Annotated in this window: 51 protein-coding genes, 2 tRNA genes and 1 pseudogene (1 of these 54 running past the window's edge); 34 read left to right on the forward strand and 20 right to left on the reverse strand. The window is 64.5% G+C overall.

What is annotated here, in order from left to right; translation table 11 throughout:
- The 6 genes from ACW9UR_RS19365 to ACW9UR_RS19390 all read left to right on the forward strand — a co-directional run.
- Nucleotides 1–353, forward strand: partial view of an ABC transporter ATP-binding protein gene (locus ACW9UR_RS19365; protein ID WP_458918709.1) — the end only. The gene continues 757 nt to the left of window position 1, outside the view; 353 of the gene's 1,110 nt are visible here — the last part of the coding sequence; the start codon falls outside the window, past its left edge; it ends in the stop codon at nt 351–353.
- On the forward strand, nt 350–1,342 hold the full coding sequence (locus tag ACW9UR_RS19370) for an ABC transporter permease (protein ID WP_458918710.1): 993 nt from the start codon (nt 350–352) through the stop codon (nt 1,340–1,342). Before ACW9UR_RS19365 ends, ACW9UR_RS19370 begins: the two co-directional genes overlap by 4 nt.
- A 16-nt stretch (nt 1,343–1,358) precedes the next feature.
- Complete coding sequence (locus ACW9UR_RS19375) at nt 1,359–2,240, forward strand: carbohydrate ABC transporter permease (RefSeq protein WP_458918711.1); 882 nt, start codon at nt 1,359–1,361, stop codon at nt 2,238–2,240.
- 29 nt (nt 2,241–2,269) lie between these two features.
- Nucleotides 2,270–3,820, forward strand: coding sequence for an extracellular solute-binding protein (locus ACW9UR_RS19380; RefSeq protein WP_458918712.1), 1,551 nt, complete (start codon nt 2,270–2,272; stop codon nt 3,818–3,820).
- An 83-nt stretch (nt 3,821–3,903) separates the two neighbouring features.
- The gene (locus tag ACW9UR_RS19385; protein WP_458918713.1) at nt 3,904–6,228 is read left to right on the forward strand and encodes a DUF4962 domain-containing protein; all 2,325 of its coding nucleotides are present in this window, start codon (nt 3,904–3,906) and stop codon (nt 6,226–6,228) included.
- A gap of 36 nt (nt 6,229–6,264) precedes the next feature.
- Nucleotides 6,265–7,011, forward strand: coding sequence for an SDR family NAD(P)-dependent oxidoreductase (locus tag ACW9UR_RS19390; RefSeq protein WP_458918714.1), 747 nt, complete (start codon nt 6,265–6,267; stop codon nt 7,009–7,011).
- 51 nt (nt 7,012–7,062) lie between these two features.
- On the opposite strand, the gene ACW9UR_RS19395 is transcribed toward ACW9UR_RS19390, so the two are convergent.
- Complete coding sequence (locus ACW9UR_RS19395) at nt 7,063–8,094, reverse strand: hydroxyacid dehydrogenase (protein ID WP_458918715.1); 1,032 nt, start codon at nt 8,092–8,094, stop codon at nt 7,063–7,065.
- Between the two features lie 106 nt (nt 8,095–8,200).
- On the opposite strand from ACW9UR_RS19395, the gene ACW9UR_RS19400 reads away from it, so the two are divergent.
- Entirely contained in the window at nt 8,201–9,010 is an 810-nt protein-coding gene (locus ACW9UR_RS19400) for a sugar phosphate isomerase/epimerase family protein (RefSeq protein ID WP_458918716.1), read from the forward strand.
- Here the strand turns inward: ACW9UR_RS19400 and ACW9UR_RS19405 are convergent.
- The 5 genes from ACW9UR_RS19405 to ACW9UR_RS19425 are packed head-to-tail and all read right to left on the reverse strand — an operon-like array spanning nt 9,007 to nt 13,301.
- Nucleotides 9,007–9,732, reverse strand: coding sequence for a FadR/GntR family transcriptional regulator (locus ACW9UR_RS19405; protein WP_458918717.1), 726 nt, complete (start codon nt 9,730–9,732; stop codon nt 9,007–9,009). The genes ACW9UR_RS19400 and ACW9UR_RS19405 overlap by 4 nt on opposite strands.
- Nucleotides 9,729–10,439 (reverse strand): ribonuclease activity regulator RraA, encoded by a 711-nt coding sequence (locus tag ACW9UR_RS19410; RefSeq protein ID WP_458918718.1) that lies wholly within the window; start codon nt 10,437–10,439, stop codon nt 9,729–9,731. Before ACW9UR_RS19410 ends, ACW9UR_RS19405 begins: the two co-directional genes overlap by 4 nt.
- A gap of 20 nt (nt 10,440–10,459) precedes the next feature.
- Nucleotides 10,460–11,743 carry a TRAP transporter large permease gene (locus tag ACW9UR_RS19415; protein WP_458918719.1) on the reverse strand — a complete coding sequence of 428 codons (1,284 nt, stop codon included), beginning with the start codon at nt 11,741–11,743 and terminating at the stop codon, nt 10,460–10,462.
- 2 nt (nt 11,744–11,745) lie between these two features.
- A complete protein-coding gene (locus tag ACW9UR_RS19420) occupies nt 11,746–12,258 on the reverse strand; it encodes a TRAP transporter small permease (RefSeq protein WP_458918720.1) in 513 nt (170 codons plus the stop codon).
- A gap of 53 nt (nt 12,259–12,311) precedes the next feature.
- Nucleotides 12,312–13,301 (reverse strand): TRAP transporter substrate-binding protein, encoded by a 990-nt coding sequence (locus ACW9UR_RS19425; RefSeq protein WP_458918721.1) that lies wholly within the window; start codon nt 13,299–13,301, stop codon nt 12,312–12,314.
- A gap of 90 nt (nt 13,302–13,391) precedes the next feature.
- Here ACW9UR_RS19425 and ACW9UR_RS19430 point away from each other — a divergent pair, with 90 nt between their 5' ends.
- Nucleotides 13,392–14,837, forward strand: a complete 1,446-nt coding sequence (locus ACW9UR_RS19430; RefSeq protein ID WP_458918722.1) for a polysaccharide lyase family 7 protein — start codon at nt 13,392–13,394, stop codon at nt 14,835–14,837.
- 90 nt (nt 14,838–14,927) lie between these two features.
- Here ACW9UR_RS19430 and rpsD read toward each other — a convergent pair whose 3' ends face one another.
- A complete protein-coding gene (gene rpsD / locus ACW9UR_RS19435; protein WP_458918723.1) occupies nt 14,928–15,548 on the reverse strand; it encodes a 30S ribosomal protein S4 in 621 nt (206 codons plus the stop codon).
- A 307-nt stretch (nt 15,549–15,855) separates the two neighbouring features.
- Between rpsD and ACW9UR_RS19440 the strand changes: the two genes are divergently transcribed.
- On the forward strand, nt 15,856–16,692 hold the full coding sequence (locus tag ACW9UR_RS19440; RefSeq protein WP_458918724.1) for a bestrophin-like domain: 837 nt from the start codon (nt 15,856–15,858) through the stop codon (nt 16,690–16,692).
- A 76-nt stretch (nt 16,693–16,768) separates the two neighbouring features.
- Nucleotides 16,769–17,779, forward strand: coding sequence for an LLM class flavin-dependent oxidoreductase (locus ACW9UR_RS19445; RefSeq protein ID WP_458918725.1), 1,011 nt, complete (start codon nt 16,769–16,771; stop codon nt 17,777–17,779).
- Nucleotides 17,780–18,008: 229 nt separating this feature from the next.
- Here the strand turns inward: ACW9UR_RS19445 and ACW9UR_RS19450 are convergent, their stop codons facing one another.
- Both ACW9UR_RS19450 and ACW9UR_RS19455 read right to left on the reverse strand, forming a co-directional pair.
- Nucleotides 18,009–21,158: an efflux RND transporter permease subunit gene (locus tag ACW9UR_RS19450; RefSeq protein WP_458918726.1), complete on the reverse strand. Its 3,150-nt coding sequence runs from the start codon at nt 21,156–21,158 to the stop codon at nt 18,009–18,011.
- Between the two features lie 4 nt (nt 21,159–21,162).
- A complete protein-coding gene (locus ACW9UR_RS19455) occupies nt 21,163–22,266 on the reverse strand; it encodes an efflux RND transporter periplasmic adaptor subunit (RefSeq protein ID WP_458918727.1) in 1,104 nt (367 codons plus the stop codon).
- Between the two features lie 304 nt (nt 22,267–22,570).
- Here ACW9UR_RS19455 and ACW9UR_RS19460 point away from each other — a divergent pair.
- Nucleotides 22,571–23,267 (forward strand): annotated as a pseudogene (locus tag ACW9UR_RS19460) (IS3 family transposase); the annotation flags it as partial.
- A gap of 140 nt (nt 23,268–23,407) precedes the next feature.
- On the opposite strand, the gene ACW9UR_RS19465 reads toward ACW9UR_RS19460, so the two are convergent.
- A tRNA-Ser gene (locus tag ACW9UR_RS19465) sits at nt 23,408–23,499 on the reverse strand.
- A gap of 534 nt (nt 23,500–24,033) precedes the next feature.
- Between ACW9UR_RS19465 and ACW9UR_RS19470 the strand changes: the two genes are divergently transcribed.
- Nucleotides 24,034–25,080, forward strand: a complete 1,047-nt coding sequence (locus ACW9UR_RS19470; RefSeq protein ID WP_458918728.1) for a Gfo/Idh/MocA family protein — start codon at nt 24,034–24,036, stop codon at nt 25,078–25,080.
- 178 nt (nt 25,081–25,258) lie between these two features.
- A complete protein-coding gene (locus ACW9UR_RS19475; RefSeq protein WP_458918729.1) occupies nt 25,259–26,275 on the forward strand; it encodes a TRAP transporter substrate-binding protein in 1,017 nt (338 codons plus the stop codon).
- 77 nt (nt 26,276–26,352) lie between these two features.
- Here the strand turns inward: ACW9UR_RS19475 and ACW9UR_RS19480 are convergent, their stop codons facing one another.
- The 4 genes from ACW9UR_RS19480 to ectA are packed head-to-tail and all read right to left on the reverse strand — an operon-like array spanning nt 26,353 to nt 30,101.
- The gene (locus ACW9UR_RS19480; RefSeq protein WP_458918730.1) at nt 26,353–27,789 is read right to left on the reverse strand and encodes an aspartate kinase; all 1,437 of its coding nucleotides are present in this window, start codon (nt 27,787–27,789) and stop codon (nt 26,353–26,355) included.
- A gap of 39 nt (nt 27,790–27,828) precedes the next feature.
- Complete coding sequence (locus ACW9UR_RS19485) at nt 27,829–28,221, reverse strand: ectoine synthase (RefSeq protein WP_458918731.1); 393 nt, start codon at nt 28,219–28,221, stop codon at nt 27,829–27,831.
- A gap of 4 nt (nt 28,222–28,225) precedes the next feature.
- Nucleotides 28,226–29,515: a diaminobutyrate--2-oxoglutarate transaminase gene (gene ectB / locus ACW9UR_RS19490; RefSeq protein ID WP_458918732.1), complete on the reverse strand. Its 1,290-nt coding sequence runs from the start codon at nt 29,513–29,515 to the stop codon at nt 28,226–28,228.
- Nucleotides 29,516–29,561: 46 nt separating this feature from the next.
- Nucleotides 29,562–30,101: a diaminobutyrate acetyltransferase gene (ectA, locus tag ACW9UR_RS19495; protein ID WP_458918733.1), complete on the reverse strand. Its 540-nt coding sequence runs from the start codon at nt 30,099–30,101 to the stop codon at nt 29,562–29,564.
- A gap of 241 nt (nt 30,102–30,342) precedes the next feature.
- Between ectA and ACW9UR_RS19500 the strand changes: the two genes are divergently transcribed.
- The 8 genes from ACW9UR_RS19500 (at nt 30,343) to ACW9UR_RS19535 (ending at nt 38,994) form a co-directional block, all read left to right on the forward strand.
- Nucleotides 30,343–30,846, forward strand: coding sequence for a MarR family winged helix-turn-helix transcriptional regulator (locus ACW9UR_RS19500; protein ID WP_458918734.1), 504 nt, complete (start codon nt 30,343–30,345; stop codon nt 30,844–30,846).
- 151 nt (nt 30,847–30,997) lie between these two features.
- Nucleotides 30,998–32,350, forward strand: a complete 1,353-nt coding sequence (locus ACW9UR_RS19505; RefSeq protein ID WP_458918735.1) for an ABC transporter substrate-binding protein — start codon at nt 30,998–31,000, stop codon at nt 32,348–32,350.
- An 83-nt stretch (nt 32,351–32,433) separates the two neighbouring features.
- Nucleotides 32,434–33,666: a carbohydrate ABC transporter permease gene (locus ACW9UR_RS19510; protein WP_458918736.1), complete on the forward strand. Its 1,233-nt coding sequence runs from the start codon at nt 32,434–32,436 to the stop codon at nt 33,664–33,666.
- A 12-nt stretch (nt 33,667–33,678) separates the two neighbouring features.
- Nucleotides 33,679–34,818 carry a carbohydrate ABC transporter permease gene (locus ACW9UR_RS19515; RefSeq protein ID WP_458918737.1) on the forward strand — a complete coding sequence of 380 codons (1,140 nt, stop codon included), beginning with the start codon at nt 33,679–33,681 and terminating at the stop codon, nt 34,816–34,818.
- A 19-nt stretch (nt 34,819–34,837) separates the two neighbouring features.
- A complete protein-coding gene (locus tag ACW9UR_RS19520; RefSeq protein WP_458918738.1) occupies nt 34,838–35,959 on the forward strand; it encodes an ABC transporter ATP-binding protein in 1,122 nt (373 codons plus the stop codon).
- An 81-nt stretch (nt 35,960–36,040) separates the two neighbouring features.
- Nucleotides 36,041–36,877, forward strand: coding sequence for a sulfite exporter TauE/SafE family protein (locus ACW9UR_RS19525; protein WP_458918739.1), 837 nt, complete (start codon nt 36,041–36,043; stop codon nt 36,875–36,877).
- Between the two features lie 159 nt (nt 36,878–37,036).
- Nucleotides 37,037–37,603, forward strand: a complete 567-nt coding sequence (locus tag ACW9UR_RS19530) for a TRAP transporter small permease subunit (RefSeq protein WP_458918740.1) — start codon at nt 37,037–37,039, stop codon at nt 37,601–37,603.
- Nucleotides 37,603–38,994, forward strand: a complete 1,392-nt coding sequence (locus tag ACW9UR_RS19535; RefSeq protein WP_458918741.1) for a TRAP transporter large permease — start codon at nt 37,603–37,605, stop codon at nt 38,992–38,994. Before ACW9UR_RS19530 ends, ACW9UR_RS19535 begins: the two co-directional genes overlap by 1 nt.
- 16 nt (nt 38,995–39,010) lie before the next feature.
- Here the strand turns inward: ACW9UR_RS19535 and ACW9UR_RS19540 are convergent, their stop codons facing one another.
- Together ACW9UR_RS19540 and ACW9UR_RS19545 are read right to left on the reverse strand one after the other, a co-directional pair.
- Nucleotides 39,011–39,517 (reverse strand): GNAT family N-acetyltransferase, encoded by a 507-nt coding sequence (locus tag ACW9UR_RS19540; RefSeq protein WP_458918742.1) that lies wholly within the window; start codon nt 39,515–39,517, stop codon nt 39,011–39,013.
- A gap of 73 nt (nt 39,518–39,590) precedes the next feature.
- Nucleotides 39,591–40,676: a TRAP transporter substrate-binding protein gene (locus ACW9UR_RS19545; protein WP_458918743.1), complete on the reverse strand. Its 1,086-nt coding sequence runs from the start codon at nt 40,674–40,676 to the stop codon at nt 39,591–39,593.
- Nucleotides 40,677–40,901: 225 nt separating this feature from the next.
- Here ACW9UR_RS19545 and ACW9UR_RS19550 point away from each other — a divergent pair, with 225 nt between their 5' ends.
- The 12 genes from ACW9UR_RS19550 to ACW9UR_RS19605 all read left to right on the forward strand — a co-directional run bounded on the left by ACW9UR_RS19550 (nt 40,902) and on the right by ACW9UR_RS19605 (nt 50,849).
- Complete coding sequence (locus tag ACW9UR_RS19550) at nt 40,902–41,642, forward strand: FadR/GntR family transcriptional regulator (RefSeq protein WP_458918744.1); 741 nt, start codon at nt 40,902–40,904, stop codon at nt 41,640–41,642.
- A 22-nt stretch (nt 41,643–41,664) separates the two neighbouring features.
- Nucleotides 41,665–42,624, forward strand: a complete 960-nt coding sequence (locus ACW9UR_RS19555; protein ID WP_458918745.1) for a Bug family tripartite tricarboxylate transporter substrate binding protein — start codon at nt 41,665–41,667, stop codon at nt 42,622–42,624.
- A 21-nt stretch (nt 42,625–42,645) separates the two neighbouring features.
- Nucleotides 42,646–43,113 (forward strand): tripartite tricarboxylate transporter TctB family protein, encoded by a 468-nt coding sequence (locus ACW9UR_RS19560; protein WP_458918746.1) that lies wholly within the window; start codon nt 42,646–42,648, stop codon nt 43,111–43,113.
- Complete coding sequence (locus ACW9UR_RS19565; RefSeq protein WP_458918747.1) at nt 43,113–44,618, forward strand: tripartite tricarboxylate transporter permease; 1,506 nt, start codon at nt 43,113–43,115, stop codon at nt 44,616–44,618. The genes ACW9UR_RS19560 and ACW9UR_RS19565 overlap by 1 nt, the downstream gene beginning before the upstream one ends.
- The gene (locus tag ACW9UR_RS19570) at nt 44,615–45,310 is read left to right on the forward strand and encodes an SDR family NAD(P)-dependent oxidoreductase (RefSeq protein WP_458918748.1); all 696 of its coding nucleotides are present in this window, start codon (nt 44,615–44,617) and stop codon (nt 45,308–45,310) included. The genes ACW9UR_RS19565 and ACW9UR_RS19570 overlap by 4 nt, the downstream gene beginning before the upstream one ends.
- A gap of 25 nt (nt 45,311–45,335) precedes the next feature.
- Nucleotides 45,336–46,016, forward strand: coding sequence for an RraA family protein (locus ACW9UR_RS19575; RefSeq protein WP_458918749.1), 681 nt, complete (start codon nt 45,336–45,338; stop codon nt 46,014–46,016).
- Between the two features lie 11 nt (nt 46,017–46,027).
- Nucleotides 46,028–46,549: a 2,4'-dihydroxyacetophenone dioxygenase family protein gene (locus ACW9UR_RS19580; protein ID WP_458918750.1), complete on the forward strand. Its 522-nt coding sequence runs from the start codon at nt 46,028–46,030 to the stop codon at nt 46,547–46,549.
- Nucleotides 46,550–46,558: 9 nt separating this feature from the next.
- The gene (locus ACW9UR_RS19585) at nt 46,559–47,398 is read left to right on the forward strand and encodes a hypothetical protein (RefSeq protein WP_458918751.1); all 840 of its coding nucleotides are present in this window, start codon (nt 46,559–46,561) and stop codon (nt 47,396–47,398) included.
- 181 nt (nt 47,399–47,579) lie between these two features.
- Entirely contained in the window at nt 47,580–48,353 is a 774-nt protein-coding gene (locus ACW9UR_RS19590) for an ABC transporter ATP-binding protein (protein WP_458918752.1), read from the forward strand.
- A gap of 31 nt (nt 48,354–48,384) precedes the next feature.
- The gene (locus ACW9UR_RS19595) at nt 48,385–49,116 is read left to right on the forward strand and encodes a transporter substrate-binding domain-containing protein (protein WP_458918753.1); all 732 of its coding nucleotides are present in this window, start codon (nt 48,385–48,387) and stop codon (nt 49,114–49,116) included.
- Between the two features lie 39 nt (nt 49,117–49,155).
- Nucleotides 49,156–50,013, forward strand: a complete 858-nt coding sequence (locus ACW9UR_RS19600; protein WP_458918754.1) for an ABC transporter permease — start codon at nt 49,156–49,158, stop codon at nt 50,011–50,013.
- Nucleotides 50,010–50,849, forward strand: coding sequence for an ABC transporter permease (locus tag ACW9UR_RS19605; RefSeq protein ID WP_458918755.1), 840 nt, complete (start codon nt 50,010–50,012; stop codon nt 50,847–50,849). Before ACW9UR_RS19600 ends, ACW9UR_RS19605 begins: the two co-directional genes overlap by 4 nt.
- 34 nt (nt 50,850–50,883) lie before the next feature.
- Here ACW9UR_RS19605 and ACW9UR_RS19610 read toward each other — a convergent pair.
- The 4 genes from ACW9UR_RS19610 to ACW9UR_RS19625 form a co-directional block, all read right to left on the reverse strand.
- A tRNA-Thr gene (locus ACW9UR_RS19610) sits at nt 50,884–50,959 on the reverse strand.
- A 118-nt stretch (nt 50,960–51,077) separates the two neighbouring features.
- The gene (locus ACW9UR_RS19615; RefSeq protein ID WP_458918756.1) at nt 51,078–52,802 is read right to left on the reverse strand and encodes a heme biosynthesis HemY N-terminal domain-containing protein; all 1,725 of its coding nucleotides are present in this window, start codon (nt 52,800–52,802) and stop codon (nt 51,078–51,080) included.
- A 20-nt stretch (nt 52,803–52,822) separates the two neighbouring features.
- Nucleotides 52,823–54,349: a COG4223 family protein gene (locus ACW9UR_RS19620; RefSeq protein WP_458918757.1), complete on the reverse strand. Its 1,527-nt coding sequence runs from the start codon at nt 54,347–54,349 to the stop codon at nt 52,823–52,825.
- A 116-nt stretch (nt 54,350–54,465) separates the two neighbouring features.
- Complete coding sequence (locus ACW9UR_RS19625) at nt 54,466–55,206, reverse strand: uroporphyrinogen-III synthase (protein ID WP_458918758.1); 741 nt, start codon at nt 55,204–55,206, stop codon at nt 54,466–54,468.
- A 71-nt stretch (nt 55,207–55,277) separates the two neighbouring features.
- On the opposite strand from ACW9UR_RS19625, the gene tsaD reads away from it, so the two are divergent.
- Nucleotides 55,278–56,348, forward strand: coding sequence for a tRNA (adenosine(37)-N6)-threonylcarbamoyltransferase complex transferase subunit TsaD (gene tsaD / locus ACW9UR_RS19630; protein WP_458918975.1), 1,071 nt, complete (start codon nt 55,278–55,280; stop codon nt 56,346–56,348).
- Nucleotides 56,349–56,391 lie beyond the last annotated feature (43 nt).

Below are 56,391 nucleotides of genomic sequence, written 5' to 3' on the forward strand. Positions count from 1 at the left end.
CGGTTGCGGTCGTAGGCGATGCGAAGCTTGCCCTTCCTGCACTCGACGCGCTTCGCGATGCGCAGGGCCGCACAGTCATCGTCGGCATTCGTCCCGAGCACGCCTCCATCCAGCCGGTCGAGCGCGGCAGCACCCTGCCGGTGGAACTTGACCTGGTCGAGACATTGGGCTCCGAGGCGTTGCTTCACAGCAGCATCGGCGACAAGCCGTTCGTCATCAAGACCGAGACCGGAGGCCGCACCGATCACCTGAGCGGTGTCAGGGAAATTCACGTCACGCCGGACCTGGTAAAGGTCTTCGACAAGGAGACCGGTCGGGTCCTCAGCGATGTTCCGGTCGGGGTGGCGGCATGAGCCAGCAGGAAAGCATAGGTCCCTCGACCGAGACGCTGGTCGTCGAAGCGCGCGAGGCGCTACGCGACCGGGCCAAGCGCCGCGCCGTCTGGCTGGGGGATCACTTCCGCAGGGAGTGGCAGATCTACGTGCTGCTCGCGCCGACGATCATCTGGTTCCTGTTGTTCCTCTACAAGCCAATGTACGGGCTGCAGATCGCCTTCAAGGACTACAGCATCTTCCGTGGTATCGAAGGCAGCCCTTGGGTCGGCTTCGAGCATTTCGAGACGCTGTTCGGCAACGACCAGTTCCTGCGGGCGATCAAGAACACCATCATGATCAGCGGCTTCAGCCTGCTGTTCGGCTTCCCGGCGCCGATCCTTCTGGCGCTGATGTTCAACGAGATCTTGAACGCGACCTACAAGCGGACAGCGCAGACGATCGTCTACCTGCCGCACTTCATCTCGACGGTGATCATCGCGGGTATCGTCATCACGGCCTTCTCGCCTTCGGCAGGGATCGTGAACACGTTCCTGGAATGGTTAGGCTTCGAGCCGGTCTACTTCCTGACCAAGCCCGAATGGTTCCGCCCGATCTTCATCGGCACCGGCATCTGGCAGGAGGCGGGCTTCCAGTCGATCGTCTACCTCGCGGCCATCGCAGGCGTGAACCCCTCGCTTTACGAAAGCGCGGTAGTGGACGGGGCAAGCCGCTGGCAGATGATGTGGAAGATCACCCTGCCGTCGATCCTGCCGACGATCATCATCATGCTGATCATCCGCATCGGCAATCTGATGGAGGTGGGCTTCGAGCTGATCATCCTGCTCTACCAGCCCGCGACTTATCAGACCGCCGACGTGATCAACACGTTCATCTACCGCCAGGGCCTTCAGAACGGCCAGTACGACCTGGCTGCCGCAGCGGGCCTGTTCAACGCCGTGGTCGCCTTCGTCCTGGTGATGACTGCCAACAGCCTGTCGCGCCGCTACTCGCGCACGTCGCTGTGGTGAGGGGAGGAGAGAGACAATGACAAATATGAACCTCTACTCTCGCGGCGATAAGCTGTTCGTCATCACGAACATGATCCTCATCGGCATGTTCACGATCGCGACCCTCTATCCGTTCATCTACATCGCCGCCGTGTCCTTCAGTTCGGGCTTCGCGGCGACGGCGGGGAAGGTGGTACTGACGCCCATCGAATTTACCCTGGGCGCCTATGAGCGGGTGCTGAGCGAGCCGGAGTTCTGGACCTCGTATCGCAACACGTTCATCTACACCTTCGGCGGCACGGCTATGAGCCTGCTAATCATCATCCCCGGCGCTTATGCGCTGTCGCGCCCGCAGCTGATTGGGCGGCGGTTCTGGAACCTCTTCATCGCCTTCACGATGTGGTTCAACGCCGGGCTGATCCCGTTCTGGCTGAACATGCGCGACCTCGGTCTGCTGGACAGCTATTTCGGGATCATCATCGGCTTCGCGGTCAACGCCTTCAACATCATCCTGCTGCGCAACTTCTTCGAGGGCATTCCGCGCTCGTTCGAGGAGGCGGCGCGGATGGACGGCGCCAACGAGTTCCAGGTGCTGTGGAAGGTCTATATCCCGCTGTCGAAACCGGCGATTGCCACGATCACGTTGTTCTGCATCGTGTCGCGCTGGAACGGCTTCTTCTGGGCGATGGTCCTACTGCAGGACACCGACAAGATCCCGCTACAGGTGTACCTGCGCCAGCTGATCCAGAAGCTGTCCGACGATGAAGAGTTTTCAAGCACGCTGATCGACGCTGCCTATTCGGTCGAAACCGTTACCGCCGCGATCATCGTCTGTTCTGTCATTCCTGTCCTGCTGATTTACCCCTGGGTCCAGAAATACTTCAACAAGGGCATCATGTTGGGTGGGGTCAAGGAATGATTGCCAAGTCGCATAAAGGGAGGAAAACCATGCGAAGACTGTCAATAGCCGCCGCATTGTCGACGACGACCATGCTTGCCGCACCGGCACTGGCGCAGGAAGCCGATCACAAGATCGTCGACGAGCCGCTGGAGCTGACGATCCACATGCACTGGCCGCGCTCGCAGGGCTACAACAACGACTACCCGGTCGAGAAGGTCGCCAGCGAATGGACCGGCATCAGCCTGGTCGACAAGACGGCCGGTCGGAACACGACCGACAACAACGAGGCGTTCAACCTGCTGCTCGCACAGGGCGACATGCCCGACATCGTCGGCGGCAACCGGATCAAGGACTCGGTCAACCAGTACGGCCCCGAGGGCGCGTTCGTGCCGCTGAACGACCTGATCGAAGAGCATGCGCCGAACATCAAGGCGTTCTTCGACGAGCGCCCCGAGCTGATGCAGGCGATCTCGTCTTGGGACGGCAACATCTACTACATCCCCTACCTGCCGGACGGAAAGTACGGCCGTGCGTGGTTCATCCGTCAGGACTGGCTCGACGCGCTGGGGCTGGAGCAGCCGGACAATGTGGACGAGCTGTACGAAGTCCTGACCGCGTTCCGGAACCAGGACCCGAACGGCAATGGCGAGAAGGACGAGATTCCCTATTTCGCGCGTGACTGGGAAGAGGTGGTGCGCCTCGTGACCCTGTGGGACGGCCGTTCGTCCGGCTCGGACACCTATCACGACTTCATGGTCGTCGACGGTGAAGTGCAGCACCCCTACGCCACCGAAGGCTATCGTGACGGTATCGCGAATATCGCGAAGTGGTATGCCGAGGGCCTGATCGACCCCGAGATCTTCACTCGTGGTTCGGCCTCGCGCGACTACCTGCTGTCGGAGAACCTGGGCGGCTCGACCCACGATTGGTTCGCCTCGACGTCGGGCTACAACGCCGCACTCGCCGACAAGATCGAGGGCTTCGAGTTCGTGCCCTTCCTGCCGCCCGCGTCCGCCGGTGGCAAACGGATCGAAGAGCATCGCCGCATCCCGATCAAGCCGGACGGCTGGGCGATCAGCTACTCGAACGAGAACCCGGTCGAGACCATCAAGTACTTCGACTTCTGGTTCACCGAGGAAGGCAAGCGCCTTGCCAACTTCGGCGTCGAGGGCGAGCAGTACGACATGGTCGACGGCAAGCCGATCTTCAAGGATCACATCCTGAACGGCGACCGACCGGTGAACTCGCAGCTCTACGAGGTGGGTGCGCAGATCTACCGTGGTTATCCGCAGGACTACTTCTACGAGATCCAGTGGACCTCGGAAGCGGCGCAGGCCGGGATCGACCTCTATGACCAGCACGATCTGCTTCTCGACCAGTTCCTCGGCGTTGCGTTCACCGAGGACGAGCAGGCGGTCTACGACAAGTACTGGCCCTCGATCATGACCTACATGCTCGAGCGCCAGCAGGCCTGGATCCTCGGCACCGGTGATGTCGTGGCCGACTGGGACGAGTACATGGCCCAGCTTGACAGCCGCGGTCTGAACGATGTGCTCGAGGTGATGAACTCGGCCTATAAGCGCCAGTACGACGGCTGATCCCATCCAGCCAGCCGCCCGGCGCATAGCGTGCCGGGCGGCCTCTCATTCCATCCGAAATACTTGCCAGGAGCCCGCGCCACATGCCGACGCGACAGGAATACTCTGCCTATCTGGACCAGCCCCGGGCGGGACGGCTGAACATCCAGTACGCCCCGGCGGAGGGTTCGGCCCCGATCGAAAACCCGCCCCGTTTCAGCTGGCTTCCCGTGGTCGAGGACGAGGCCCGTTATGTCCTCAAGCTCGAGCCGCAGGACGAGACCGACGCCGAGCCGGTGCTGCTTACCGACATTCCCCTGAACTTCGCCACGCCAGATGTGCCGCTGAAACCCGGCAAATGGCGTTGGTCCTACGCCGTCTGGGACGGAAAGAAAGAAACGCCCGCCACCGAGTGGAGCGTGGCCCGCGGTTTCACGGTCAGCGAGGACGCGGTTGAAGTCCCGTTGCCAGACCGCAAGGCGCGCTATGCCAACGCCAACCTGCGCCACCCGCGCCTGTGGCTCGGGCCAAGCGAGCTGAAGGCCTTCAAGGCCGCCGTCGCCGAGAGCCCGGATCATTGCACCTGGGCGACTTTCTACGAGAAATCCGTGAAGCCCTGGATCGACCGCCCCGTGATGGATGAACCGGCGCGCTATCCGAACGATCAGCGCACGCCGCCGATCTGGCGGCAGACCTATATCGACTGCCAGGAACTGATCTACGCGATCCGGCACCAGGCCATCGCAGGGCATGTGACCGATGACCCCGCCATGCTGGAGCGGGCCAAGGCCTGGCTGCTGTCTGCCTCGGAATGGGATCCGGAGGGCTCGACTTCTCGCGCCTACACCGACGAATGGGCCTTCCGCGTCGCCGTCGCGCTGGCCTGGGGCTATGACTGGCTCCATGCCGAGCTGACCGAGGACGAGCGCACCGTTGTCCGCAAGGCCCTTTTGGCCCGCACGCGCCAAGTGGCCGATCACGTCATCAAGCACGCGAACATCCACCTGTTTCCCTATGACAGCCACGCGGTACGTTCGGTCTCAGCGGTGTTGGTCCCGTGCTGTATCGCCATGCTGGGCGAGGAGCCGGAGGCACGGGAATGGCTGGACTACTCGATCGAGTTCCTGTTCACCGTCTACTCGCCCTGGGGCGATGCTGATGGTGGCTGGGCCGAGGGGCCGCACTACTGGATGACCGGCATGGCCTATCTGGTCGAGGCCGCGAACCTGCTGAAAAGTTTCACCGGCCTGAACCTCTATGACCGGCCATTCTTCCAGAAGACCGGGGATTTCCCGCTTTACACCAAGGCGCCGGACACGCGCCGGGCAACCTTTGGCGACGACAGCACGATGGGCGATCTGCCCTGCCTGAAGGTCGGCTACAACCTGCGCCAGTTCGCGGGGGTTACCGGCAACACGGCGTACCAGTGGTACTACGAAGAGGTTAAGCGCAACGATCCCGGCACCGAGATGGCCTTCTATAATTACGGCTGGTGGGATCTGAACTTCGACGAGATGACCTATCGCCACGACTGGCCGTCGATCGACGAGGTGCCGCCCGCCGAGATCGACAAGCTGCGTTGGTTCCGGGGCATCGGCTGGGCCGCGATCCAGCATCGGATGGACGATCCCGACCAACACATCCAGTTCGTGATGAAGGCCTCGCCCTATGGCTCGATCAGCCACAGCCACGGCGATCAGAACGCCTTCTGTCTGGCCGGTTTCGGCGAGGATCTGGCGATCCAGTCGGGGCACTACGTCGCCTTCAACAGCTCGATGCACCAGACGTGGCGGCGGCAGACGCGGTCCAAGAACGCGATCTTGATCGACGGCAAGGGCCAGTATGCCGACAAGGACAAGGCCCGCGCCATGCAGGCGACTGGCGAGATACTGATCGCTGACGAGCGCGACGACCACATCTACATCAAGGGCGATGCGACCGCCGCCTACCGTTCGTTGACCCCCGAGGTTACGCGGGCCGAGCGCGAGGTCTATTTCGTCCATGACCAGTATTTCGTGATCGTCGACAGCGTGGATGCCGATACACCGGTGACCATCGACTGGCTGCTGCACGCCAACGACCGGTTCACGCTGGGCGAGAACTCGTTCCGCTACACCGGGCAGAAGGCGGGTTTCTACGGCCAGGTGCTGTGGTCCGAGGCGGGCGCGGCGAAGCTGAGCCAGGAAACCGGCTTTCCCGGCGTCGATCCCTCGGAATACGAAGGGCTGCCGGTCAGCACCTGCCTGACGGCGCACTACCCGGCGGCCACGCGGCACCGGATCGCGACGCTGCTGGTACCGTATTCTCTGGCCGAGCCGCGCCGCGTTTTCCACTTCCTCGACGACCAGGGCTACGACTGCGACCTCTACTTCACCGACGCCGAGGAGCGCAGCTTCAAGATCGTGGTTCAGAAGCTGGCCAAGGCCTGAGCCCCAACACACAACCTTTCACTACAGGAGTATCCCATGGACCTTTCAGGCAAGACGGCCATCGTCACTGGCGCCGGGCGCGACATCGGCGCTGCTTGCGCGCTGCGGCTGGCCAAGGCCGGCGCGAATGTCGTGCTGAACTACTACAAGTCTGGCGCTGGCGCCGAGAAGGCGGTGCAGCTGATCAAGGACGCGGGCGGCAAGGCCTTTGCCAAGGCCGGCGACATGACCAATCCGGAAGAGGTAAAGGCGCTGGTCGATGCCGCCGTGGCCGAGTTCGGCGCGGTCGACATCGTCATCAACAACACCGGCGGTATCCTTGCGCGCAAGACCATCCCGGAAATGACGCTGGAGCATTGGAACGCCGTCATGGCGGTGAACGTGACTTCGGCGCTGCTGCTGGTACAGGCAGCGCTGCCGCACATGGGCGAGGGCGGGGCGATCGTGAACCTTGCCTCGCAGGCAGGTCGCGACGGCGCAGGTCCGGGCGCCATCGCCTATGGCGCCTCGAAAGGCGCGGTCATGACGATGACTCGCGGTATGGCGAAGGAGCTGGGGCCGAAGATTCGCGTCAACGCGCTGTGCCCGGGCATGATCGACACCGACTTCCACAACATCTTCACCAAGCCCGAGGTTCGCAAGGCCGTCGCCGGTAACACGCCGCTGAAGCGCGAGGGGACCTCGATGGATGTGGCGAACCTGGCTGCCTACCTGGCTTCGGACGAGGCCGCCTTCATCACCGGTGCCTGTGTCGACATCAACGGTGGCACCGTCTTCTCATAAGGACTCTCCCCAGAGCACCTGGCCGGCCCCTCGGGGCCGGCTTTTTTTGTTTCAGGCCATGGTCTTCAGCATCGGGGGCGTCACCTGGTGGCGTAGGGGCTGGCCGTTGAGAAACCGCTCGGTTTCGTCCACTACCATGCGCCCCTGATCGAGATAGGTTTCCCACGTGTGGCCCGCTGTGTGCGGGGACAGCACGGCATTCGGCAGGCTGCGAAACGGGCTGTCGAGGGGCAGCGGCTCGTCGGCGAAGACGTCGATGGCGGCGGTGATCGGGCGGGTGCGCAGGGCCTCGATCAGCGCGGCCTCGTCGATGATCGCGGCTCGCGCTGTGTTGACCAGCAGCGCGCCGTCCTGCAGCAGCGCCAGACGGTCGGCGTCGATCATGTGCCACGTCTCGGGCAGGACCGGCGCGTGCAGCGAGACGACGCTGCTGTCTGCCATCACCTGGTCCAGGGTGCCCAGCCTGACGCCGAGTTCACGGGCACGCTCTTCGGGCATGTAGGGGTCGTAGACCAGCACATCGCTGCCGAAGGCGCGAAGCAGCCGGATCACCAGTTGCCCAACGAAACCTGCACCGACGATGCCGACTGTCTGCGCGCCGAGCTGGTGGCCGATCCACTTCTCGCGCTGAGCCCACCATTCGCCCGTTCCGCGCAGGTCCTGATCCTGCGCGCGGGTGCGCTTCAGATGCTCGAGGATCTGCGCGATGGTGAACTCGGCGACAGCCTCGGCGATCGGGATGGCGGCATGGCTGACGGTCAGGCGACCGGTCTCGATCGCCGCGACGGGCATCATGTGACGGATACTAGCGCCGACATAGGCGATGAAACGAAGCCGGTCCTCGCGGGCCAGAAGGTCGGGTGTCAGTGTGGGCGAGTGCCAGCCCAGCAGCAGCGCATCGCAGCCGCCCAGCGCATCGCGGGCGGCATCGTGGCCGAGTCGGTCGACGTTCACCTCGCGCAGCTCCGCAAAACCCGCGACACGCTCCAGTAGTTCGGGCGGGAACATCTTCCGCCGGACTACATCGGTCACGAACAAGGCAACCGTGGGCCGGTCGCCCGCGGGGATCGCAGGGCTGCTCATCTTTTTCCTTTCGCTAGCAATTCCGGGACCGAAGAGGCTCCGGGCTGGTTGTGAAATTTGTTATAATTGGTAAATGTTGCGGGTGTCAAAACGCCTCGGAGCTTTCATGTCCAAAGTCATCGTCTTCACCAAGCCCTGGCCGGATACGTCGCTGGAAGCGCTCGCCGATACGGTCGCCTCGCTGGGCCTCGACGGGGTCGAGTTGACCGTGCGCGACGGCTATCAGGTCGCACCGGGCGAGGGGGTCGAGATGGCCCTGACCGAGGCCGCCCGGATCTTTGCCGAGCGGGGGCTGTCGATCCCAAGCATCGCGGCGGACCCCGATCCGCGCACCGTCGCGGCCTGCGGGACAGCCGGTGTCGGCGTGCTGCGGTTCTGCGCGAGGATCGACATGGGGCTTGGCTATCATGCCTCGGTCGCCCGACATCAAAGGCAGATGGAGGAACTGGTGCCCCTGCTTGAGGACGCGGGCACGGCGCTGGGGATTCAGAACCATGCCAACGACTTCGTGGGCAGCGCTATCGGCCTGCACCAGATGCTCCAACCCTTCGAGCCGCGCCATGCCTTCGCGGTGCTCGACTTCGCCCATTGCGCGATGGACGGAGAGCCGGTGGAGATGGCGGTGGACATCGTCCGGCCCTATCTGACGCGGCTGGTGAACTTCAAAAGCGCGATCCGGATGCGGACCAATGGCCCCGAGGATATCGCCCGCTATCGCATTCACTGGAGCACGCACCAGCATTCGACCTACGACTGGGGCGAGGCGGTCAGCGCGTTGCAGCAGATCGGTTACGCGGGGGACTACTGTCTGCCGGCGGAATACACGCATCCCTCGGGGCAGGGGCATCGCATGGGTGACGAAGTGCTGGCTTGCCTGCGAGACGATCTGACCCGGATCCGCGCGCTGCTGGGCTAGGCGGTTCCGTCGAACATCCGGCGACGCGCATTCTCGATGTGCGCGCGCATGGCCTGCCGCGCGGCGTCACCGTCCTTGCGCTCGATGGCATCCATGATCGCATAGTGCTCGGCCTGTACCAGTTCCAGACGCTCGACGGTCTTGGTCAGCGACAGATTGCGGGTCAGGTTGATGCCGGTCAGGATATTGGCCTTCATCGAGTTGCGTGCCGAAGCGAGGTAAGGGTTGTCGCTGGCGGCGCAGACGAGCCGGTGGAACTCGTCGTCCTCGGCGACGCCCAGAGCCTCGGTCTCGATGCACTTGTCCAGCGCGGCAAGCGCCTTGCGCATGTCCTTCAACTCGACCTCGGTGCGGCGCTGGGCGGCCAGGTAGGCGGCCTCGCTTTCGATGGCGGCGCGGAACTCGAAGACGCGTTGGATATCGGCGATTGAACCTGCGGGGGCGAACTTCAGCGCGGCTTCGTCCGGACGGCGGTTCACGAAGGACCCGGAGCCCTGGCGCGAGACGATGACGCCATCCTCGCGCAATTGGTCGAGCGCGCGGCGCAGCACCGGTCGCGAGACCTCGAGCGTGCCGCACAGCTCTTTCTCGGTCGGAAGCTTGTCGCCGATCGCCATCTTGCCGTCGACGATCATCGCCAAGACCCGCTCGTATGCCTGGTCGGCAAGCGTGCGCCCACGCCTGCGACCCTGACCCAGCTGATCCGTCCCCAACGCTGTCATCGCCCGGCCTTTGCTCTCCACTCCTGATAGCGCACCTTTGTATCCGGATCGGTGGGCGGATAAAGGCCAAATGTCGACGCACCGTCCTGCACGCATTCCAGAACGAAATCCTCGAACGCGGTCATTTCGACCGCTTCGGCGGTGACATCCTCGACCACGTGGGCGGGAATGCAGACCACGCCTTCACCGTCGCCGACCATGATGTCGCCCGGGAAGACCGAGACACCGCCGCAGGCAATGGCCTCGTTGATGCCGACCGCATGGTGCCGCGTCAGGTTGGTCGGCGGACTGGGCCGCACGTGGTAGGAGGGCATGTCGAGCGCGGCGATCTCGGGCGCGTCGCGGAAGCCGCCGTCAGTGACGATCCCGGCGCAGCCCAGTTTCTGCAGGCGGGTCGCCAGGATGCACCCGGCCGAGGCGGCCAGCGCGTCACCACGGGAATCCACGACGAAGACCGCGCCTTCGGGGCATTCCTCGACGCCCTTGCGCTGCGGGTTCTCGCGGTCGGCGAAGCTTTCCAGTCCGTCGAGGTCCTCGCGCGCGGGGATGTAGCGCAGCGTGTAGGCATAGCCGACCATGTTCGGTCCGGGGCGCAGACGCTGCGGCCCCTGCAGGTAGCAGTTCTTGAAGCCACGCTTGAAAAGCGCCGTTGTCAGCGTCGCGGTGCTGACGGTCATCAGCGCGTCGCGGGTTTCCGGTTTCAGCATCGGTTTGTCCTTTCGGGAGATCAGGGAGACAGAAGGTTCGGCAGGCCCATCGAGACCCAGGGCACGTAGGTGACCAGCATCAGCGCAGCGAAGATCGCGAGGTAGAATGGCCAGATGCTGCGAACAGCCTGCTCGATGGTGATCTTGCCGACGACGCAGCCGACGAACAGGCAGGTGCCGACCGGCGGCGTGCAAAGACCGAGGCCGAGGTTCACCAGCAGCATGATGCCGAACTGCTCGGGCTCCATTCCGAGGCTTTTCGCGATGGGCAGGAAAATCGGCGTGCAGATCAGGATCAGCGCCGCCATGTCCATGATCATGCCCAGCACCAGCAGCATCAGATTGATCATCAGCAGGATCATCACCGGGTTCTCGCTGAGGCTGAGCAGCGCGTCGCTCAGCAACGCCGGAACCTGGTAAAGTGCCAGCAGGTAGGCGAAGGCGCTGGCGAAGCCGATCAGGATCATCACCATCGCGGTGGTACGCACCGCGTTGACGACGGCCAGCTTGAACTCTTCCCAGCCGAGCGTGCGATAGACCAGCGTGGTCAGCGCGAAGGCGTAGATCGCGCCGAAAGCGCCGGATTCGGTGACGGTGAAGACGCCCGAGAGCACACCGCCGACGATGATGACCGCGGTGATCAGGCCGGGGACCGCGTCTGCCGCTGCCAGAAACACCGCTTTCCAGCCGGGGAAGGCCTCGGCAGGGTAGTTGTGTCGGATCGCCAGGATATAGGCGGCGACCGCGATGCAGAGGCACATCAGGATGCCGGGCAGCACACCGGCGAGGAACAGGCGCGAGATCGAGATGCCGCCGCCCGCCGCCACGGCATATATGATCATGTTGTGGCTGGGCGGGATCACGATGCCCGCGATCGACGAGGTGACGGTGACGTTCACCGCGTAGTCCGCCCGGTAGCCACGCTCCTTCATCACCGGCACCAACAGCGAGCCAAGTGCCGAGATATCCGCGACCGCCGAGCCGGAGATCCCGCCAAACAGCATGCTCGACAGGATGTTAACTGAGCCAAGACCTCCGCGCACGTGCCCGACCAGTGTCGAGGCGAAGTGGACCAGCCGCCGCGCGATGCCGCCGTGCAGCATCAGCTCTCCGGCGAAGACGAAGAAGGGGATGGCGAGAAGCGAAAAGACCGATACGCCCGAAATGGTGCGTTGGAAGGTGATGAGCAGCGGGAAGCCTTCGTAGAAGAAGGCAGCCAGCGCGGCGATGCCCATGGCGAAAGCGACTGGCACGCCGATCAGGACGCTGAAGCCGAAGAGGCTCAGCAAGATGGTCAGGCCCATGTTCAGGTCTCCTGCGGGATGAAGGTGCACAGGATCCGGCGCAGGACGCGGGTTCCGGCAAAGAGGCAGACCAGTCCGCCGCAGATCATCGGGGCGGCGGCGCGGAAACTTTCGGGGATGTCCAGCATCGGCAGCGGCGTCTGCCAGCCGAAGCGCACAAGTTCGAGGCTGGCGAGGAACATGAAGCCGCCGAACACGGTCAGCATGGCATCGCCCAGCAGGCGCAACAGGCCCTCGACGCGGGGGCCGAAGCCGTCGCGGACGAAGGTCACGCCCAGATGGCTGTCGTCGCGCACGCCGGCGGCAGCGCCGAGGAAGGTGATGTAGCCGACCAGCAGCAGACCGAGCTGCTCGACCCAGGTGGGGGTTGCGTTCAGCACGTAGCGGCCGAAGACCAGCCAGCCGAAGGTCACGATCAGCGCGACCATGCCGAAAGATGCGATCAGCATGCAGATGTTGCGCAAGCCCGTCAGCACCCAGTCGAGACCGGCGTCGAGGCGTCCGAGTGTGGTCATGGGAAAAGTTCCTGCGAGTGCCGGGGCAGGGCGCACCCGCCCCGGCAATGGTGTCAGTCGGCGTTGCGGATGGCGTCGACCAGCGGAACGAGGTCCGGGTTGGCCTCGAGGAACTGGTCGTAGACCGGGGCCATCGCTGCCTGGAAGGCCGACTTGTCGGCGATCTCGTTCACCTCGACGCCCGCCGCTTTCACCTTCTCCAGGCTCGCGGCTTCACGCTCGGCCCAAAGCTGGCGCTGCATCTCGGCGCTTTCGCGGCCCGCCTTGTATACGGCGTCCTGCTGCTCGGGGGTCAGCTTGTCCCAGGACTGTTTGCTGATACACAGGCACTCAGGAATGATCAGGTGCTCGGACATCGAGTAGTATTTCGCCACCTCGAAGTGGTTGGTCGACTCGTAGGACGGCGGGTTGTTCTCAGCGCCGTCGACCACGCCGGTTTTCAGCGACTGGTAGACCTCGGCAAAGGCCATTGGCGTGGCGTTGCCGCCCATCGCGTCGATCATGCCGACGAACAGGTCGTTGTTCATCACGCGGACCTTCATGCCGGCCACGTCATCGGGCGAGGCAATCGGCTTTTCGTTATTGTAGAACGAGCGCGCGCCCGCGTCGTACCAGGCCAGGGCGACGATGCCCTTCTTTTCCATACCTTCGCCGATCAGATCGCCGACTTCGCCATCCATCAGCGTGTGCATCTGGTCGATGCTCTTGAAGATGAACGGCAGCAGGACGACGTTCGCTTCGGGCACGGCCTGGCCCATTGGGCCGAGGTTGAAGACACCGAAGTCGATAGCGCCGAGGCGCAGCTGCTCGATCGCGTCGGGCTGCGAGCCCAGGACCCCCGAATGATAGACCTTGCCGGTCACTTCGCCGCCGGTTGCTTCCTCGACGTCGGCGACGAATTTCTCCATCCCGTGCGACACCGGGTAGTCCTCGACGTGGATGTTCCAGCCGCGCCAGTTTTCCGCACCGAGCGCCGGGGCGGCAGTGCTCATGGCGACAATGGCTAGCGCCGAGGCGAAAGTTGCAAGACGATTGTGGATCATGTGTCCCTCCCTTTTGGTGGACTTGATTTGTTACTGCATGAAAATTACAAATCAAGACAAATTTGGAATCGGACATTGAGGGAGGAAAGAATGTCGATCCATCACCGGACCACCGCGCTCGGGTTGGGCTGCCTTGCGGCCCTTGGCTTATTGGCTTCGGCAGCCGCGGCGCAGGACTGCAGCGGGATCTCTCAACTGGCGATCGCGGCCGCGCAGGATGACGGAGGTTTTGATGACGTCTACGGCCCCGAGCGCGCCATCGACGGAGATTTCGACCCCGAATCGCGCTGGTCGTCCGAGGGTGCGGGAAAGATGCTGCTATTGGACTTGGGAGCAGCGCAGTCCATCCGCGAAGTCGGCCTGTCCTGGTACAAGGGCAATGAACGTAGCACCCGGTTCAGCATCGAAACGTCACTTGATGGCCAGAGCTTTCAGTCGGTGCTTGGCGAGACACAGAGCGAGGCGCTGACCACTGCGATCGAGCGTTTCCCTGTGGAGGAAACCGAGGCGCGTTACCTTCGGGTGACGGGCTATGGCAACGAGAAGAGCGACTGGAACAGCTTGCTCGAGGTGCAGGCCTTCGGCTGCGGCTCGGGCGCGATCGCCACGACCGGCGACGGGTCGGACGTAGCCGTTGTCGACGGAGTCAGCGCCTACGGGTTACGCACTGACGTTCCGCCCAGCGAGAATTTCGACCTGAAGCGTTGGAAGATTACCCTGCCTGTGGACCGGGACGGAAACGGTAAGGTCGATGAAATCGAAGAGAACGAGCTTCAGGGTTGGTCCGACCCCGAGTATTTCTATACCGACCCGGTCACCGGCGGCATGGTGTTTCGCGCGGTGCCCGGTGGGACCACGACGCAGAATTCCTCCTACGTGCGGACCGAGTTGCGCGAAATGCTACGCGGCGGCGACGAGAGCATCAGCACGCGGATCGACGACGGCACGCCCAACAGGAACAACTGGGTGTTCTCGAGTGCCCCGGAGGACGTGCATGAGCTTGCGGGCGGTGTGGACGGCACGCTCAGCGCGACGCTGGCCGTGAACCGTGTCACCCGGATGGGCGAGGCCGGCAAGGTCGGGCGCGTCATCATCGGTCAGATCCACGCCAAGGACGACGAGCCGATCCGGCTGTATTACCGCAAGCTGCCGACGAACAAGTTCGGGTCGATCTACTACGCGCACGAACCGGTCGGCGCAGATGACATCTACATCGATGTGATCGGGGACCGGGGGGACTTCGCCGAGAACCCGGCGGACGGGATCGCGCTGGACGAGGTGTTCTCCTACGAGATCCGCGTGACCTCGGAAGAACGGGATGGCGCGCTACGGCCTATGCTGCACGTGAAGATCATCCGCGACGATGGCACGGTGATCGAGGCCGAGCCGTTCGACATGGGCGACAGCGGCTATTCTACGGCAAACGATTTCATGTATTTCAAGGCAGGGGCCTATTCGCAGAACAACACCACCACCTGGCCAGAGCGGGATTACGATCAGGTGACGCTCTTCAAGCTTGAGGCCACGCACGAGTGAGCGGTTCGCGCCCGGTCGCATACCCGAAAACAAAAAAGGCGCCGGCAGATGCCGGCGCCTTGAATTCCTGTCCGATCAGGCCGAGGCCGATCAGTTCTTGGCGTAGAATTCCACGACCAGGTTCGGTTCCATCATCACCGGGTAGGGCACGTCCGACAGGGTCGGGGTGCGGGTGAATTCGGCGGTCATCTTGTTGTGGTCGGCAGAGATGTAGTCCGGAACGTCACGTTCGCCCAAGCTGGTGGCTTCCAGCACGATGGCCAGTTGCTTCGAGCGGTCGCGGACCTCGATCACGTCGCCTTCCTTGACGCGGTACGACGGGATGTTCACGCGCTGGCCGTTCACCTTGACGTGGCCGTGGTTCACGAACTGGCGGGCAGCGAACACGGTCGGCACGAACTTGGCGCGGTAGACGACGGCATCCAGGCGGCGCTCCAGCAGGCCGATCAGGTTCTCACCGGTGTCGCCCTTCAGACGCTCGGCTTCGGCATAGATGCGGCGGAACTGCTTCTCGGTGATGTCACCGTAGTAGCCTTTCAGCTTCTGCTTGGCGCGGAGCTGGAGGCCGAAGTCCGACATCTTGCCCTTGCGGCGCTGGCCGTGCTGGCCCGGGCCGTACTCGCGGCGGTTGACCGGCGACTTGGGGCGGCCCCAGATGTTCTCGCCCATGCGGCGGTCGATCTTGTACTTGGCAGACGTGCGTTTGGTCACGGCTGGATCCTTTCATCATGTATGAAAGGTGCTTTCCTTTGCCTCCCCCCCTTAGCGGGTTCGGCCGACAGGCATCCCCTTGCGGGGGCCACAAACACCAAATATCCCGATGACCCTGTCGGGCCCCGGAAACCCGGGCCTTATACAGGCCGCCGCAGCGGAGTCAACGCTCCATCCGGTGGGAGAGGTGCTCGGCCCGCCGCGACGATCACACTCCGCGTTCGGACGCTCCTTGCCACTTGCGCGCCAATGGATCCGATGTGCAATGCTTTCCTCTGCAACTACTCCTTCACTGCGGAGCATCTCCTTGGAAACCTCGCCGTCCAGACTTCTCTATGCGCACATCAGCGAGCAGTTGCTTCCGCTCTGGGCAATCATCTTGATCATACTCATCACCTTGCCCCTGATGGCCCTTCTCGGCTTTCGGGCCGGCCGGTCCGAATACATCAGGCGGGGCTATGCCACGAAGCCTCCGTCGTCTCTGCCAGGCGATACGTCGCTTGGCGCGATGCTCGCGCTTCTCGGGCTCCTACTGGCATTCACCTACGGGTCGGCGATGAGCTGGATGAACGACCGTCAGACCGCGCTGGTGAACGAGGTGTCGATGATTGGCACCGCTTTCCTGCATGCGGATCTTCTTGCAGACCCGGGAAGGACCGATCTCAAGACGGCGCTGCTTGACTACGGGAGGACGCGCCTGCCGGCCGATCATGCGCTTCGCACCAGGGAACAGTTGGACGCCTATCTAACGCGGACGCTCGCGGTTCAGGCGAAGTTGTGGCCGTTGGTGCTAAAGGCGACCGGTGGCGACACGCCCGCGCCGATCCGCAGCCTGATCGCGACCGATATCACCAGCGTCCTAGACGCTCATACGGACCGTGTCGCCGCGTCTTCGAAGAGTATCGCCGATATCGTAAAACTGATGATCCTGCTCACCGCATCGGTGTCGATCTTCCTGGTCGGAAACCGCTCCGCATTGCATGGGCGCAAGCTGACCTGGCGGACGTTCTCCTTCGCGGGAACGCTCTGCCTGGTGATGATCGTCGTGACCGATCTGGACCGGCCGGTGGAGGGGCTGTTGCAGGTCCGCCACGGCACCATGCTCGCGGTGGTCGCCGACATGGAACAGGCGATGGCGCGCTAGGGTCAGGTTGATCCGGCGCAAGCCTTGGCGCGGCGGTACGGCATACCTAGGTCTGGGGTCCACGGAAGGATCGGACATGCAGCATTTCTCGCTTCTCGACCTCGCGCCCGTACCCGAAGGCGGCACCGTCGCAGACGCGCTCTCCAACACGATCGACCTTGCGAAACAGGCTGAGGCGCTGGGCTACCACCGCTTCTGGCTGGCCGAGCATCACAACATGCCCGGGATCGCCAGCGCGGCGACCGCGGTGGTCATGGCCCGGGTCGCGGCCGAAACCTCGCGCATCCGGGTCGGCGCCGGCGGGGTGATGCTGCCCAACCATGCGCCGCTGGTGATCGCCGAGCAGTTCGGCACGCTGGCGACGCTCCATCCCGGCCGGATCGACCTGGGGCTCGGTCGAGCGCCGGGGACGGACCAGCCGACAATGCGGGCGTTGCGACGGTCGATGGATCGTTCGGACGATTTCCCCGGCGATGTAATGGAGCTGCTGGGCTATCTGCATGGCGCAGACCCTGACGCCCGTGTCAGGGCGATCCCGGGCGAGGGCACGGGCGTCCCGGTCTGGATCCTCGGCTCGAGCCTTTATGGCGCGCAACTCGCGGCGCAGCTGGGCCTGCCCTACGCATTCGCCTCGCATTTCGCGCCGCAGATGCTGGACCAGGCGCTGAAGATCTATCGCGCACACTTCCGCCCCTCCGAGTGGCTGGAACGGCCCTACGCGATGATGGCCGCAGGCGTCTGCGCCGCCGATACCGACGAGGAGGCGCGCTACCTGCAATCCTCTCAGATCCTCGCCTTCGCGCGCTTGCGTTCAGGGCGTCCCGGCAAACTGCCGCGGCCGGTCGAGGATGTCGGTGCCGAGGTGCCGCCCGTTGTGCGTGCGCAGGTCGATGCGGCGCTGTCCTGCGCGGCGGTCGGCAGCCCGGCGATGGTACGGGCTCGCTTGACGGAACTCGTGGAGCAGTACCAGCCGGACGAGCTGATGGTGACCGGCATGATCCACGACCACGCAGCCCGCCGCCGGTCTTTCGAGATCGCCGCCGAAGCACTTGTCGAAATCGCGGCCGATCCCAAGGCGACAGAGTAAGCCTCTCTTAGGGCGGTTGGTCGCCTGCGATGGGGCCGGTGCCCCCTGTTGAGAGGTTTCTGAGCAATTGTCGTCCCTCGCTGCGCCGCGTCTTTCCGGACTGACTGGAAGGGCGAGCTGCGAATAGACCGTGCGCCAGGCACTTTGCGCTGCTTAGCGCGACGTTGCCTCTGAAGGGAAAGAGGCCGCCGCACAAGCGAGAGTGCTAGGCCAGAGTTCGAACCGTCATTCAGCCTGTCGCAGAACGGTCGTCATTCCCTTTCCCCGCACCGCCCAGCCGAGCTTTCACCCATTCGCGCATGGACTGCAGCGCCGCGTAGAGGATCGGGACCAATATGACGCCGAGCACGGTTGCGGCGAGCATGCCGCCGAAGACCGCGACACCGATGGCGCGTTGGCTCGCGGCCCCTGCACCGCTGGCTGCGACCAGGGGGATCACGCCGAGCAGGAAGGAAAGCGCCGTCATCATCACCGCCCGGAAGCGCTGGGTCGCGGCGTCGGCCGCCGCCTCGCGGATCGACAGGCCGTCGTCGCGCCGGGTCATGGCGAACTCAACGATCAGGATCGCGTTCTTAGAGGCCAGTCCGATCAGCATGATCATCCCGATCTGCGTGTAGAGGTTGATGTCCGACCCGGTGAGAGCGACTGCTGCGACCGCGCCGAACAGCGCGACGGTCACCGACAACAGGATCGCCAGCGGCATAGTCCAACTTTCGTACTGCGCCACGAGGAACAGATACCCGAAGAGCAGCGCCAGCAGCAGGATCACCTGGACCAACCCGGCCGAGGCCAACTGCTGCTGTGCCGTCCCGGTCCATTCGAAGGCGTAGCCAGGCGGCAGCGCGGTCCGCGCCTCTTCCTGCAAGACGCGGATCGCGTCGCCGGACGAGAGGCCCGGGGCCGGGATCGCCGTTACCGTTCCGGAGCGGAACAGGTTGTGACGGCGGAGTTGTACGGGGCCAAGCACATCCTCGACCTCGACCAGCGTCGACATCGGCACCATCTCGCCCTGTTGCGAGCGGACGAAGAGCCCGCCGATGTCCGAGACCTCGGCCCGCTGGTCGCCCTCGGCCTGGATCATCACCCGGTAAACCCGTCCGAACCGATTGAAGTCATTGATGTAGAACGAGCCGAGATAGGCCTGCATCGTCTGGAACACCTCGGAGACCGGCACCCCGAGTGTCTTCGCCTTCTCTCGGTCGAGATCGACGAAGACCTGCGGCACGTTCGAGCGGAAGGTGGTGTAGGCCTGCCCGATCTCGGGCCGCTGGTTCGCCGCGTAGACCAGCGAGCCCAACGCCGCGGACAGGTCCTGCGGACTGCCGCCGCCGGTCTGCTGCACTTCCATCTCGACGCCTGCGCTCAGGCCGAGGCCCGAGATCGGCGGCGGATTGAACGCGACGATGGAGGCGCCGATCTCCTGCGAGGCTATGCCGAGGATCTGGTTGAGCACACCGTTGGCGCTGAGCTCCGGCGTGTCGCGCTCATCCCAGGGATCGAGATTGACGATGATCATCGCGCCGTTCGACCCACTGCCGTTCAGCATGCTGAAGCCGTTGACGAGCACCGTGTTCGACACGCCGGGTATCTCGGCGAGCTGCGCATTGACCCGGCGCGTCACGGTCTCGGTCCGATTGAGCGCGGCCGCGTCGGGAAGCTGGATGTCGACGAAAAGGTTGCCGTTGTCCTCGAGCGGGATGAACCCTGCCGAGGTGCGCGACATGATCCCTCCGGTCCCGAGCATCAGCGCGAGGATGATCACGAGCCCCAGCACCGGCGCGCGCAGAAGTCGGCGCACCCCGAACATGTAGCCCGCGCGCATCCCCGAGATGCCGCGCTCGAACACGGCTTGCAGCCCTCTCGCCTCGCCGGTTCGAGGCTTCAGGATCAGCGCGCAGAGTGCCGGCGACAAGGTGAGTGCGTTGATCGACGAGATCACCACAGCGGTCGATATCGTGACCGCAAACTGTGAATAGAGCCGCCCGGTGATGCCAGGCATGAAGGTGACGGGTACGAAGACCGCCAGCAGCACAAGCGTCGTCGCGATGATCGGCCCGGTGATCTGCCCCATGGCGCGGCGCGTGGCTTCGGCCGGGGAGAGCCCCTCTTCGAGGATGATCCGCTCGACGTTTTCGACCACGACGATAGCGTCGTCGACAACGATGCCGATGGCCAGCACCAGGGCGAACAGCGAGATCGTGTTGAGGGACATGCCGAACACTAGCAGGAAAGCGAAGGTGCCGATCAGCGAGACCGGGATCGCCACGGCCGGAATCACCGTCGCGCGCAAGTTGCCGAGGAAAAGGAAGACGACGGTGATCACCAGGATGAAGGTCAGCACCAGCGTCGATTGAACGTCGGCCAGAGACTGTTCGACGAAGAGCGTGCTGTCGTAGGGAACTTCGTAGGTCACGTCGTCCGGGAATACAGCCGACAGGCGGTCGAGTTCAGCCCGGACCCGCTCGGCCACCGCAAGCGCGTTCGCCCCAGGCGCCTGGTAGACCGCCAGAACCGTCGCGGGCACACCGTCGTACCGCCCCGAGGCGTTGTAATAGCTGGCCCCCAGTTCGACCCGGGCGATGTCGCGGACGCGTACGATGCTCGACGCATCGCCGGTGCGCACGACGATGTTGCCGAACTCTTCGGGCGACGACAGCCTGCCTTGCGTCTTGATCGTATACTGGAAGGTCTGCCCTTCGGGCGCGGGCGGGGTGCCCAGCTGACCCGCGGACACCTCGACGTTCTGCTCCCGCACAGCCGAGATCAGATCCCCCGGCGTGATGCCCAGCGAGGCCATCCGGTCGGCGTCCATCCACAGCCGCATGGCGTACTGGAAATCGGTCAGAACCTCGGCATTGCCGACGCCCTGAACCCGCGCCAGCGCATCCTTCAGGTTGATCGAGGCGTAGTTGGAAAGGAACACCTCGTCATAACTGCCGTTCGGCGACACGAGGGTCACTACCAGCAGCATGTTGGTCGAGGATTTCTTGGTCACCACGCCCGAGTTGGTGACCTCGGACGGCAGCGCCGAGGTTGCCTGCGCGACGCGGTTCTGCACGTTGACCGAGGCGATGTCGGGATCGGTGCCCACCTCGAAGGTCACGTTCAGTGAATAGCCGCCCGAATCCGACGAGGTCGACGTCATGTAGAGCATATCGTCGACGCCGTTCACCTGCGCCTCGATCGGGGCGGCGACGGTGTTCTCGACCGTCTCGGCGTTGGCGCCGGTATAGTTCGCGCTGACGCTGACGACCGGCGGAGTGATCTCGGGGAACTGGGCGACCGGCAGCGCGGCATAGCCCAGAACGCCCATGACTGTGAGGACGATCGAGATGACCAGCGCCATCTTCGGGCGGGTGATGAAGATCGACGAGAACACCAGCTCAGTTCCCGCCAGTGCCGGCGATCACCGCGTCGACGGTGACCCCGGGACGGACACGTTGCAGGCCCTCTACGATCACGGACTCGCCGGGCTGCAACCCCTCCGAGACGACGACCGCCGTGCCATAGGTCCGGCCGGTGGTAACGTAGCGCTGCTCGACGGTCTGCTGGGTGCCGACCACCAGCACGAACTCCCCGCGCTGGTCCCGCTGCACCGCAGCCAGCGGAATCATGGTGCGCTCCACCGGGTTGATCGCCTGGATCCGTACGTTCACGAAGGCCCCGTCGAGGATCAGCCGTCGTGCGTTCTCGAATTCCGCGCGCACCGCAATCGCGCCGGTCAGAGGATTGATGCGGTTCTCGACGAAAACCAGCCTGCCGGCCTCTTCCAGGTCGACGCCGTTGGGTAGACCGACGAAGACATCCGGCCCGTGATCCGGCAATTCCGCCGCGCTCGGCTCGCCATAGGCCAGCCGGACATCCAGCAACTCCTTCTCGCTGAGCGAGAACGACACGAAAATCGGTGCCTCGCGCACCAGGGTTGCCAGCGGCGCATTGCCCGGCCCCACCACGTCGCCGACACTTACCCCGATCCGGCCCAGCCTGCCATCGAATGGCGCACGCACCTCGGTGTAGCTCAGCTCCAGTTCGGCCTGCCGGACCGCTGCCTGCGCTGCCCGGACATCCGCCTCCGCCGCCAGCTTGTTTGCCTGCGCCACGTCCTGCTCGGACTGCGGTATGGCTTCGCGGGCGACCAGCTCCGATTTGCGCTCCAACTCGATCGTGGCGAGATCCAGGTTTGCCTCGGCCCGGGCCAGGTCCGCGCGCCGGCTTTCCAGTGTCGCTTCGTAAGACTCTGGTTCGATTACGAACAGCAACTCGCCGGCGGACACCGCGGCGCCATCGGTGATCAGGGCTTCGTCGAGGTAGCCATTGACCCGCGCCACCAGTTCGATCCGGTCTTTCGCTTCGCCCCGACCGACGAATGTCGCCTCCTCGGTGATCTCCTCCGTATACGCGGCAGCCACAACGACCTTCGGAGGCGGCGTGTCCTGAGCACCGGCTGTTGCTGCGGCAAAGACCATCCCCAAGACAAGCATTCTCATCAGTGGCACCATGATTCTATTTGGTTGCCTGAACGCTAACAGCAGCGGATGGATTTCCAAAACTCGGAGAACGGCGTGGGTTCGGTGCGATCTACCCCGATGGAGTGGACCGGTTTCAGAAGTTTTCTGAGATAACCGGGTGAAGGCCTTTTGGCGGGCTGAATGGAATGCCCCTCTGAAGGGGGCCACCAACAGGTTATATCTACCCCTCTATTTGGAGGACCAGAAGATGGCAGGGAAGCGAGTGAAGCCCGAGACCATTGTCACGAAGCTTCGGCAGATTGAGGTGCTGCAAGGGTAAGGAATGAATGTCGCGGACGCGGTGCGCCAGATCAGCGACACACAGCAGACATTCTAACAGTAGACATACTAACGGTGACGTAGCCAGTACGGCGGCATGAGTCGGGATCGACTGAAGCGCCTGAAGGAGTTGTAGAAGGAGAACCAGCGGCTGCGGCGTGCTGTTTCCGATCTGGCGCTCGAGAGGCTGATCCTGACGGAGGCGGCAAAGGTAAACCCCTGCGCCCTTCACGCCGTCGCAGATGCATAGACCGCGTGTGACAGACCCTTGGCATGTCCGAACGCCGGGCCTGCCGCACGCTCGGCCAGCACCGCTCGACCCAGCGCAAGGCTCCCGTGGGGGCGGACGAAAAGCAGCTCACCGCGGACATCACCAGGTTGGCACGACAGTACGGCCGCTATGGCTATCGTCCAGTTACGGCGCTGCTGAACCAGGCTGGCTGGCATGTGAATCACCAGCGGGTCGAGCGGCGAACCATCAGTCCGAGGACGATGGCAAGCGGAGGCGTGAAGGGCGGAAGGCTCCATCAAAGCAGAGAAAGCGCTGCCGGCTTTGGCTCAACGAGGGATCGTGCATACGGCTGCGGCCGGAACGGCCGAACCACGTCTGGTCCTTCTACTTCGTCCGGGACCGGACCCATGACGGTCGTCGGCGATGCTGTTACCCAATCACTTCAAGCTCTTCGATCTGTCTGGGTTTGGCGCATTGGGGAAACCAATTGTGATCGAGGCTGAACGAGGTAGCGCATGTTGTCTTACTCGGCCTATCTGTGGACCACGTTGGACGACAAGCTGCCAGGCCCGCTAGAAAATCCTTGGAATAAAAGTGTTTTATGTATGGTGGCGGAGACGAAGGGATTCGAACCCTCGAGACGGTTTAAGCCGTCTACTCCCTTAGCAGGGGAGCGCCTTCGACCACTCGGCCACGTCTCCGAGGACGCGTATAGCCAAGCAAACATGGAGACTACAAGGCGAAACTGGCCCCTTCCCGAAAAAAATCCAGAACCCCAAAGCCGGCTAAGATGGCACCGAAAGGCACTGGGTTCGGGCATGATCCGGTCAATTTTCCCTAACACAGAAGCGCGCTGAATACGTGGGGGCAATCCAGCCGGGCGCGCCGCGCTTGCGTTCGCAAATAACGCAATGGCCCAGATCGCGCGCCTTCCTCTTGGGCTGCGTCGAGACGGAGTCTTGCTGGTGGCCAAAGCCTGGTGATCTCGAGTTTCTCGGTTGCCGCATACCCCGTTCGCAGTCGTCCCCATCGCGCAAGCCTTCGAGCACGATGCGGATCTTCTTCACCGGGGAATGCTGTTTGCGGGTACGACGGTAGAAGTCCCGTCGAGGCGCTTCGAGACCGGACAAAGTGCGTTGACCCACTACCTACCGGTAGGTAATATTCACGGGCTCTGTACCCTATCAGGTCTGCGGCGGCCTTCCCTTGACCGAGCCAATCAACCGGAGAAAACGATGAAGACCATCGCGATGATCGGCCTCGGGATGGTCTCGGGTACGCATGCTGCGGCGATTGCCGACATCGGTGATCGTGTCGTGCTTGGAGGGGTGATGTCCACTTCTCCAGACAAGGCGCGCGCCTTTGCCGCGGACTTTGCTGCGAAGCATGGTCTACCTGAGCCCAAGGTCTACGAAAGCGTCGAACAAATCGCGTCAAACCCTGAGATCGATTTTGCGCTGGTCTGCACGCCGCCGAATGCGCGGCAGGAGATTGTCGATGCGCTGGTTGCCGCCCGAAAGCCGATCCTGCTTGAGAAGCCGATCGAGCGCACGCTGGAGGCCGCCGAGAAGATCGTCGCCACGTGCGAGAGCGCCGGCGTGCCGCTGGGGATCATGTTCCAGCACCGGGTCCGCGAGGCCTCGGTAAAGTTGGCCGGGATGCTGAAGGCACAGGCTTTCGGAGAAATCGCGCTGGTCGAGATCGTCGTTCCGTGGTGGCGGGAACAGGCCTACTATGACGAGCCGGGCCGGGGCAGCTATGCCCGGGACGGTGGCGGGGTGCTGATCAGTCAGGCGATCCATACGATGGATCTTGCGCTGTCGCTGGTCGGGCCGGTCTCGGCGGTGCAGGCGATGGCGCGGACGAGTGCGCTGCACAGGATGGAGTCCGAGGATGTCGTGACCGCGGGGCTGGAGTTCGCCAGCGGGGCGATCGGGACGCTCTATGCATCGACCGCCAGCTTTCCCGGGCGGCCCGAGAGCATTACCGTCCACGGAACAGAAGGGTCGGCGCTGCTGGCGCGCGGCGAGTTGCAGGTCGACTTGCGCGATGGGAGCACCGAGACCTTCGGCGCCGCCGGCGGCACCGGAGGCGGTGCCGACCCAATGGCCTTTACCCACGCCTGGCACCAGGGTGTGATCGAGGACTTTGCCGAAGCGCTGGATGCAGGGCGCCCTCCGCTTGCCACCGGGCGGGAGGCGCTGGAGGTTCATCGCCTTATCGCCGCGCTCGAGACCTCGTCGTGGGAGGGGCGCCTGATCCGCCTTGCGGATCTGGTCTGACGGTCAAGAAGGGCCGCAGTTCCGCCTAGCGGCGGTTTTTTCTGCCAGACTGGACAGAGTGCTGGACACCAAAAACATCGCATGTTTCCCTGCGGGCGCGGGATACGCCTCCCGCATCCGCCTGCCACGACGCGGGCCAACGTTTGTCCGATCTACCGGACACTGAAGGAGGAAAAGCATGCGTTTCACCACATCGACCGCGCTTGCCGGGGCGCTTGCCCTTGGCCTGGCCGCCACGGCAGGGGCTCAGACCACCACCCTGCGGATCCAGAACCACCAAGCGCCCGATTCGACCTCGGGCCGGCTGATCGGCGAGTTCGTGGAGAACGTTCACGCCATGTCGGGCGGCGATATCGCCATCGAGATGTTCTATTCCTCCGCCGTCGTCGCCTCGGCCGAGACTTTCGATGCTGCCGCGGACGGGATTCTCGACTGCGACATGACGAACGGTTCGTACCAGACCGGCAAGAATCCCGCCTTCCAGTTCGTCGCCGACACGATGGGCGGCTATGACACGCCCATGCAATACCAGGCATGGGTGAATTTCGGCGGCGGGCGCGAGCTGATCAACGATCTCTACAACGAATTCGGCATGACCTTCGTGGGCGCGCATGTCGGCGGTCAGGAGTCGCTGAACTCGACCAAGCCGCTGAACGGCCCCGACGATCTGAAGGACTGGAAATTCCGCTCGCCTCCGGGGATGGAGTCGGAGATCTTCGCGAACCTCGGCGCCTCGCCGATCGTGATGGATTTCACCGAGATCTTCACCGCGCTCGAGACCGGGATCATCGACGGTGCCGACGCCTCGACGCTGGCGGTTAACGTGGGTCTCGGGATCTACGACGTCGCCAAGCACACGACCTTCCCGGGGTTCCATTCGATGTCATCCGATCACCTGGCGTGCCGGACCGAGGTTTGGGAAGCCATGCCGGAAGCGCACCAGGCAATTATCCGCACCGCCGAGAAGGCGCTGGCAATGGATCTGATCATGCTCACCCTGGTCGAGAACGGCGAGGCGCTGGCCGACCTGCCCGGGAAGGGCGTAACGATCTACGACTGGTCGGCCGAGGATCGCGCGACCTTCCGTGATGCGGCGCAGACTGCCTGGGACGACTGGGCGACCCGTTCGCCCGAGACGCAGGAGTTCGTGGACAGCCACAAGACCTTCATCAAACGGATCGGTTTGAGCGAGTAAGGCGTTAAGCATACTTCATCATGAAAAAGGCCCGGGCGCGGAAGCGCCCGGGCCTTGGCTTTTTGGGCTGATCCCCCTCAGGCCGCTTTCTTCACCTGAGGGCGTGCTTGATCCTCGATCAACGCGGCGTGCAAGGCCGAAATCGCCTGGTTCACCGACTCGCGCGGCACGGCGAATTGCGCATCCACGTTGCGGGGCGTCTGGTGCGCGGCGATCACCTCGATATCAGCCTGTTCCAGCGCGATGAGGCCACGGCTGAGCACCCGCAGACCGCTCAGGTCGCTGCCGATGGCTGCCACGATGGACAACGAACGTGCGCTTATGTCGGCGTTGGGATAGGTGCCTTCGAGGTCAGCGATCACCCGCCGCACGACCTTCAGCGAGGCCTCTACATAGTGGGTGATCGTATTGGCGTTCGACGTCTTGGACACGATCCGCACATTATGCCGCTTGAGCGCGTCCAGCGTGGTCGCGTCATAACCTTTCACGCCGACCATGTCCTGCTCGAAAAGTTCCAGCGCCACAACGCTAAGGCCGGTGACGATCTCGACTGCCGGATCCTCTCCGGCCTTGTCGTCAATCAGCGTGCCGGGATCGCCCGGATCGAACGCGTTGGTCACGCGCAGCGGAATCGAGGCCTGCCGCAGGATCTTGGCGGCGTTCGGGTGGATCGCCTCCATCCCCATGTTCGCCAGCTGATCGGCCACGTCGTAGTTCGTGTGCCCCAGTTTGCGCACCGCATCTTCGCCCACCAACTTGGGGTCGGCCGAGGACAGGTGGAACTCCTTGTGGATGATCGCCTGTGCCGCGCCGGTGTGGGCCGCGATGTTCGAGAAGGTGACCTCGGAATAGCCGCGGTCGTACTCGCGCATCAGGCCCTCGGCGCATTGGGCATAGCCGGTGACGATGGGCAGTTCGCGCGTAAGGTCCACGTCGTCGAGCCCGGCGGCGATGCGCTCGGCAAGGCTGTACTCGCCCTCGTTCCGCCAGCCACTCAGGTCGACGAAGCGGGCGTTTACGCCGGAGCGCTGCAGCAGCAGGCTGGTGACGAATGCGGAATGCGCCTCGCCCAAGCCGGATAAAAGCTCGCGGACGACCATCATGTGGCTCGACAGCCGGAAATGGCCGTAGGAGCAGAGACGCTGCAGATCGAACAGGCAGGAGCGCGCGCCCTCGATCCGCTCGCGCACGAAGTCATCGGCCAGCGCCAGATCGGCGCTGTCGTCCAGAACGGCGTGATGCGCCTCGGTCATTGCGGCCGAAACCTTGGTCAGCGCCGAAAGCCAAGCGTGGTCGTCGTCGGCATTGGCGAACAGCGCGTAGACGCCGGGTGTACCGGATTTCTTATGTTCCAGCAGCAGGTCGGTGATGCCGCCGAAGGCCGACACCACGAAAACGCGGTGGTAGAGGTCTTCGTCGGTGCGATTGCCGATGAACAGCGTGTCGCGCAAGTCGCGCACGCGGCTCATCGAGGTGCCGCCGATCTTCTCGACGGTATGTTCGGGAAAAGCCATGTATGGAAATGCCCGGCGCGGGGCCGGGCTCCTCTGTTGTCAGCTATCGACCAGCGCGTAAGAGCCGTCGGCCTGGTGAACTTCCTTGCCGGTAACCGGCGGGTTGAAGCAGCAGGCCATTACCAGCTCTTCCTCGGCGCGGAGGATGTGGCGGTCGTGCTGGTCGAGCGCGTACATGACGCCGGGCAGGATCTCGTGCGTCTGGCCGGTACCCAGATCGGTGATCGAGCCCTTGCCTTTCATGCAGAACACGCTCTCGAAGTGGTTCTTGTACTCGAACTCGTGCTCCGAGCCCGCGTTCAGCGTGGTGATGTGGAACGAGAAGCCCATGTTGTCGTCGGCCAGCAGCATGCGGACCGAGGTCCACTGGGCGTCCGACACCACGCGGTGCGGTTCGGCTTCGGGGATCTTGTTCAGGTCGCGAACGATCATGGAATTACTCCGCGGCGATGGTCTTGGGGGAGGAAACCACGTCTTTCGCGGCTTCCAGCACGATGTTCAGGCCCTTGCGGAACGTGTCCTCGGGCGTGGTCAGCGGCGCGAGCACCTTGACCACCTGATCGTCGGGACCGGAGGTCTCGATGATCAGGCCTTTCTCAAAGGCGCGGCTGCAGATCTCCGAAGCCAGATCACCGGTGCCGACGTCGACGCCCTGCATCAGGCCGCGTCCCTTGAGGAAGGCGCCGGGTACCAGGTCGGCCAATTTCTGCAGGCCGTCTGTCAGGATTTCAGCCTTGGCGGCCAGTTCCTTCTGGAAGGCGTCGTCGGCCCAGAATTTCTCGATCGCGACACGCGCGGTCACGAAGGCATGGGTGTTGCCGCGGAACGTGCCGTTGTGCTCGGCCGGGCCGAACACGTCATGGCCAGGGCGGACCAGCACGGCGGCGAAGGGCAGGCCGAAGCCCGACAGCGACTTCGCCATCGTGACGATGTCCGGCGTAACGCCCATCTCCTCGAACGAGAAGAATGTGCCGGTGCGGCCGCAACCGGCCTGGATGTCATCGATGATCAGAAGCGCACCGTGGTCCTTGGCGATCTGCGCGATCTGGCGAACCCACTCGGGGCTGGCGGCGGTCAGGCCGCCCTCGCCCTGGACGGTCTCGAGCATGATTGCGGCGGGCGCGTCCAACCCGCTGGACGCGTCGTTCAGCATTGTCTCCAGCAGAACTGCCGTATCCGCATCGCCCATGTAGCCGTCATAGGGCAGGCGTGTGACGCCGTTCAGCGGCATCGCGGCGCCGCCCCTGTGATAGCCGTTGCCGGTCGCGGCCAGCGCGCCCATGGTCACGCCGTGGAAGCCGTTGGTAAAGGCGACGATATTGGTGCGGCCGGTGACCTTGCGGGCGATCTTCATCGCAGCCTCTACGGCGTTCGCACCGGTCGGGCCGGTGAACATCAGCCGGTGGTCCATCTCGCGCGGCTTCAGGATGTGGCGCTCGAATGCGTCAAGGAACTGCGCCTTCGTGTCGGTATGCAGATCCAGGCCGTGCGCGATGCCGTCGCCGGCAATGTGCTCGACCAGCGCGGCCTTCATGTCCGGGTCATTGTGCCCATAGTTCAGCGACGAGCAGCCTGCCAGGAAGTCGATGTACTCGCGACCGCTCGCGTCGGTCATGATCGAGCCGCTGGCCTTGGTGAACAGTTTGTCAAACCCGCGGCAGTAGCTGCGGGCTTCGGATTCGCGTCGGGAAAAGATCGAGATATCGGCTGACGTGTCAGTCGGCATGAGAAAGTCCTCGGTTATGTAAGGGGTCCGGCGTCGCGCGGTGCGCTCAGGCGGCCTGGCGCGCGCGGTCGGCCATGTCGATGGTGACCATGTTTTCGGTGGCGTGCTTGCCGTCGAAATGGTCGTCACGGGTGAAGTAGGGCTCGGCATCCAGCTCGCCGCCCTGCGATTTTGCAAACTTGCGGAACAGCGCCCACGAAGCGTCGTTGTCGCCGGTGATAGTGGTCTTCAGGCGCTCGACCTCGTCGCATTCGTCGCGGCCGTAGAGGTGGTTGAGCATCTGCAGACCCAGGCCCATGCCTCGGGCCTTCGGCGAGACGGCAACCTGCCAGATGAACAGCGTGTCCGGCGTGTCGGGCACGACATAGCCCGATACCCAGCCCACGACTTCGCCGTCCAACTCTGCGGCCACGCAGGTGTCGCGGAAATGGTCGCACTGGATCAGGTTGCAGTACATCGAGTTCTCGTCCAGCGGCTTGCACTGCTTGACCAGGTCCCACACGGCCGCACCGTCTTCCGACGTCGGCTTGCGCAGGACGGGCTGCGCCGGGCTTGGCTTCTTCAGCAGTTCCAAGTTGTCTGGCATCTGGACCGTTCCTCCGATTTGCTTCGATAGACTAAGTAGCGTGCGGGCCATTTGGTTTCAACATCGAAGGAAAATTTCCGCTCATAGCGGTGTATGGTGTGCGGAAAGCCTAGTGAAATATAGGGTTCAAGCGCCATAACGCTTTGTTAATCGAAGTGTGTCGTTTCGGTGAAAAGTTGAAACCCCTTGCGCGATCTGCAAATGTTGGGGGTCGCTCAACCGCCAGCCCGCCGGAGTTCGCATGGACCGCACCGATGCCAGCCTGATTGCCCTGCGCCGCATCCTCCGCGCGACCGAGCTTTTCGGCCGCGAGCTGGCCCGCTCGGCGGGGCTGACGGCGGTGCAGTTCCGCGTGCTTCAGGTCGTCAATGAAAAGGGCAGCTGTACCGCGAAGGAGATTTCCCAGCGGATGCGCGTCTCGCAGGCGACGGTGACGGCGCTGGTGGATCGGCTGGTCAAGCAGGGGATGGTGGTCCGCGAGAAGTCGCAGGCCGACCGCCGGCAGACGAATATCCTTGTGACCGAGAAGGGCCACAGCACAATCGAGGATGCGCCCGACCCGCTCCAGCAGCGCTATGTCGGCAAGTTCGAGGCGCTCGACGACTGGGAGCAGGCGATGGTCGTCGCCTCGCTCGAGCGGGTCGCAGCAATGCTGGATGCTGCCGAACTCGACGCCTCGCCCGTGCTCGATACGGGCGACATCGGACGAACGAGCGAAGCGAGTGATGTCCGCGGCGCGGTCTGATCGTCTGCACGAAGTTGACAGGTCAGGTTTGATCGGCAACCCTTTCGGGGTCTAGCCGCCATCACGGACTTGACGCGCGGGGGCAGCGCCTCAGATGCCTTCAATAACAAGAAGGTGCACCGAACCCGCGCCGACAAAAGGGAGAGTTTTCATGAAGAACGTGCTGCTGACCAGCGCGGCCATCCTGACGCTTGGCGTCGGGGCCACCCATGCCCAGGACCTGAAATTCCCGGTGGGCGAGGGGGGCTTCAATTGGGACAGTTTCCAGGCCTTCGCCGACACCAATGACCTGTCGGGCCAGACGTTGAACGTCTTCGGGCCCTGGCGTGGCGACGACCAGGCCCTGGCCGAGAGCATCTGGGCCTATTTCGAACAGGCGACCGGCGCTTCGGTGAACTACTCGTCGTCCGAAAACTACGAGCAGCAGATCGTCATCGACGCCGAGGCGGGAAGCCCGCCCGATATCGCGATTCTGCCGCAGCCCGGGCTGATCCAGAACCTCGTCTCCAAGGGCTTCGTCGAGCCGCTGGGCGACGAGACGGCGCAATGGCTCGAGGACAACTACGCCGCCGGGTCCAGCTGGCGCGGTATTGGCACGTACACCGGGCCGGACGGCGAGGATCGGCTATATGCCTTTCCCTACAAGATCGATGTAAAATCGCTGGTCTGGTACGTGCCGGACAACTTCTATGATGCCGGCTACGAAGTGCCCGAGACCATGGAAGAGCTCAAGGCGCTCGAAGAGCAGATGATCGCCGACGGCGAGACGCCCTGGTGCATCGGTCTGGGTTCGGGCGGCGCTACCGGCTGGCCGGCGACCGACTGGGTCGAGGATCTGATGCTGAGGACGCATCCGCCAGAGGTCTACGACCAGTGGGTGTCGAACGAGATGCCGTTCGACGATCCCAAGGTCATCGAGGTGATCGAGAAGTTCGGCGAGGTCGCCAAGACCGAGGAAATGGTCGCTGGCGGCGTTTCGGCCGTGGGCGCGACGGACTTCCGCGAAAGCCCGGGCGGCATGTTCACCTCTCCGCCGCAGTGCTACATGCATCGGCAAGCCTCGTTCATCCCGACTTTCTTCCCGGATGGGACCGAGATCGGCGTGGACGCGGACTTCTTCTACTTCCCCGCCTCCGAGAGCGTCGATCTCGGCAAGCCGGTGCTGGGCGCGGGTACGCTGGCGTTCATCACCAACGACACGCCCGCCGCTCGGACGTTCGTCGAGTTCCTGAAGACGCCGATCGCGCATGAGCTGTGGATGGCGCAAAGCGGCTTCCTGACGCCGTATTCGGGCGTGAACACCGACCTCTACGGTGATCCGACGCTCAAGAAGATGGGTGATATCCTTCTGAACGCGACGACATTCCGCTTCGACGGCTCGGACCTGATGCCGGCCGCAGTGGGCGCGGGCACGTTCTGGACCGGTATGATCGACTATGTCGGCGGCAAGTCGGCCGAGGACGTCGCCTCCGAAATCCAGTCCAGCTGGGACGCGATTAAGTAAGGCGCTTGCGCCGCAGGGGTTCCGGTGTGTCCGGGGCCCCCAACCGCCCGGGAAACGGGCCGCCACATTGACAGGGAGTGACCATGCATCCGGCCTTGCAGGGTTTGTTGACCGTCCTTCTCGGCGTCGGCGGATGCGTCGGGTACTTCTATTTCTCGAACCAGTTTCTGGACAAGGTGCTGTTCCCTGCCAGCGGGCCGAACGCCGGGCGGAACATCAACCGGGCGAACCAAATCCGCCCGTGGTTGTTCCTTGGCCCGGCGATCCTCGTGCTGGGGCTTTACCTGGCCTATCCGGTGGTCGCGACCTTCTGGCTTTCGCTGACTGACCGAGACCAGGGCAATGCTTTCGTGGGTCTGGCGAACTACCAGCAGATGCTGGCCGAACCGAAGTTCGTCGAGGCGATCCGCAACAACATGCTCTGGCTAATCGTGGTGCCCGCGCTGTCGACAGCGTTCGGGTTGCTTGCGGCGCAACTGACCGACCGGATCAAGTGGGGCAATGTTGCCAAGTCGATCATTTTCATGCCGATGGCGATTTCGTTCGTCGGCGCCTCGGTGATCTGGAAGCTGATCTACGACACCCGCCCCGAGGGTGCGGATCAGATCGGCATTCTGAACGCCATCTGGGTCGGCTTCGAGCCGGGCATCTGGTCGTTTCTGTTCCTGCGGCTGCTGCCGGCGGTCCTGCTGCTGGGCTTCGCCGCGATGGTCGCCTGGGGGGCGTGGCTGTTCGCGAAGCCGCTGATGGGCCGGTCGGGCCGGGGTTCATTCTGGATGGTCCCGCTTCAGTTCGCGGTCGTTGCGGCGGCGCTCTGGCTGGTATGGCTTGCGGTGACCAACACGCTGGGCGTTTTCACCGCGGAACTGCCTTATGGCCAGCCGCAGACCTGGCTGACCATCGAGCCTTGGAACAACTTCCTGCTGATGGTCGTGCTGATCTGGATCCAGACCGGTTTCGCCATGGTGATTCTCTCGGCCGCACTGCGCGGCATCCCCGAAGAAACCGTCGAGGCTGCGATCGTAGACGGCGCGAACCCGTTCCAGATCTTTTTCAAGATCAAGGTGCCGCAGATCATGACGACCATTGTTGTCGTCTGGACCACGATCACGCTGGTCGTGCTCAAGGTCTTCGACATCGTGCTGGCGATGACCAACGGGCAATGGGGCACGCAGGTTCTGGCGAACTACATGTACGACAAGATGTTCCGGTCCTTCGACTGGGGCGTCGGCTCGGCCAGCGCCATCGTCATCATGCTGCTCGTGACGCCGATCCTGGTGTGGAACGTGCGCAACGTGCGCCGCGAGATGCGCTAAGGAGGCGGGCCGATGGACAATATCGCTGGGCGCAAGTCTCACCTGACCTGGGCGGTGCACATTTCGGTGGTGCTGCTGGTGCTGATCTGGCTGTTCCCGACGGCGGGTCTGTTCGTGTCGTCCTTCCGGACCGGGGACCAGATTTCGGGATCAGGCTGGTGGGCGGCGCTTTCCACACAGGAGCGGCAGGAGCCTGCTGTGCGTATTGGTGGCGATGAGGTCGAGCGCGACGGCCAATACGTGATCGAGGGCGAGCTGTTCCCGGGCCGCGACGCCACGATCAGCGCCTGGGGCATCAGTTCCCGCGATGTCGAGGCCTACGCGCCAGGCGAAACCGCCGAAACGCGCGAGGGCAATGCGCTGACGGTCACCGAGGATGGCGCCTATTCCCTTGTCGGTCCCGAATCCTTCGAGGGCGCGCGCCTGCCGAGGGTTTTTGCAACGGCGACCTCTCCGCCGGAGTTCACCCTGGACAACTACGAGAACGTGCTGTTCAGCGGCACTTCGGGCGCGGGAGTCGGTCAATCCTTCATCAACACGGCGACCGTGGCGATCCCATCGACGATCATCCCGATCCTGATCGCCGCCTTTGCTGCGTATGCGTTGGCCTGGATGGAGTTTCCGGGCCGGGCACTGCTGGTCGCGGCGGTCGTGGCGCTGCTTGTCGTGCCCTTGCAGCTGGCCCTGATCCCGCTTTTGCAGATCCACAACGCCATCGGGATCGGCAAGACCTACATGGGCACATGGGCGGCGCACACCGCCTTCGGGATGCCGCTGGCGATATATCTGCTGCGCAACTACATGGTCGGCCTGCCGCGCGACATCATCGAGAATGCCCGTGTCGACGGCGCCACCGACTTCCAGATCTTCGTGAAGATCATTCTGCCGTTGTCTTTCCCCGCGCTCGCTTCGTTTGCGATCTTCCAGTTCCTCTGGACCTGGAACGACCTGCTTGTCGCGCTGGTGTTCCTGGGCACTGACGACGAGCGGTTGGTGCTGACCGGACGGCTGGTGAATCTGCTGGGCTCGCGCGGTGGCGACTGGGAAATCCTGGCGACTTCGGCCTTCGTGTCGATTGCGGTGCCGCTGGCGGTGTTCTTCGCCATGCAGCGCTACCTGGTGCGCGGGCTGCTTGCGGGGTCGGTGAAATGAGACAAGGGAGCGCGAACGCATGGCCGAGCTGAAGCTGACCGATGTCGGCAAGACCTACGGCGGCAAGGTCGAGGTGCTTCGGGGGATCAACCTGGACATCGCCACAGGCGAGCTGATTGTCTTCGTCGGCCCCTCAGGCTGCGGGAAGTCCACCTTGCTGCGGATGATCGCAGGGCTCGAGAAGATCACCGCCGGCACGCTCGAGATCGACGACATGGTGGTGAACGATGTGCCCCCGGCGCAGCGCGGCATCGCGATGGTGTTCCAGAGCTATGCGCTCTACCCGCACATGACCGTCTACGACAACATGGCCTTCGCCCTTCGCATCGCGAAGAAGAAGGAGGACGAGGTGCGACAGGCCGTCGAGGCGGCGGCAGAGAAACTGCAGCTGTCTGCCCTGCTGGATCGTCTGCCAAAGGAGCTCTCCGGCGGACAGCGCCAGCGCGTCGCCATCGGCCGCTCGATCGTGCGCGATCCCAAGGTCTACCTATTCGACGAGCCGCTTTCTAACCTCGACGCCGCGCTGCGCGTCGCGACACGGATCGAGATTGCCCAGTTGAAAGAGGCGATGCCCGAGTCGACGATGATCTACGTCACCCACGACCAGGTCGAGGCGATGACGCTCGCCAGCCGCATCGTGGTGCTGGCAGGCGGCGGGATCGCGCAGGTCGGCTCGCCTTTGGAACTTTACGAGCGGCCCGAGAACGAGTTCGTCGCGCAGTTCATCGGCAGCCCCAAGATGAATCTTTTGCCGGGCAAGATCACTGGGACCGGACAGCAGACGACTGTGGCGCTCGATGGCGGCGGTTCGGTCGTGTCGGATTATCCATCGACCGAGGCGATGATGGATGCGCCGGTGAATGTCGGCATCCGTCCCGAGGATTTCGTGGCGGTCGACGGCGACAGCTATGCCTATCGCGGCGAGGTTGCCATCGACGAGGCACTGGGCGAGGTCACCCTGCTCTACTACGCTGCGCCCAAGGGCGAGGAACCGGTGATCGCCAAGCTTCAGGGCATCCACCGCGACATGAAGGGCAGTACTGTCTCGCTGACCGCCGATGCGTCCAAGGTCCATATCTTCCGCAACGGCGTGTCGCTGCTCTATCCCGAAGGCCGGAACGTGACCGTCAGCCCGCACTGACGCGGCTGGACAATCGGACCATGATGGGCGAGGGCATTCGTGGTCCCGCGCGGGGGCCGGATCAGACGGAAGGACGCCTTCGTGGAACTCGCTCAGGACCCGGCTGCCCTAGACGGGCTGACCATCGCGCTGCTCGTCGCGGGACTCGCCCTGACCGGTGTGATCGCAGGCATCCTCGCGGGGTTGCTGGGCGTCGGCGGCGGTATCGTCATCGTGCCGGTGCTATTTTGGGTCCTGACGCTGCTGAACGTTGCGCCGGAATACGCGAGCCATCTTGCGGTGGCGACCTCGTTGGCCACGATCATCCCGACCTCGATTTCCTCAATGCGCTCGCACGCCAGGCGCGGTACGGTGGACAAGCCGCTGCTCAGGCTCTGGGGGCCCGGGGTCTTCGTCGGCGCGCTGATCGGTGGGCTGCTTGCAAAGGTCATTCCCGGCGACGGGCTGAGGGCGCTGTTTGGCCTTGTCGCGCTTGCAGTGGCGGTGAACATGGCGATCCCGAAGAACCTGGTGATCCAGGACCATCTGCCCATACGGGCATGGATCAACCGCACTATCGCGGGTGTGATCGGCGCGATCTCGGCGCTGATGGGGATCGGCGGCGGCACGCTTTCGGTTCCGACCCTCACCGCATTCACTTTCCCGCCGCACCGTGCTGTAGGCACCGCCGCCGCGCTGGGCCTGCTGATCGCGGTGCCCGGCGTGGTCGGCTTCGTCTGGGCCGGCTGGGGAATCGAGGATCTGCCCTGGGGCAGCCTCGGATATGTCAGCCTGCCGGCGGCGCTGCTGATCGCGCCGATGAGCTTCCTGTTTGCCCCACTCGGCGCGCGGCTTGCGCATGCACTGAACCCGGCGAACCTCAAGCGTGCCTTTGCACTTTTCCTGGCTCTGACCGCCCTGCGAATGCTGACGGCGTAACAGGCTGGCCTGCTGATCTGCATTGACGTAACAAATCAGCGGCGAAATGCCCGCACCGGGATAGAATTCCGTTGTACGGCGGCGTTCTCCGTGCAAGACAGCGGCCTCGTTCAAGAAGAGGGCCGAGGGCGGTGGATTGCCGCCCGAACGGGAGGGACGATGAGATTCTTGGGTAAACTCGCCGCGGCGATCTGCGCGTTGAACGCAGTTCTCGGAGCGGTGTTCGCCTGGCTGTCGCTGGGCATAGTGGTGGTCTGTTTCGCGGTCGTCGTACTGCGTTACGCTTTCGCCACCAGTTTCGTCTGGATGCAGGACCTGTACATCTGGCTGAGCGGAGCGATGTTCACCGCCGTCGGTGGGTTTGCACTGCTCAAGGACAGCCATGTGCGCGTCGACATCTTCTATCGTCCTGCAACCGAGCGCCGAAAGGCCTGGGTCGATCTGATCGGCTCCGTCTTGTTCCTTCTGCCCTTCATGTTCGTCGTCATCGCCTACTCATGGCCGTTCGTCAGCCGCTCCTGGTCCTATTTCGAGGGCTCGGCCAACGTCGGCGGGATGCCGGGCCTTTATATTCTCAAGACCTTCATCCTGGTCTTCGCGATCTCGGTCGCGCTGCAGGGTGTCGCGATGATCTGCCGGTCGATCCTGGTCCTTGGCGACCGCGGCGATCTGGTCCCCGACCGGATGCGCTATGACCTGCTTGCCAGCGAAGAGGGCGTCGCCTGATGGATCCCGTGCTTATCGGAGAGATCCTCTCCGGCCTGATGTTCTTCGGCATCATCGCCTTTCTGCTGCTGGGATTCCCAGTGGCATTCACGCTTGCGGGCGTCTCGCTGATGTTCGGCCTCGTGGGAATGGCCTTCGGCGTGTTCGACCCGTCGAACTTCGGCAGCCTGCCGAACCGCTACATCGGCTACATGACCAACGAGGTGCTGGTCGCGGTTCCTTTGTTCATCTTCATGGGCGTGATGCTGGAACGCTCCCGCATCGCTGAGCAGCTGCTGCTGACCATGGGCAAACTCTTCGGCAACCTGCGCGGCGGGCTTGGCCTTTCCGTCATTCTGGTGGGCGCGCTGCTGGCGGCCTCGACCGGGGTGGTCGGGGCGACCGTGGTGACGATGGGGCTTATCTCGCTTCCGGCGATGCTGCGGGCGGGGTACGACCCGCGGCTTGCGACCGGCGTGATCTGCGCCAGCGGTACGCTGGGCCAGATCATTCCGCCGTCGACGGTGCTGATCTTCATGGGGGACATGCTGTCCTCGATCAACAGCCAGGTGCAGATGGAGAAGGGCAATTTTGCGCCCGTCCCGGTCTCTGTCGGTGACCTTTTCGCCGGGGCCCTGCTACCGGGCATCATGCTGGTCGGTCTCTATATGGCCTACACGATCTTCAAGGCGATCGCAGATCCGGAGAGTTGCCCTGCGACCCCGGTCCCGCCAGAGGAGAAACAGCACCTGCTGCGTGAGGTCTTCGTCGCCCTTCTACCGCCTTTGCTGCTGATCATCGCGGTTCTAGGCTCGATCCTTGGCGGCATCGCCACCCCGACCGAGGCAGCCTCGGTCGGCGCGGTCGGCGCGATGATCTTGGCTGCACTGCGCTTGCGGCTGTCGTTCACGGTCTTGCGCGAAACGGCTGTCGCGACGGCGACGATCACCTGCATGGTGTTCATCATCCTGTTCGGGGCCTCGGTCTTCTCGATTGTGTTCCGCCTGATGGGGGGTGACAACCTTGTGCACGAGGTTCTGTCGTCGCTGCCTGGCGGACGTCTCGTAGCTGTCGCGGTGGTGATGGCGGTGATGTTCCTGCTGGGCTTCATCCTCGACACGTTCGAGATCATCTTCATCGTGATCCCGATCACCGCCCCGGTTCTGCTGGCGCTGGATATCGACCCGGTGTGGCTGGGCGTGCTGGTCGGCGTGAACCTGCAGACATCGTTCCTGACGCCGCCCTTCGGGTTTGCGCTGTTCTATCTGCGCGGCGTCGCGCCGAACTCGGTGAAGACCGGAGATATCTACCGAGGCGTACTACCCTTTGTGGTTCTGCAGATCATCGGCATCGCGATCCTGTTTATCTTCCCGCAGATCGTCACATGGCTGCCGAAAGTGGCGGCGGGCTGACGGTCGAAGGCTTCTGTCATCCCGGCAACCGAAGGCAGAGGAAATGATCGTCGCGGGACTGCCCGTTGATCCGGACGCTATCGGGATGGGTGGCCACGAGGTCGAACCCGTGCCGGCGATAGAAGGCGATCGCGCGCAGGTTTTCGGTGTCGACATAGAGTTCGAGCCGCGCCAGCCTGAGATGCCGCGCTTCCGAGATGACACCTGACATCAGCGCATCCGCGGCGCCGCCGCCCTGATGGTCGGTTCTAACGAAGAACGGGCCCAACTCGGCCCGGTGCCGGATGCGGGCGAGCGGCGATAGACGGATCCCGCAAAAGCCGACCATGTGGGTCCCACGGAAAACACCGCGCAGCGCGCCCGACCTCAGGATAGCGCCGCAACGGTCGACATCCGCAGCTTTGGCCTCGTCGAGGGTGATCAGGAAGCCAAGCGGGAAGTCCCGGGTGCCCTCGATCCGCAGGTCGCGCCAAGCCTTGGCGTCCTCCGGTGTGAGCGCGCGATAGGTGAAGGTTGACTGCATGGCGCCACCTAATCAGCCAAGAAAAAAGCCCGGGCCGAGGCCCGGGCTTCGTCGTTCGGGATGTCTGCCGGGATCAGAGATCCAGATACTGTTGCCGGGCCTGGATGAAGGCGCCGTCGATCTGCTCGGTGCGGCTGCGCAGCAGCTTCAGCGCCTCGAGGAAGCTGGCGGTGGTGCGCTTGGTCAGGTCGTCGTCGCTGTCCTGCAGCTCCTGAATCAGCTCTTTCGAGGCGGCGGCGCCAGCCTGGACGATCTCGTCCGGGAACTGCTGTACGTTCACGCCGTGGTCGTTGACCAGCGTCTGCAGCGCGCGCGGGTCGTTGGCGTAGAAGTCCGAGGCGACCTGGTCGTATTCGGCCGCGCAGACATATTCGACGATGGCCTGCAGGTCTTCGGGCAGTTCGGCGAACTTGGCCTTGTCGACGACCAACTCGGTTGCGAGGCCCGGCTCGACGAAAGACGGGAAGTAGTAGTTCTTCGCCACCTGGTAGAAGCCCAGGGCAAGGTCATTGTAGGGGCCGACGAACTCGGCGGCGTCCAGCGTGCCCGACTGCAGAGCCTGGAAGATCTCGCCGCCGGCCATGTTAGTGACGGTGGCGCCCAGCTTCTCCCATACGCGGCCGCCGAGGCCGGGGGTGCGGAAGCGCAGGCCCTTGATGCTGTCGAGCCCGGCCAGTTCCTCGCGGAACCAGCCGCCGGCCTGGGTGCCGGTGTTGCCCGACAGGAAGCCCTTGACGCCGAACTGGTCGTAGATCTCGTCCCACAGCTCCTGGCCGCCCATGTAGCGAACCCATGCGGTCAGTTCGCGCGCGGTCATGCCGAAGGGCACGCCGGTGAAGAACGACAGGGCGGTCGACTTGTTCTGCCAGTAGTAGGCTGCGCCGTGGCTCATTTCGGCGGTGCCGTCGATCACGGCGTCCAACGACTGCAGCGGCGGGACCAGTTCGCCGGCAGAGTAGACCTGAACAGTCAGCCGTCCGCCCGAGGCGGCGGTGATGCGGTCGGCCAGGCGTTGTGCGCCAACACCCAGGCCGGGGAAGTTCTTGGGCCAGGTTGTGACCATGCGCCAGGTGATCTTGTCCTGCGCGATGGCCGGTGCAGCCAGAGCGATAGCGCCAGCGCCGATTGCGGCGCTGCTGATAAACTTGCGACGATCCATCAATATCCTCCCAGACGTCGAAACCCTGCGGCTAGTTCTCAGCCACGAAGGTGCGCGCAATGGTTTTCATAGTGTCCCTGCCTTGTCCATAGCCTTGCAAGGGGCGGTGGAATCCGCGCTCTTGGGTTCCCTTGCGTCAATCTCGTTTGACAGCCCGAGGCCATCTGGCTATTCATCCTACCAAATAATCCGGCGGGCAATTCTGGCCCGACCATTGGGGGAAACGTGACCGATCCGCAGCAGCCCTGGGTATCAGGCTCGCACGCCGCCGCGCGTGCGATCGGAACCGCGATCATCAACGGAGAGTTCGCCGAGGGCGAGCGCCTGCCGCTGGAGGCTGAGCTTGCCGCCACCTTCGCGGTTTCTCGCAATACGCTGCGCGAGGCGATGCGCCTGCTGGTGGCGAAGGGCATGGTCGAGATCGCTCCGCGTCGGGGCTCGGTGGTGTTGCCGCGCGAGCGCTGGAATGCCCTCGACATCGACCTGATCGAATGGTCCACCGGACCCGCGGGTGCGGACGCCGGCTTCATGCACGAGATTCTGCGCGTCCGTGAAATGGTCGAACCCTTTGCCGCCTCGGATGCCGCGCGCAACGCGACCGAGGAGCAGGTCGCCCGGATCTTCGAGGTTCTCACGCGGATGGAGCAGACCGCCGAGGGACGCGATCACGCGGCCTCGGTCGAGGCAGACCTCGAGTTTCACCTCGCCGTCGCGGACGCTACAGGGAACCGGTTCATCGCCTGCATCGCGCGGGCGATCATGCAGGCGCTGCGGGCGAATTTCGACGCGCTGATCGCCGTGCCGGGCAACTTCCTGCGCAACGTGCCGAACCACCGTGCCGTGGCCGAGAGGATCGCCGCGCGCGACCCCGAGGGTGCGCGCCTGGCGATGCAGCAGGTGCTGCGGCAGGCCGAGTCCGACACTGACCTGATGTTCGCTTCCGAGGCTGCCGCCCGGGACGACTGATCTTCATCAACGGAGGATTTTCATGAAGACCAAACTTCTGGCGACGCTCGCCATGTCCGTGGCTTTCGCCGCTCCGGCGCTGGCCGACTACCCCGAGCGCCCGATCACCCTGATCGTGCCCTGGTCCGCCGGCGGCGGCACCGATGCCGTGGGCCGCACCGTGGCCGAAGGCCTGAGCGCCGAGCTGGGCGTGCCGGTCAACGTTGTGAACCGGACCGGCGCGGGCGGCATCGTCGGCCACACCGCGATGATCGAGGCCGATCCGGACGGCTACACCATCGGACTCGCCACCGCGGAGATCACCACCTATGCCGCGATCGGCACGTCCGAGATCGGTCCCGAGAACATGACCCCGATCGGGCTGGTGAACTTTGACGCTTCAGCCTTCAACGTGCATGCGAACAGCGAATGGGAAGACGCCGCCGCCGCGCTTGAGGCGATCAAGGCGAACCCGGGCGAGTACAAGGCCTCGGGCTTCCCGGTGGGCGCCGCCTATCACCTGGCCTTCGCGGGCTTCCTGAACGCCAACGGCATCGATCCGAAATCCGTGCCGGTCGTTCCCAGCCAGGGCGCCGCACCGGGCTTCCAGGAACTGGTCGCGGGTGGTGTCGCTATCGTCCCGTCCTCGCTGCCCGAGGCGGACTCGATGCGCAGCGCGGGCCTCGTAAAGACGCTGGCCGTGCTGTCGGCCGAGCGGCTTGAGGCCTATCCGGATGTGCCCACCGCCGAAGAGGCCGTCGGCACCGCCTCGGTCGGCGGCACCTGGCGTGGGATCGTCGGCCCCGAAGGCCTGGACGCGGACGCCGCTGGTAAGCTGGAAGCAGCGCTGCAGACCGTCTTCGAAGGCGAGAAGTTCCAGGAGTTCATGGCCTCGCGTGGCTTCGGCGTGCGCTGGCTGGCCTCGGAGGACTTCGGTGCCTTCATGACCGACGCCGCCGCTTCGAACGCCGAAGTGATCGGCAAGCTCGGCCTCGGCCAGTAAGCAAAAGGGGAGTGTCCGCGCATGAAGTTCAATGACGCGATCCTCGGGGGCGTCTTCGTCATCGTCTCGCTGCTCATCCTGCTGGAAGCGCGGACATTCCCGACCCTCCCGGATCAGCCGCTTGGTCCGGGTACCTTTCCCACGATCATTGCCGGTGTGATGCTGCTGGGCGGCGCCGGGCTTATCCTGTCGGGGCTGCGCCATCGCGCGCCTGCCCTGGCTATTGCCGACTGGATGCGCACCCCGGGCGGACTTCGCCGGATGCTGGCGGTGCCGCTGTTCGTGGTCGCCTACATCCTGCTGTCCAAACCGGTCGGCTTTCCCATCGTCGTTCCCGCGCTTCTGCTTCTGATGCTGCTCAACAACGGTGTGCGCCCGGTGAATGCGCTGCTGACCGCGGCGGGCGCGTCGCTGGCGATCTGGCTTCTGTTCGCGAAACTGCTGATGGTGCCGCTGCCGCTGGGTATCCTGACTGAGGTGATCTACTGATGGATGCGCTACTTGCCGCCACCGGCGCCGTTTTCGTGCCCGAGGTCCTGCTGGTCATCGTAGCCGCCGCGATCTACGGACTGGCCATCGGCTCGGTCCCCGGGCTGACCGCCACGATGGGCACGGCGCTGATCGTGCCGCTGACCTTCTTCCTCGACCCGATCCCGGCGATCGGCGCCATCGTCGCTGCAACCAGCATGGCGATCTTTGCCGGGGACATTCCCGGCGCGCTGCTGCGCATCCCCGGCACACCGGCCTCGGCCGCCTATACCGACGAGGCGTTCCGCATGCGCGAGAAGGGCCAGGTCGAGCTGGCGCTGGGCGTGAACCTCGTCTGCTCGGTCATTGGCGGGCTGGTGGGGGTCGCTATCCTGATCTTAGCGGCACCGCAGATCGCGCGCTTCTCGCTTGGCTTCTCCAGCTATGAGTATTTCTGGCTGGCGCTGCTGGGCCTTTCCTGCGCGGTCATGGTCAGCACCGGTCCGGCGGTTAAAGGTGTCCTGTCGCTCTGCATCGGGCTTATGCTGTCGACCATCGGTATCGACGTGGTCATGGGCATCCGCCGCTTTACTTTCGGCGATACCGAGCTGATCGGCGGCATTTCGATCATCCCGGTTCTGATCGGCATGTTCGCGATCACCGAGATCCTGCGCAAATCGGCCGACCCGCAGCAGCCGCCGCAAGTGCCGCCGCTGCGCGTGAGCGCGATGCTCCACGGCGTTGGCGGCACGATCTGGCGCTACAAGGGCGGTGTCGCGCGGTCGTCCGTGCTGGGTTCGGTCATCGGCGCGCTTCCCGGCGCAGGCGCGGATATCGCAAGCTGGATCGCGTTCGCGCTGTCCAAGCGGTTCTCGCGCACGCCCGAGAAGTTCGGCACCGGCCACCCCGAGGGCATCGTCAGCGCCTCCAGCGCCAACAACGCCTCGCTTTCGGGCGCCTATGTGCCCAGCCTCGTCTTCGGCATCCCGGGCGACACGATCACCGCGATTCTGATCGGCGTGCTGCTGATGAAGGGGATCACGCCCGGACCGATGGTTTTTGTCATGGACGCAGGCCTGGTCAACGCGATCTTCGTCGTCTTCATCCTTGCGAACCTGATCATGCTGCCACTGGGCGTTGTCGCCATCCTGGGCTCGCGCCGGTTGCTGTCCATTCCGCAGCGGGCGTTGTTCCCGGTCATCCTGCTGTTCTGTGTCATCGGTGCGTTCGCCGCCAACAACACCGTCTTCGACATCTGGGTGATGCTGATCCTCGGCCTGCTGGCCTTCGTGCTGGAAGAAAACGACTTCCCGCTGGCCCCGATGATACTGGCGCTGATCCTTGGCCCGCTGATCGAGGAAAACTTCATGAAATCGATCATCAAGTCCGATGGCCAGGCGCTCGAGTTCTTCGCGCGCCCGATCGGGGGCACGCTGGGCGCCGTTACCCTGCTGATCTGGGCATTGCTGATCTTCCTGTCGCTGCGCAAGGCGTGGCGACCCAAGGCCGAAAGGGGACTGGCATGAGCCGCACCGTCATCGTCATCGGCGGCACGACCGGCATCGGCCGCGCCATCGCCGAAGGTTTTGCCGCACAGGGCGATGCCGTTACCGCTACCGGGCACGAACTGCCGGGCGACAGCGCCGGGGGCATCAGCTTCGCCCAGCTCGACGTGCGGGAGGGCGCGGGGGTCGAAGCCTTCTTCGCCGGGTTCGAGCGGATCGACGTGCTGGTAAACGCCGCCGGCATCATCCGCCGAGGCGGCGCCGAGTTCACGCCCGAAGGCTTCGCCGAAGTCGTCGACGTGAACCTCAACGGCAGCCAGCGCTGCTGCGCGGCGGCCCATGAGGCGCTCAAGCGGGCAGGGGGGTGCGTGATCAACACCGCCTCGATGCTGACCTATTTCGGCAGCGCGACTTCCCCGGCCTATGCGGCGTCAAAGGGCGGGATCGGCCAGTTGACCAAATCGCTCGCCGTCGCCTGGGCCGCCGACGGCATCCGCGTCAACGCCATCGCTCCGGGCTGGATCGCCACCGCGCTGACCCAGGCGCTGGGCGAGAACGAGGAACGCTCGGCTGCCATCATCGGCCGCACGCCGATGCGCCGCTGGGGCCAGCCTTCCGATCTGGTCGGCCCGGCGCTGTTCCTGGCGTCGGACGCGGCGGGTTTCGTCACCGGGGCGATCCTGCCCGTGGATGGCGGCTTCGCATCGGCCTGAACAATCAGAACAAGGGGGAAACCACATGACCGATACCGAACTCTTCGATCTGCTCAAGACCCGGCTGTTTACCGCCGTTGTGGGCGATGTGCTTGATCAGATGGGTCTGCGCCGCCAGTTCCTGCCCGCCGGGATCGCGCCGCTGAAACCGGGGATGAAGATCGCCGGGCGCGCCATGCCGGTGCTTGAGGCGGACGTCTACGACGACGGCTCCGAAGCCGCGAAAGGCCCGCTCGCGCACAAGCCCTTCGGCCTGATGCTGGAAGCGCTCGACGATCTGAAGGAAGGCGAGGTCTACATCGCCACCGGTGCCTCGCTGCGCTACGCGCTCTGGGGCGAACTGATGTCGACCCGTGCGACCTATCTCAAGGCCGCCGGTGCGATTCTCGATGGCTATGTGCGCGATGCCGACGGGATCGAGGCGCTGGGCTTCCCGACCTTCTGCCGCGGCGTCTACGCCCAGGATCAGGGGCCGCGCGGCAAGGTCATCGACTACCGCTGCGCGATCGAGATCGACGGGGTGCGGATAGAGCCGGGCGCACTGCTGTTCGGCGACCGCGAGGGCGTTCTGGTGATACCCCGCGAGGCCGAGGAGGAAGCCATCCGCCGCGCCGTCGAGAAAGCCGAGACCGAGAACGAAGTCGAGCGTGCGATCAAGGGCGGCATGTCCGCCACGCAGGCGCTCGAGACATTTGGCGTGATGTGAAGGACAGAGACATGAGCGATACGCAAGACCAGGCACGAATGCCGTACCAACTGCCGATGCCGCCTGAGGCCGGTAAAGATATCGTCGTTCCTGACGCCGTTCCCACGGACGAGCGCGTCTGGGTGCCTCAGGCCGAGAACGTCTGGTTCCGGCCACTGTGCCTGAACGCCAGCCAGGGCTACTGGGTGAACATTCTCAAGGTGCGCCGCGCGGGTGTTCTCAGCCGCCACCGGCACCCGAACCCGGTGCACGGCTTCGTCCTCAAGGGCCGCTGGCAGTACCTTGAGCATGACTGGGTCGCGACCGAAGGCGGTTATGTCTACGAGCCGCCGGGAGAGACTCATACACTGGTCGTGCCCGAGCACGTCGAAGAAATGATGACGCTCTTCCAGGTGAACGGCGTGATGTACTACGTCGATCCGTGGGGCAAGCATCTGGGCTTTGAGGATGTGTTCACCAAGATCGAGATGTGCCGCAAGCACTATACCGAGGTCGGCCTTGGCACCGACTATGTCGACCAGTTCATCCGGTAGGACAGGCAAATGACCGACAGCAGGACCCTGACGCTTGAAACCGAAGTTCTCCGCCTGGTCCTGCTGCCCAAGGCCGGGGCGCGGGTGGTCGAACTGACAGACCTGCGCAGCGGCCGCAACTGGGCGCACCCGGTTCCCTCGCCCGCGCCGCTGGATGCGCCTAAGGACAGTGACGTGTTCGTCGGACGCGGTTGCGCCTGGGACGAATGTTTCCCCACCATCGCCGCCGACCCCGAGGGCGGTGCGCCCAGGGATCACGGCGATCTCTGGGACCGCCCGCACACCTGCGAGGTCAACTGCAACTCCATCCTGTCAACCTACGACGGCCCCGGCTACCGCTTCCAGCGGCGGCTGAGTGTGGAGGGCAACGCGGTGACCGCTGCCTACACCGTAATCCGTCCCGCGGACGCCGACGGCCCGATGCCGTGGATCTGGAGCCAGCACTTCATCCTCGACACCCGGCCGGGCGAGTCCCTCATCTTCGACGGGCTCGACGCATTCGACCCACCGCTACACGCTGGGCTGACGGGCAATCGTGTTCCGCATATCGAGGCTGGCATCGTCCAAAAAACCTACGCTCGTGCGCAAGGTAATGCGGCGCCGGGTATCTCGGGGCCCGACGGCGGGATCCGGTTCCGCTGGGATGGTACGCAGGCTGGATACTGTGGGCTTTGGCTGAATTTCGGCGGATTGCCTGAGCAGGCTCCCGCACATCGCATGGCCATTGAACCCGCTACCGCCCCCGCCGAGAACATCACTTCAGCGCGCACCAAAGGTGGGCTCCGCACGCTCGAACCCGGAGGGCACGCCGACTGGCAGGTGACCATCACCCTGGAGCCTCCCGCCTAGCGTGTCCTCTCGCTTGATTGACCTTGCGGAAAGTCTTGCGCCGCGCCCTGCGATTTGGCTTTTTGCCGCGATTAGCAGATTCGCGGAAACACCGCGCCAATCTGGCCTAATGCGTCAAACCACTTGCCAGCACCGCGCAACGCCGGTGTAGTGCAATGGCGCAGCGCAATCGGGAGAGGTGATGCAGAACGGCGAAGCGGCGCTTGTCGTCGAGGATATCCACAAGAGCTTCGGTGATCTCGAAGTCCTCAAGGGCGTATCGCTGTCGGCGCAAAAGGGCGACGTGATCTCGATCATTGGCGCCTCCGGCTCCGGCAAGTCAACCTTCCTGCGCTGCATCAATTTTCTCGAGACCCCGGACCGCGGCCGCATCGTCCTGAACGGCGAGGAGATCCGCGTTCGCGCCGACAAGTCCGGCCGCCTGTCTGGCGTGGATCCGAAGCAAATCCAGCACCTTCGCGCGCGGCTTGGCATGGTATTCCAGAACTTCAACCTCTGGGGCCACATGACCGTTCTGCAGAACGTGATGGAAGGCCCGGTGCAAGTCCTGAAGCGCCCGAAAGACGAGGTTCGGGACGAGGCAATGGACCTGCTCGCAAAGGTCGGAATCGCGGACAAGCACGGCTCCTATCCGGCGCAGCTTTCCGGCGGCCAGCAACAGCGCGTGGCGATCGCCCGCGCGCTTGCCATGCGCCCCGAAGTGCTGCTTTTCGACGAGCCGACTTCGGCGCTCGACCCCGAACTGGTAGGCGAGGTGCTGCGCGTGATGCGCGGTCTGGCCGACGAGGGGCGCACAATGGTCGTCGTCACGCACGAGATGGGCTTCGCCCGCGAGGTTTCGACCCGCGCCATGTTCTTTCACCAGGGACGTATCGAGGAAGAAGGCCCGCCAAGGGACCTGTTCGGTGCACCCAAGTCCGAACGCTGCAAGGCATTTCTTGCAAGCGTTCTCTGACCCCCCCAGTCCAATCAAGGGAGACTGACACATGACCATCGCGAGCAAGGCGATTGCCGCCGCCGCACTCCTAGCCTTCGCGGTCCCGGCCGCGGCCCAGACCGTACGCATGGGCACCGAGGGCGCCTATCCTCCGTACAACCTCATCAACGACAACGGCGAGGTCGACGGTTTCGAGCGCGAGCTTGGCGACCGACTTTGCGAACTGGCCGGCCTCGAGTGCACCTGGGTCACCAACGAGTGGGATTCGATCATCCCGAACCTCGTCTCCGGCAACTACGACACGATCATCGCGGGCATGTCGATCACCGAAGAGCGCGATGAGGTCATCGACTTCACTCAGCCCTACTTCCCGCCGGATCCGTCGGCTTATGTCGCAATGGCCGGCGCCGGTGAGGATGTGAAGGACGGCGTCGTCGCCGCGCAGACCAACACGATCCAGTCGGCGCACGTCGCCTCTTCCGGCGCGACGCTGGTCGAGTTCGCCAACCCCGAGGAAACCGTCGCTGCCGTCCGGAACGGCGAAGTCGATGCCGTGATCGCCGACAAGGCCTTCCTCGAGCCCATCGTCGAGCAGTCGAACGGCGAGCTGGAGTTCATCGGCGAGGATATCGTCCTGGGCGACGGTATCGGTGTCGGTCTGCGCGAGAGCGATGCCGAGCTGAAAGAGAAGCTCGATGCAGCGATCACTCAGGTAAAGGAAGACGGGACCCTGAACGAGTTGATCGTCAAGTGGTTCGGCCCGGACGCGCAGACGTTCTGATAGCTGGAGGGGGCGCGTAGCAGCGCCCCCATTCTTCTCATGTTCGAGTCCTGCGCAGATCCCTCCACCCTCAGCGGTCTTCCGTGGCTGGCCTGTTACCTCACGACGGGCAAGCATCTGGCGTTCTATTTCAGCTTCCTCGTAGTGCTAGGGCTCCTGGCGCTCGCTGCGCCGGCGTCGCTGGCGATGGGGCTGGGAGCCGCTCTGGCGAAACGGTCGTCGATTGCGCCGCTGCGCTGGCTGGCGAGCGTCTACACCTCGATGGTGAGGGGCGTGCCGGACATCATCTTCTTCCTGTTCGTGCCGATCGCGCTGGACCAGGCGCTGGAATGGACGCGGCACCATGTTCTGTGCCCCGAGGTGACCGAGCCGATCCGACGGGGTAACGACTTCGTCGTCTGCGCCGACGCCAAGCTGCCACTGTCGAGCGCCGCGCCCTGGGTGCATGAGACCTACGGATTTCTGCTGGCGCTCGTCGCCTACGCGCTGGTCTTCGGCGCTTTCGCCGCCAATGTGATGGATGGCGCGTTGAAGGCGGTGCCCAAAGGCCAGCTCGAGGCTGCGCGCGCCGTCGGCATGTCGCCTGCGCAGATCATGCGTCGGGTGCACCTGCCGCAAATGTGGATCTATGCACTGCCCGGCCTCTCGAACCTCTGGCAGATCCTGATCAAGGCGACGCCGCTCCTGTTCCTGCTGGGCGTCGAGGATGTCGTCTATTGGGCGCGAGAGCTGGGCGGGGCCAAGACGCAGATCTACGACTATCCGCACCCGGACTGGCGGGCCTACTACTTCGCCGGGCTGATGGTGTTCTACTTGCTGCTGACCTGGGCCAGCCAGCACGGCTACGAGCGACTGATGGCGCGGCTGTCTCGCGGGCAGAAGGTGATGGGCGCATGACCTGTTCCGAGGCAATAGCCGCCTATGGCCTGCGCGCCGTCGGCATCGGCGAACGGCTGCTGCCCTCGGGCGAGATCAGCCTTTGCCAGCAGGTCGTCCTGATCGGCTCTGGGCTGATCTGGAACCTTTACTTTGCGATCATGGCGCTGGTGCTGGGCTTCTTCTTCGCGACGCTGCTGGCGCTCGCCAAGTCCAGCCCGAACGGCCTCATGCGCCGCCCTGCCTCTGCGTTCATCTACCTGTTTCGGGGCACACCGCTCTTCATCCAGTTCTTCTTCGCCTACGAGCTGTTCGTGATGATCCCTCGCACCGGCTTCGAGCTGGACCTGGGCTTCGTCACCATCGGCGCGCAGACCGGCTGGATGACCAAGGCGTGGCTGGGCGCATTGATCGTGCTGTTCCTGAACACCTCGGCCTATACCGCCGAGATCTTCAACGGCGCCCTGCGCGCCGTACCGCGCGGCGACGTCGAAGCGGCGATGGCGGTCGGCATGTCTCCGCGCCAACGTTTCCGCCGGGTGGTGTGGCCGACCATGCTGCGCCTCGCCTGGCCCGCCTACACGAACGAGGCTATCTTCCTCTTCCACGCCACTACGCTTGTATTTTTCTCGTCCTTCCCGACCTGGCGGCAGGAGGGCGACGCGCTCTACTACGCCAACTACTTCGCGGAAAAGACCTTCAACCCCTTCGTCGCCTATCCGATAGCAGCCGGCTATTTCGTACTGGCAACGCTCATGCTGATCCTGGCTTTCGGCTGGGTGAACCGCCGCCTGAACCGACATTTGGCGCCGGCACAACGCGCGCGCATCCGCCTGCGACCGCAGTTCATCCGCTAACGCAGATCTACTTTTCCGTTTTCGGGGAAGGAAGTGGTGCCGCTGAAGGGACTCGAACCCCCGACCCCATCATTACGAATGACGTGCTCTACCAGCTGAGCTACAGCGGCACTTCCGTATCGCGGGCGGGGACCGCCCTCGCGATGCCCAGCGCTTCTAACGGCAGACGGCCGCGCCCGCAAGCGTCTTTCAACGTCGATCCGGGCGCGGTGATACCCGCCGCCGCTGTCAGCGGGTGCGGGTCTCTTGATCGTCGTCCGGATCCATTTCCGGGGCGTAGTCCGGACGGGGCGGGACCGGCTCGGGCTGCTGTCCGGCGCGCTCGAAACGCGGCGGACCGCCGGGCTCACCCGGTGTGACGTCGATCGTGGTGTCGGCCTGCGCCGGTTCGTCCGCTTCCGGCTCTGTTTTGGGGGCAGAAGCGGGGGGCGAGGCGGGAGTCGACACGTCGTTTGCCGATGGCGCTGCCGGGGCCGGTTCCTTGGGTGGTGCGGGTTCGGCGGGCTCGGCTTTCGGTGTTTCCGCTTGCGCCTCGAACGGTTCGTCTTCCGGCTCCTCGGGCGTGCGGCGATCCTCTAGCGCGCCAACAATCAGGGGCAACATGGCCGCGGCAGTGCTGCCAGTGTCGTCGCTTTGCGGCGGAACCTTCCAACTCAGCGTGTCGAAGCTTTGGCAGTTGTCGCAGATCGGCGCCCATTGGCCGTGGACCGTGTTGCAGCTTTCGCAGACCCAGGCCTCGCCCCGTGGGGCGTCGAGCGCCTTGGCGAGCCAGCCTCGCACGACGGTGTCTGGCGCGCCTTCGCCCCGCTCGATCGCGGCCATTAGTGCCAGGCTGCGGGCCGTTGGCCGGGTCTCGGCAAGGTTCCCCAGGGCGCGGCGTGCGCCGGGGAAATCCTCGTCGGAAAGCGCCAGTTCGGCGGCGACCATGCGCGTCTCGGGGTGGTCGGGCTGGATCTTCAAGAGCGGCTCGAAGCGCTTGCGGCGCTCAGTCGGCGACTCTTCGGGCGCGATGGCCGCGAAGGCGGCGGCCAGGTCCGGGTGCGGCGACTCGGTCCACGCCTTCTTGACGATGCGCGCCGCCTGCCGCTTGTCACCCGCCTGTGCGTGCAATTCAGCGGCCAGCGCGGCAGCCGGGCCAAAGGTCGGAGACAGCTTGTTGGCCGCATAGGCCGCCTCGCGCGCCTTGGTCTGTTCGTTGTCGGCCAAGGCGGCACGGGCATCGGCTAGGGAAAGCACCGCCTCGCGGCGCTTGCCGACGTCGCGCGGCAACGCCGACGCGCGGACTTTGGCCGCCAGCGTCTTGCGCGCACCGCCCCAGTCGTGTGCCTGAGCCTGCAGACCGAAGAGCGTGTCCAGCGTACCCTCGTGACGCGGCTGCAGCGCGAAGGCCTTCTCGGCGAGCTTCAGCGCAGTGTCGGTGTCGCCCTCGGCCAGCTTGCGGCGCAGCAGGCCCTGCACGCCGACGAACTTGGTCTGCTCGTCGGTGAGCATTTCCTTGTAATAGCTCAGCGCCCGGTCGCTGTTGCCGGTCAACTCGGCGGCCTGCGCGTTCACCAACCGGGTCAGCTGCGGCCGGTTCAGCAGGCGTTCAGCCTGCTGGGCCTTGGCCTGTGCCTTGCGCCCCTCGCCCGCGGCCAGCGCGAACATGGCCTGGGCCAGCGCGTCGAAGCCGCGGCGCTCGCGGTTGCGATCGAAATAGCGGGTGATCGCGGTCTGGTCGCCGGTCAGGAAACGCAACAGCGCTACCAGGAAGCCGACGATCTTAAGGATGACCCAAGTGGCCAGCAGAAGAACCAGAAGCGCGATCACAAAGCCCAAGGGGGACAGGGTGAACTCGCGTCCGACGAAGGCGATGCGAACCTCGCCCGGTGCTTCCAGCAGCAGCCCGGCGCCATAGGCGAGCCCGGCAGCGACACAGATGAACAGAAGGATCTTGAGGAGTGACCAGAGCATTTGGCGAAGGTCCTTTCAGGTCAGTTCTGCGCCGACAGCGCGGCATTCAGCTCGGCAAATCCGCTGCGGGCGGAGACCCGGGCCTCGGCACGCCGGATCCAGTCGCCCATGGCGGCGGCGGCGGGCGCAGGCAGGGCCTGAAGCTCCTCGACGGCGGCGCCGAGATTGTCCTGCGCCAGTGCGGCTTCGGCTCGGCTGAGGATCGCGTCGGTGCTGTCGCCCTCTTGCGGGGTCAGCGACCGGCTGGCCACCTGCGACTCCAGGAAGCCTGCAATGCGGCCGCTCAGCCCGGATTCCTGCCGTTCGTCGCGGATCGTCGCGCGGATTGCTTGGTGGGCCGCGTCCGGGAAGCTTCCACGCAGCGAGACCAGGGTCGCGACGCCATTGGGCGCGGCGGAAACCAGTCCCTCGGCCAAGGTCTGATCGGTGTTCGCGCGGATCCGCTCAAGCGCGTCCTCATAGGGCTCGCCGGAGGACAGCGCGGCCTCGATGGTGGCAATCGCCGCACGGGCGACCGCCAGCGACTGGACCTGCTCGGCCTGCGTCTCGGCGGCGGCAACCTCGGCGTCGGCTTCGTCCAGACGGCGCTGAACGGCGGTTTCGACCTCGTCGATCCGCTGAGCCAGCCCGCCCTGCTGGTCGGCAAGGCTCGCCACCTCGGCACGCATGCCTTCGACCGCGGCCTGGAACTGGTTCAATTCGGCAAGCTGCTCGTCGCTCAGACCCTCGGTCTGCAATGCGCTGAGCCCCGAAAGTTCGGCTGACAGGCCCTCGAGCCGCGTTTCCAGCTGCGACAACCGGCCCTCGACGCTGGCGCCGTCGATTGCGGCCATGCGGTCATCAAGCTCCGCGAGGCGCGTTTCCACTTCGGCAAGCTGCCCCGCCAACCTCTCCTCGGCGTCCCCAGCGGCCCGGTTGGCAAGCGCGGTCGCTTCCTCGGCGTCAATGCCCGGCACGATAGCTTCGATTCGGCCGCCAAGCTCCGCTTCCAGCGCGGCAATCCGTGTTTGGCTCAAAGACTCTCCGGGGAGGAGGTGGACCTTCACCGGATCGAGCGCCGACGGCAGGTGCGGGGCGACCCGCGGTGCGGCCCAAAGCGCGAGACCGCCGCCGACAAGCAGCAGGACCAGCGCAGTCAGGACACGGGAGGCCAGCGACCGGGAATGCTCTTCCTCGGTGTCGTGGCCGTAGTCGTCCTCTTCGGTCTCGGTCGGATAGATCGGTGCTTCGGCGACCGGATCGCTGCCGTCCTTCACCAAAGGTGCAGTGGCAAGCGCCGCGCCGACGGTTTCGCCATCGCTACGGGCGTCGGTGTCAGCGCTGGAATCGCCTTCGGTCTTCTCCGCTTCGGCATCTTCGGGAGTGTCGACAGCCGCATCCTCGGAGAGCACGAGCGCCGAATCGTCCGGCTCATCAGTGTCCGAAGCCTCTGCTTCAGGCTGCTCGGGGACTTCTTTCAAGCCCTCGGCATCCGACCGGTCTTCGACCTGATCGGCCTCTCCGGGTTTCTTGTCCGGATTTTCGTCGGAATTCTGTGACTTGGACATGAACGTGCCGCCTTGGAACTGTCTGCTGGTCGGAAGATGTTTTTGGCCGGATTCCCCCACTAAGTTCTAGAGGTAGCGCAAGGCCCTCACAACCCAAACGGCCGGGTCCGGACGATTCACCGCGCCTCGGCACTGCGCATGAGCGCCAGCATGCCGCTTGCCGATGGTGTATTGGCCACCAGAACGCGCCCGCCAAGACCCGGGGATGCCGCCGTTGCGACCGCCGGACTCAAGCAGAAAACGATCGACCCGGCGGGCAGCGTTCCTCCTTCCAGCGCTTTGCGCAGCAGCCGGGCGGTGCGCGGAGAGAACAGGGTGACACCGCCGAAGCGCCCCACTTCGAGGTCCCTGCGGATCGTTTCGGGCAGCGGCCGCGCGATCTGATCATAAAGTACCACTTCTGCCGTTGGATGTCCCCGCGCGGTCAACTGCCCCGCAATGTCCGCCGCCGCATGTGCGCCGCGCACGTGTAGACTGCGCGGCCCGCGAGGTTCGGCGGCCAAGGTGCGCAGCATGCCTTGCGCATCGGGACCGGCGATCCGTGCCTCCAGCCCGATTGCCTGCGCGGCCTGCGCGGTTCCCTCGCCGACGCAGACCGCGGGCAGGTCACGGCGCTCGCTGGCCGCAGCGAAGGCTTCAACGCCATTGGCGGAGGTGAGGATCAACCGGTCGATCCCGTCCAGCGGCACGGGGCCAGGGTGATAGCGGATCTCGATCAGAGGTGCGGTGACGCAATCCCAGCGGCCTGGCATGGCCTGCTCGACCTGGGCGGCGAATGCCTCTGCCTGCCGCGCGGGGCGGGGGATCAGAAGCCGGGGCTTGTCACACTGCCGCGAGGCATCAGGTTGCGCGTTCATGCCCCCGGTGGTACCGGGCGCGCGACTTCTTGGCAAACAAACGCCCGGCAGGAGCACCAGGCCCGATGACCATGCCAGACCTGTGCCTCGGAATCGAGAGCAGCTGCGACGAGACCGCGGCCGCCGTCGTCACGTCCGACCGGCGCATCCTGTCGTCGGTGGTCTACGATCAGGCGCTGCTGCATGCGGCCTATGGCGGTGTGGTGCCCGAGATCGCGGCCCGCGCCCATGCCGAGCGCGTGGATCTTTGCGTGGCCGAGGCGCTGAAACAGGCCCAGGTGGCGCTGCCGGACCTTGACCTGATCGCGGTCACGGCAGGACCCGGGCTGATCGGCGGCGTGCTGGCCGGGGTGATGTGTGCCAAGGGCCTGTCGGTCGCCTCTGGCGTGCCGCTGCTGGGCGTGAACCACCTTGCCGGTCATGCGCTGACCCCGCGGCTGACGGACGGGGTGGACTACCCTTACCTGCTGCTGCTGGTCTCGGGCGGGCATTGCCAGTTCCTGGCCGTCCACGGGCCGCAGGACTTCCGGCGGCTGGGCGGGACCATCGACGATGCACCGGGCGAGGCCTTCGACAAGACCGCACGCCTGCTGGGCCTGGGCTATCCCGGCGGTCCCGAGGTCGAGCGGCAGGCGGCGCAGGGCGACCCCAAGCGCTTCGCTTTTCCGCGTCCGCTGCTGGACCGGCCTGGCTGCGACATGTCCTTTTCCGGGCTGAAGACGGCCGTGCGCCGCGCGGTCGACAAACTGGTCGCGGAACAGGGCGGGCTGACCCGCGCGGATCGGGCCGATTTGTGTGCCGGTTTCCAGGCTGCGACGGCGGACGTGCTGGCCGAGAAGACCCGCCGCGCACTGGCCGACTTCGGCGGGAAGGCCCCGGTGCTGGCCGTCGCGGGTGGTGTGGCGGCGAACAAGACCATCGGCGGTGCGCTCCGCAAGGTGGCGGACGAGGCAGGCGCGGGTTTCCTGACGCCTCCGTTGAGCCTGTGCACCGACAATGCCGCGATGATCGCCTGGGCGGGGATCGAGCAGGCGGCGGCGGGCGCGACCTCGGACCTGACGCTGATGGCACGGCCTCGGTGGCCGCTGGACCAAGGGGCGGCACCGTTGCTCGGCGCGGGCAAGAAGGGCGCGAAGGCTTGAACTCGCCGCCCGGCTGGGCAATCTGCATCACGCTGCAAACTGG

It is taken from the genome of Halovulum sp. GXIMD14794 (assembly GCF_054457455.1).

Coding starts and splice junctions, on each gene's coding strand:
- ACW9UR_RS19370 (WP_458918710.1), top strand. CDS start 350: ATGAGCCAGCAGGAAAGCATAGGTCCCTCGACCGAGACGCTGGTCGTC.
- ACW9UR_RS19375 (WP_458918711.1), top strand. CDS start 1,359: ATGACAAATATGAACCTCTACTCTCGCGGCGATAAGCTGTTCGTCATC.
- ACW9UR_RS19380 (WP_458918712.1), top strand. CDS start 2,270: ATGCGAAGACTGTCAATAGCCGCCGCATTGTCGACGACGACCATGCTT.
- ACW9UR_RS19385 (WP_458918713.1), top strand. CDS start 3,904: ATGCCGACGCGACAGGAATACTCTGCCTATCTGGACCAGCCCCGGGCG.
- ACW9UR_RS19390 (WP_458918714.1), top strand. CDS start 6,265: ATGGACCTTTCAGGCAAGACGGCCATCGTCACTGGCGCCGGGCGCGAC.
- ACW9UR_RS19395 (WP_458918715.1), bottom strand. CDS start 8,094: ATGAGCAGCCCTGCGATCCCCGCGGGCGACCGGCCCACGGTTGCCTTG.
- ACW9UR_RS19400 (WP_458918716.1), top strand. CDS start 8,201: ATGTCCAAAGTCATCGTCTTCACCAAGCCCTGGCCGGATACGTCGCTG.
- ACW9UR_RS19405 (WP_458918717.1), bottom strand. CDS start 9,732: ATGACAGCGTTGGGGACGGATCAGCTGGGTCAGGGTCGCAGGCGTGGG.
- ACW9UR_RS19410 (WP_458918718.1), bottom strand. CDS start 10,439: ATGCTGAAACCGGAAACCCGCGACGCGCTGATGACCGTCAGCACCGCG.
- ACW9UR_RS19415 (WP_458918719.1), bottom strand. CDS start 11,743: ATGGGCCTGACCATCTTGCTGAGCCTCTTCGGCTTCAGCGTCCTGATC.
- ACW9UR_RS19420 (WP_458918720.1), bottom strand. CDS start 12,258: ATGACCACACTCGGACGCCTCGACGCCGGTCTCGACTGGGTGCTGACG.
- ACW9UR_RS19425 (WP_458918721.1), bottom strand. CDS start 13,301: ATGATCCACAATCGTCTTGCAACTTTCGCCTCGGCGCTAGCCATTGTC.
- ACW9UR_RS19430 (WP_458918722.1), top strand. CDS start 13,392: ATGTCGATCCATCACCGGACCACCGCGCTCGGGTTGGGCTGCCTTGCG.
- ACW9UR_RS19445 (WP_458918725.1), top strand. CDS start 16,769: ATGCAGCATTTCTCGCTTCTCGACCTCGCGCCCGTACCCGAAGGCGGC.
- ACW9UR_RS19455 (WP_458918727.1), bottom strand. CDS start 22,266: ATGAGAATGCTTGTCTTGGGGATGGTCTTTGCCGCAGCAACAGCCGGT.
- ACW9UR_RS19470 (WP_458918728.1), top strand. CDS start 24,034: ATGAAGACCATCGCGATGATCGGCCTCGGGATGGTCTCGGGTACGCAT.
- ACW9UR_RS19475 (WP_458918729.1), top strand. CDS start 25,259: ATGCGTTTCACCACATCGACCGCGCTTGCCGGGGCGCTTGCCCTTGGC.
- ACW9UR_RS19480 (WP_458918730.1), bottom strand. CDS start 27,789: ATGGCTTTTCCCGAACATACCGTCGAGAAGATCGGCGGCACCTCGATG.
- ACW9UR_RS19485 (WP_458918731.1), bottom strand. CDS start 28,221: ATGATCGTTCGCGACCTGAACAAGATCCCCGAAGCCGAACCGCACCGC.
- ectB (WP_458918732.1), bottom strand. CDS start 29,515: ATGCCGACTGACACGTCAGCCGATATCTCGATCTTTTCCCGACGCGAA.
- ectA (WP_458918733.1), bottom strand. CDS start 30,101: ATGCCAGACAACTTGGAACTGCTGAAGAAGCCAAGCCCGGCGCAGCCC.
- ACW9UR_RS19500 (WP_458918734.1), top strand. CDS start 30,343: ATGGACCGCACCGATGCCAGCCTGATTGCCCTGCGCCGCATCCTCCGC.
- ACW9UR_RS19505 (WP_458918735.1), top strand. CDS start 30,998: ATGAAGAACGTGCTGCTGACCAGCGCGGCCATCCTGACGCTTGGCGTC.
- ACW9UR_RS19510 (WP_458918736.1), top strand. CDS start 32,434: ATGCATCCGGCCTTGCAGGGTTTGTTGACCGTCCTTCTCGGCGTCGGC.
- ACW9UR_RS19515 (WP_458918737.1), top strand. CDS start 33,679: ATGGACAATATCGCTGGGCGCAAGTCTCACCTGACCTGGGCGGTGCAC.
- ACW9UR_RS19520 (WP_458918738.1), top strand. CDS start 34,838: ATGGCCGAGCTGAAGCTGACCGATGTCGGCAAGACCTACGGCGGCAAG.
- ACW9UR_RS19530 (WP_458918740.1), top strand. CDS start 37,037: ATGAGATTCTTGGGTAAACTCGCCGCGGCGATCTGCGCGTTGAACGCA.
- ACW9UR_RS19535 (WP_458918741.1), top strand. CDS start 37,603: ATGGATCCCGTGCTTATCGGAGAGATCCTCTCCGGCCTGATGTTCTTC.
- ACW9UR_RS19540 (WP_458918742.1), bottom strand. CDS start 39,517: ATGCAGTCAACCTTCACCTATCGCGCGCTCACACCGGAGGACGCCAAG.
- ACW9UR_RS19545 (WP_458918743.1), bottom strand. CDS start 40,676: ATGGATCGTCGCAAGTTTATCAGCAGCGCCGCAATCGGCGCTGGCGCT.
- ACW9UR_RS19555 (WP_458918745.1), top strand. CDS start 41,665: ATGAAGACCAAACTTCTGGCGACGCTCGCCATGTCCGTGGCTTTCGCC.
- ACW9UR_RS19560 (WP_458918746.1), top strand. CDS start 42,646: ATGAAGTTCAATGACGCGATCCTCGGGGGCGTCTTCGTCATCGTCTCG.
- ACW9UR_RS19565 (WP_458918747.1), top strand. CDS start 43,113: ATGGATGCGCTACTTGCCGCCACCGGCGCCGTTTTCGTGCCCGAGGTC.
- ACW9UR_RS19570 (WP_458918748.1), top strand. CDS start 44,615: ATGAGCCGCACCGTCATCGTCATCGGCGGCACGACCGGCATCGGCCGC.
- ACW9UR_RS19575 (WP_458918749.1), top strand. CDS start 45,336: ATGACCGATACCGAACTCTTCGATCTGCTCAAGACCCGGCTGTTTACC.
- ACW9UR_RS19580 (WP_458918750.1), top strand. CDS start 46,028: ATGAGCGATACGCAAGACCAGGCACGAATGCCGTACCAACTGCCGATG.
- ACW9UR_RS19585 (WP_458918751.1), top strand. CDS start 46,559: ATGACCGACAGCAGGACCCTGACGCTTGAAACCGAAGTTCTCCGCCTG.
- ACW9UR_RS19590 (WP_458918752.1), top strand. CDS start 47,580: ATGCAGAACGGCGAAGCGGCGCTTGTCGTCGAGGATATCCACAAGAGC.
- ACW9UR_RS19595 (WP_458918753.1), top strand. CDS start 48,385: ATGACCATCGCGAGCAAGGCGATTGCCGCCGCCGCACTCCTAGCCTTC.
- ACW9UR_RS19600 (WP_458918754.1), top strand. CDS start 49,156: ATGTTCGAGTCCTGCGCAGATCCCTCCACCCTCAGCGGTCTTCCGTGG.
- ACW9UR_RS19605 (WP_458918755.1), top strand. CDS start 50,010: ATGACCTGTTCCGAGGCAATAGCCGCCTATGGCCTGCGCGCCGTCGGC.
- ACW9UR_RS19615 (WP_458918756.1), bottom strand. CDS start 52,802: ATGCTCTGGTCACTCCTCAAGATCCTTCTGTTCATCTGTGTCGCTGCC.
- ACW9UR_RS19620 (WP_458918757.1), bottom strand. CDS start 54,349: ATGTCCAAGTCACAGAATTCCGACGAAAATCCGGACAAGAAACCCGGA.
- ACW9UR_RS19625 (WP_458918758.1), bottom strand. CDS start 55,206: ATGAACGCGCAACCTGATGCCTCGCGGCAGTGTGACAAGCCCCGGCTT.
- tsaD (WP_458918975.1), top strand. CDS start 55,278: ATGCCAGACCTGTGCCTCGGAATCGAGAGCAGCTGCGACGAGACCGCG.